Below are 57,671 nucleotides of genomic sequence, written 5' to 3'. Positions count from 1 at the left end.
GTGTACCACGCATACGCCAAAGGCTACCATACGTTGGGACGGCAAACCCTTATCGAACCGATCGAGTGGACGCCAGACGGATGGTGCCGTGCCAAATCCACAGGCACGCTTCCCAAGACTGAGGCTCCCATCCCTCACGGCCTGGAACTTTCCGATGACTTCAAGGGGAAGGTATTGGGCTTACAATGGACGTTCTGGAAAGAATATGCCCCGAAAGCCGTGACCCTCGAAAACCGGACATTGCGGCTGAAAGCCAAAGGCAAGACTCCAGCAGACGGCCGACTGTTGCTCGCTACTGCGGAAGACAAGAATTATGAAACACAAGTTGAAGTCACGGTCGGGAAAAACAATACAGCCGGACTCCTGCTTTATTATAGCGAAAAAGCATACGCTGGACTGGTATCGGACGGCAAGACATTCACTATCTACCGGCACGCCGGACAAAAGACAGAAATGCCCAACACGTTAGGCAGACAGTTCACGGTGCGAATAAAGAACCAAGGCAACCACGTCTCCATTTTGGTTGGAAAGGCCGGAAAGGAATGGACCACATTGGCCGAAGGCATCGATGTGTCCGGCATGCACCACAACGCCTACAAGGGTTTCTATGCCTTGCGTATAGGCTTGGTTTCCATTGGGAAGGGTGAAGCGGCTTTCCACCGGTTCCGTTATAAAAACGCCGTTCCGCAGGAAAAAGACTTGAGTGCCTACCTGATGGTGTTCCACAAGGACGAAACGCACGGGCTCTACATGGCATTGAGCCGCGACGGATACACGTTCACGGCCCTGAACGACGGGGAACCTGTCTTAGCCGGTGATACGATTGCTTACCAAAGAGGGATACGCGACCCTTATATCTATCGTGGCCCGGATGGTGCATTCTATTTGGCCATGACCGACCTCCACGTATTTGCCCGTCGTGACGGTTTCCGCGAAACGGAGTGGGAGCGCGACCGCAACATGTACGGTTGGGGAAACAACAAGGGGCTGGTGCTGATGAAGTCGTGGGACTTGGTGAACTGGAAACGCGCCAACGTCCGTTTCGACCAACTGACAGCCGGATTGAGTGAAATAGGTTGCGCATGGGCACCTGAAATTGCCTACGATGAACGGGCGGGCAAACTGATGATTTCCTACACCATGCGCTTCCGCAACGAACGCAACAAACTGTATTACGTGTATGTGAACGATGATTTCGACCGTATCGAGAGCCTGCCCCAACTGCTTTACGAATACCCGGACGAAACGGTTTCGGCCATCGACGGCGACATCACCAAGGTAGGGGACAAGTACCATCTTTTCTACGTGGCGCACGACGGACAGCCGGGTATCAAGCAGGCTGTTTCCGATCGTATCAACGGAGGCTACGAATACGATCCGCGTTGGTACGACTTTGAACCGAAATCTTGTGAGGCTCCCACGGTATGGAAACGCCTCGGAGAGGACAAATGGGTGCTGATGTACGACGTATACAGCATCACGCCGCACAATTTCGCCTTTACCGAAACTTCGGACTTCATCACGTTCAAGAATCTAGGACGTTTCAACGAAGGCGTAATGAAATCCACAAATTTCAACGCGCCCAAGCATGGGGCTGTGGTACATCTGACCGCAGAAGAGGCCGACAAGCTTGAAGCTTACTGGCAGAAGAACAAACGGAAATATGTCTCCACGGCATCCATACAGAAAAATCCCCTGTTCTCCGGTTATTATGCAGACCCGGAAGTGCTGTATTCCGAACAGACTAAGAAATATTACATTTATCCCACGACGGATGGTATTCCGAATTGGGGCGGCACGAGTTTCAAGGCTTTCTCGTCTGCCGACTTGAAAACTTGGAAAGAAGAACGCGTCGTCTTGGATTTGAGAAACGTGTCTTGGGCGAAAAAGAACGCATGGGCACCTTGCATCATAGAGAAAAAGCAGACAGACGGCAGTTACAAATATTACTTTTACTATACGGCAGAACGGCAAATCGGAGTGGCTGTGGGCGACCGTCCGGAAGGGCCGTTCCGTGATAGCGGAAAACCGTTGATAAGCCGCGAACGACCCTGCGGAATGAAACGCGGGCAGAACATCGACCCGGACGTTTTCACTGACCCCGTGAGCGGCAAGACTTATTTGTACTGGGGCAACTATTACATGGCCGTGTGTGAACTCAATGACGACATGGCATCCGTCAAACCGAACACCACGAAGATACACATCGACAACGACCGGCATTACAGTGAAGCCCCCTATGTATTCTACCGCGACGGTTACTATTATTTCACATGGTCTAAAAACGATACGCGGAGCGCGGACTACGAAGTCCGTTACGTACGCTCCAAGTCTCCTGTCGGCCCGATTGACCCGTAGGAAAGCCGGGTGGTAGTCTGCAAAAAGCCCGATCAGGGCATCTACGCCACAGGCCACCAGTCATTCCTGCAGGTGCCCGGCACAGACGAATGGTATATTGTCTACCATCGCTTCAAGTTCCCCGACGGCATCACGATGGGGCGTGAAGCGGGTTATCACCGCGAAGTCTGCATGGATCGCGTGGTTTTTAATGAAGACGGCACAATAAAACAAGTCATTCCAAGTCTATAATTAAAGATTGTACCATGTACATTCATAAACAGAATCGACATACGATGAAACGAATATTATTGGGAATATTAGGCGTATGCGCATGCCATGCCTATGCACAAACCTTCAAAGAGTGGCAGGACCCTGAAATCAACGCCGTCAACCGTGTCCCCATGCACGCCGATTTTTTTGCCTACGAAAGTACGGAACTGGCGGCAAAAGGAATGAAAGAACTTTCCGAGAACTTCATGAGCCTGAACGGGAACTGGAAATTCAACTGGGTGGAACATGCGGACGCACGTCCGGAAGGCTTCTGGAAAACGGGGTTCAACGACAAGGGTTGGGTAGATTTCCCGGTTCCGGGCGTGTGGGAACTGAACGGTTATGATGTCCCGGTGTATGCGGGAATAGATTTCGGATGGAAAGGCTATGAAGGACGCACGTTCAAGAAGCCGCCCCATGTCCCGGTGGAAAACAACCACGTAGGTTCCTACCGCCGTGAAGTGGTGATTCCTTCAGACTGGAAAGGGAAAGACATCATCGCCCATTTCGGTGCCGTGTCTTCCAACATGTACCTATGGGTCAACGGAAAGTTTGTGGGTTACAGCGAGGACAGCAAGATGGCAGCGGAATTCGACCTGACCCCTTACCTGAAACCGGGTCAAAAGAACCTGATAGCCTTCCAAGTGTTCCGTTGGTGCGACGGCAGTTACCTGGAAGATCAGGATTTCTTCCGTTACAGTGGTGTATCACGCGACTGTTACCTCTACGTACGCAACGCCAAGCGGATAGAAGACCTTCGGGTCACTCCCGGCTTGGACGACCGGTACCAGGACGGGACATTGGATGTCCGTCTGGACGTGAAAGGCAAAGCCCATGTTGCGCTTGAATTGCTTGATGCCAACGGGGAAACCGTTTGTTCGGAAGAGGTAGGGGGAACAGGAAACCGGTCTGTGACCATGCCGGTGAAGAACCCGCATAAATGGACGGCAGAGACTCCTTACCTTTACACCCTCAGGGTCACACTGAAGGACGGCAGCACCATCCGCGAAGTCATACCCGTAAAAGTGGGATTCCGGAAAATCGAAATCAAGAACAGCCAACTTTTGGTGAACGGGCAGCCCGTGCTCATCAAAGGAGTAAACCGTCATGAGATGGATCCCGACGGAGGTTCGTATGTTACCCGCGAGAGGATGCTCCAAGACATACAACTCATGAAGAAATTCAATGTCAATGCCGTGCGGACTTGCCACTATCCGGACGACCCCTATTGGTATGAGCTGTGCGACCGTTACGGCCTTTATCTTGTGGCCGAAGCCAATTTGGAGAGCCACGGCATGGGATTCAAGGAAACCACGTTGGCCAAAGAACCGAGCTACAAGAAAGCACATCTGGAACGCAACCAACGCAACGTGCAGTGCAATTTCAACCATCCCAGCATCATCCTGTGGTCGTTGGGTAACGAGTGCGGCAACGGTTCGAACTTCGAGGCCTGTTACGATTGGGTCAAACAAGAAGACCCCAGTCGCTTCGTCCACTTTGAACAGGCTTACGACACCGGTTCCACCACCGATGTCTACTGCCCGATGTATCCCACTTATTCCCGTTGCATCAAATATTGCGAGGACGAGAGCAAACAGAAACCTTTCATCATGTGCGAATATGCCCATGCCATGGGCAACGCTTTGGGCGACTTCAACATCTATTGGAACCTGATCCGGAAATATCCCAAGTTCCAAGGCGGTTTCATTTGGGACTGGGTGGACCAGTCGCCAAGATGGACAGGTCGCAACGGGGAAATGATATACGGTTACGACGGGGATTTCGATGATTATAAGACGAAAGATGACAACTACATGGACAACGGCCTGTTCGGCCCCGACCGTGTGCCGAACCCGCATAGCCATGAAGTGAGGTACTTCTACCAGAACATCTGGACCACGCCCGGAGATTTGTCGAAAGGCGAAATCAAGATATACAATGAGAATTTCTTCCGCGACCTTTCGGCATACGTCATGGAGTGGGAAACGCTGAAAGACGGAAAAGTCATGCGTAGCGGAACGGTGGAACGGATAGATTGCCAACCGCAACAAACCGCCACGATGACCTTGGACTGGGGCGGAACTGACGGGGAAGGCGAATGGTTGCTCAACGTGAGATACCTGCAACGGGAAAGGGAAGGCATCATTCCGGCGCGTCACGTGGTGGCCAAGGCACAAATCGAACTCCGGCCTTATCAGGCTCTGGACATGGTGTTGAAGAACGAAAGCCTGCGTTACATTCCGGATGCCGTCCCACAAGTCAACGACCGTAATCTTGCCCATCTGATTATCACGGGAGAGGACTTCCGGATACGTTTCAACAAGATGACCGGATACATGGAACGTTATGTCGTAGACGGGACAGAGTTCATCCGGAAAGGCGATGCGCTGACCCCGAACTTCTGGCGCGCCCCGACCGACAATGACTACGGTGCCAAACTGCAACAAAAATACGCGGCTTGGAAAAATCCCGACCTGCATCTCACGTCTTTAAAACACGAAACGAAAGACGGACAGGTTGTCGTGTCGGCGGAATACGACATGAGAAGCGTGTCGGCCAAGCTTTACCTGACCTATACCATCAACAACCGGGGCACCGTAAAAGTCAACCAAAAGATGGTGGCCGACAAGGGGAAAAAGGTATCCGACATGTTCCGCTTCGGCATGCAATTAGTCATGCCCAAGGATTTTGAATACGTGTCTTACTACGGTCGCGGGCCGGTGGAGAATTACAGCAACCGCAACCACAGTACGGACCTTGGCATTTATCACCAGACCGTAGACGAGCAGTTCTATCCCTACATCCGTCCGCAAGAGACTGGCACGAAAACAGACATCCGTTGGTGGAAAGTCCTCGACGTGAAAGGCACGGGGTTGCAGTTCGTGGCCGATGCTCCGTTCTCGGCTTCCTCCCTGCACTACACCATCGAATCGTTGGACGAAGGGCCGGTGAAGAAACAAGGCCATTCGCAGGAAGTGGAAAAGGCAGACCTGACCAACGTGCTGATAGACAAGGTGCAGATGGGATTGGCTTGTATCGACAGTTGGAGTGCCATGCCCGAACCGGAATTCCGCCTGCCGTATGGAGATTATGATTTCACTTTCATCATGACTCCAGTTACCCACAGCTATCCTTTATATTAAGAAGAAAAATATCATAATGTGCAGTCAACATGAATTTTAATAATATTTATTTAAGTATTGCTTTTGTCAATCTTTTTGTTGTCCCTACGTGGGCGGCACAACCGGACTCCGTGTATGTTTTTCCGTATCCTACGGTGAACGACAACGGGCGGCGCGGCATGCAACTTGTATGGAGCACGGATCGCGAGCAATGGCACGACGTGGCCGGAGGCATGGTGTTCCTGAAATGCGACTTCGGTCCTTGGAAACACGTGTACCGCCCGCAGTTGGTACAGGACCGGACGGACGGGCGGTGGCATTGCTTCTGGGATTTGACCCCGGACGGCAGCGCGATGGGCAGTTCTTCTTCAACAGACTTGATACGGTGGAAACCTCAAGAGTTTTTCATGGCAGACGAGAAATCGCGCCATGAGGTGAAAAACGCACGTATGCCGGTGGCAGACACCATGCAAGTGGGCGACAAGACTATCGCGGGATTTGCACTGAAGGTGCCGTACGGCATAGTGAAAGGATTGGAACGGCATGGCGTATATCGTTCTGCCCTCAACGCCCAACGCGGGGAACGTGCAGAACATGACGCGGCCCGGTTTGCCGGACTGCAAACGGTCAGTGCGCGGATTACCGTGGACGAAGGCCGGGCAAAGCCCATCAGTGAGGACTTGATTGGTGTGTTCTTTGAAGACTTGAATTATGCAGCCGACGGTGGACTGTATGCCGAACTGGTGCAGAACCGGGATTTCGAGTACTCCGAAACCGATGGTAACAAGGACAAGAACTGGAACAGCCGCTACGCATGGAGGGTGGAAGGCAAGAGCATGACATTTGACGTGTCCACGGAACAGCCCGTTCATCCCAACAATCCCCATTACGCCGTGCTCGACGTGGCGCAGCCCGACGGCAGCTTCACAAATACGGGATTCGACGGCATTGCGGTGAATGAAGGCGAGAAGTACGACTTTTCGCTTTTCGCCCGTACGCCGGACGGAAAGGGAGGTGGAAAGACCGTGGTGCGTCTGGTCGACCCACAGGGAAAGACCGTGGCCGAGACCACCGTCAAGTTGTCCTCCAAAACCTGGAAAAAACGGGAAGCCGTGCTGAAAGCCACGGCCACCGTCGCGCAGGCCCGGCTCGTCATCATCCCGCAGTCTGCCGGACGGTATGCCCTCGACATGATTTCACTGTTCCCGCAAAAGACGTTCAAGGGACGGAAGAACGGGTTGCGTGCCGACCTGGCTCAGGCCATTGCCGACATCCGTCCGCGCTTCGTCCGCTTCCCCGGTGGATGCTTGGCCCATGGGGACGGGGTGGACAACATCTATCATTGGAAAGAAACCATCGGCCCGTTGGAAGCCCGCAAGCCTGCGGCCAACATCTGGCGCTACCACCAGACGCGCGGTTTGGGCTACTTCGAGTATTTCCAGTTCTGCGAGGACATCGGTGCCGAACCGTTACCGGTCGTGGCGGCAGGCGTGCCCTGCCAGAACTCAGGCATCGGAGGACCGAGCCATCATTCCAAGGACATTGTGACGAGCCTTGGACAGCAGGGCGGTATCCCGATGGAAGAGATGGGGCAATATGTGCAGGACGTGTTGGACTTGATAGAATACGCCAACGGCGATGCCAAGACCACACGATGGGGACGCGAACGGGCCAAGGCCGGACATCCCGAACCGTTCAACCTGAAATATATAGGTTTGGGCAACGAAGACCTCATCAGCCGCGTGTTTACGGAACGGTTTACGATGATTTATGAGGCCATCCGGGAAAAATATCCCGAAATCACGGTCATCGGCACGACGGGGCCTTTCAGCGAAGGCACGGACTATGAGGAAGGATGGGCTTTGGCCGACCGTTTGAAACTGCCCATGGTGGACGAGCATAATTACAATACGCCGGGATGGTTCATTTACAACCAAGATTACTACGACCACTACGACCGCAACAAGTCCAAGGTCTATCTGGGAGAGTATGCGGCCCATGCCCCGGGACGGCCGAGCAATATCGAAACGGCCTTGGCGGCTGCCTTGTTCCTGACTTCGGTGGAGCGCAACGGCGATGTGGTGAGCATGACATCATACGCTCCGCTCTTGGCCAAGGAGGGGCATACGCAGTGGAGGCCGGACTTGATTTACTTCAACAACACGGAAGTGAAACCCACTGTGGACTACTACGTGCAAAAGATGTACGGACAGAACACCGGAAGCGAATACCTGCCCTCCACGCTGACGGTGGACAACCGGAGGCATGATGTGCGCAGCCGAGTGGGCGTTTCCGTGGTGAAGGACGGTGAAAGCGGCGACCTTGTCGTGAAATTGGTGAACCTGCTTCCGGTGGCGGTCAAGGCGGACATGGAAATCCCGTCGTTGGCCGGACATCAAGCCGTAGGGCAGAAGACCGTCCTTTCGGGTCGCCCGTCCGACAAGGATGCCGTACCGGTGGAAAGCGCAATGGAAATAGGGGAGAAGTTCCCCTATGAAATGCCGGCCTATTCCTTCACGGTTATCAGGATAAAACGCGAATGTAAGTAGATGTCTCGATAACGAAAGGGATAATCATTTTATCGTTTTGTCAATCTGTCAATCCCACCCTTACGAGAATCGCGTATTTGCCCTTTGGTCCGAAGCCGGAAATAAATAAGGCATTCTCGCGAGGGTGGGATTTTAACTTGCTGTAAGCATAGACTTGTTTTTACTTTCTTTCTGTCCGGCAGCAAGGAAATAGATGCGGAAGGAAGCGGTCGGCCTGTCAGCCGGACGCGAATATCCAGAACACTTTGATTCCGTTTTTGCGAGACGGATTTTCTTCAGATAGCGTCTGAAGCCCCCTCAAAGGGCATTTTCCTGCCTCTTTCAGCCTCCGGATTCCCCTTTCGGAAGAGTTTGGGCACACAACATGCTGAGAATGAAAAATCGCTTTCAGCTGAACGATTTACCGTTCGGCTGAGAAAAACACACGAATATGCAGGATTTATGCCATAATATTGCATTTATACCGTATAAATATACAGAAAAAAGACCTGAAAAGCCCTTTTTCCCTTATTCTTGAAATACGGGGATTCCGGAAAAACTGTCTTTTTGACAGCTTAAAGTCCTCTAAAACGTATAAATGTAAGTCCCTCAAAACGCTTCACCCATATCTGAAGTATTCCTTTTGCAACTGCGTCTTAATATCCTTGCGTGCCAATAAGATATGCTGTTCCACCGTACGCTTTGAAACAGACAATTCACGGGCGATCTCGGAAGGGGTGAGGTTTTCAAAAAAGGACAGGCAATACGCCTTGCGCCGCTTTTCCGGCAGGGCAAACACCAAACGGTCGAACATCAGTTTCAATTCCTTGAAAGATACTTTTTCCTCCGTCGTGTCTTGCAAGGCCTCCTGCGTGTAAAACAGTTCGCCCCACACGTCATTTTCCTTGCGGTATCTTCGTTGGCGGTCGGCCATCAGGTTACGTGCCACCTTGTAAGCCAGGGACACCACAGCCTCCGGACTTATGAAATCCTTATGCTTCCACAGTCTCTCAAACACATCCTGCACCACGTCTTCCGCCTCGTCGGGGCGGTCGATGCGGGATGCGATATAATGCTTCAAAGCCTCCTTCTGCCGTACGTAACACGCGGCCAGTCCTTTTTCGTCGTTTCTTGCTTCCATGGCACATCGTTTGATTTCTACCACAAAAGTAGCCTAAAGGCAGGCGACGGAATGGGATGATTTCAGCCGATTGTTACGTCATTTTGCGCCTTTCCTTCTTTTTCCCTGAACTGTGTCGGTGTCATGCCGAACTCTTCCTTGAAATGCAGGTTGAAATACTTGATGGTGTTGAATCCCGTGAGGTCCGCTATTTCGTTCACGCTGCATGTGGTGGCCTTCAGCAACTGGGCTGCCCGTTTCAACCGGATGGAACGGATGAACTGCAAGGGCGTGACGTTGACAATGGCCTGCATTTTGCGGTTCAACTGGGTCTTGCTCATCCCCACGTCCAAGCTCAGGTCGCCCACGGAATATTCCGGATTGCTGATGTTCTTCTTGACGGATTCCAAGGCTTTCTCCATCAGCTTCTCGTCTATCGAAGTCGTGGTGATGGCCTCGAAAGACACGTCGATGGACTTGCGGAACATCTTTTGCCGCCGTTCTTTCTGCTCGATGAGTTGACGGATGCGCACTTGCAGCATTTCCCAGTTGAACGGTTTCGAGATATAAGAATCCGCCCCTGCTTCGTATCCCCCGATGCGCGAATCATCGGAGCTGCGGGCCGTAAGCAGGATGAACGGGATATGTGAGGTCTGTATGTCGCCTTTCAGCCTGCGGCACAGTTCCATGCCGTCCATGCGGGGCATCATCAGGTCGGACACAATCAAGTCCGGCAACTCCGTCCGTGCCGCCAGTTCGCCCTCCACGCCGTCTCGCGCTTCCACCACACAAAAGTCCTTTTGCAGTTGCTCCACCAGGAAATGACGGAATTCGTCGTGGTCCTCCACCACCAGAATCTTCTTCCTTCCCGTCTCCGTGGGCGGCATGTCGTGGATTTCGCTCTCTTCGTCCCGGTATTCCGCCTTTTCTTCTGCCGCAGGTGCCGCCCCTCCGCCATGCAGGTCGGTCGGGATATACAGGGTGAAGGCCGTGCCTTCTCCCGTCCGACTTTCCACCGTGACCTTTCCTTCATGCAGTTTGGCGTACTCGCGCACCAGATGGAGACCTATGCCGCTGCCTTGCCCGGCCGGTTGTCCCTCCGTGGCTGTCTGATAGAAACGGTCGAAAACGAAGGGCAAATCCTTTTCCGCAATGCCGCATCCGGTGTCTTCCACCCTGACCGCCGCATACGGCCGTCCGTCTTCCGATACCTTCTCCAGCGTGACCCGTACCTGTCCGTGCGCGGAGGTGAATTTGAAGGCATTGGAAAGCAGGTTGTTGAGCATCTTATACATCTTGTCGGAATCGTAATTCATGAAAAGACGTTCCACCTTAGGCTCGAAGGAAAGTTCTATCTCACGGCTTGCCGCCAAGTCGGTGAACTGCCTGACAGCTTCTTCCAAGAAAAAGACCATGTCGTTCATCTTCAACCTGAGACGCTCGCCCTTCATTTCCAATTTACGGAAATCGAGCAACTGGTTCACCAGATTGAGCAGACGGCGCGCATTATTGTAAATAGGTTCCAACTTCTTTTTCAGCTCCGGTTCGCCCGTATCGTGGATGAGTGCCCCCAAAGGCGTAAGAATCAAGGTGAGGGGAGTGCGGAACTCATGGCTGATGTTCGTGAAGAAGCGGAACTTCATCTGGTCGAGCTCTTCGCGCTGTTTCCGTTCGTTAGCTTCTTGAGCCATCCGGATTTTGAGCTGTGCCCGCCTCCGGAACCTTCTCCACGACCAAACCATCAAACCGGCAGCCAGCACGACGTACACCGCGATGGCCCATGCCGTCGCCCAGAACGGGGGCGCAATGACGATGGTGATTTCGGCCGGTGTCTTCCCCCAAATCTTGTCTCCGTTGGCGGTATAGGCCACGAATTTGTACTCACCGGGCTGCAATCCGGTATAGGTGGCGCGTCCGCTCCCGTTGGCCACCACTTCGTTCCACTCTTTGTCGTAGTTCATCAGTTTATACTTATAGTAAGTGTGCGAAGGGTTGACGTAATTCAGACCTGAAAATTCTATCATAATGAAGTTTTCGTCGTGACGGAGCCGGACTTCTGAAGTTTGGTCTGCGGTCTGTGTCAGAATCACATGCCCGTTGTACGTTTCGTTCACTTTCAACGGGTGGTTGAACAGATAGAAACGGGTGAAGACGGGATGGTTGTCGCTCCGGTCGTACCGGATTTCCGAAGGATTGAAATAATTGAATCCATGCGCTCCACCGAAAAACAAGAGGCCTGAGCGGGTCTTCAAAGCCGCATTCTCATAGAACTTGCCGCCTTGCAACCCATCGGTTTCCCCATAACTCACCACAGAAAAACCTTTGCCGTTACGGTCATCACGGGATGCGATTTTGCAAAGCCCGTTCAACGTGGATGCCCATACCGTCCCTTCGTTGTCCTCCAACAAAGCCGTGACGGCATTGTTGGGCAGTCCGTCGGATTCGGTCAGCACCGTGGCCTCCTTGCGGCGAGGGTCAAACACTAAAATGCCGTCTTCCGTCCCGAACCATTCCACGCCGTGGCGGTCTTTCAGCATGCAGAAATATTTGGTGTCGGCATACCGCTGTTCTTTCAGAAAGTCCGGAATCCACACGCTGTCTTTCTGCGTGTCATAATAGTAGATGCCGCTGTTGCCCAAAGCGGCGAACGTATGGCCGTCCACCGGGTAGAAGGCATGAACCACGGCGTATGAACGGAGTTCGGGATGGCGGTCGTGCAACATATAGGTAATCTTCCCCGTGACCGGATTGAAACGTCCGACCCCGCCGGTCACACTGGCCCAATAACGCCCTTCGCTGTCTTCGTACAAAGCACGGGATATGTTCTGGTTAGGGTCTTGTTCCCAATTCACCGTAGAACGGAGAAGGTTGCGGACCTGTCCGTCCTCAATGCAATAAAAACCGTGTAGGAAGGTGCCCACCCATATACGTCCGCCCTTGTCCTTAAAGACGGAAAGGCAAATGTCATTCGGTTCGGCCTTGAACATTTGCTCCATTTCACCGGTGGACGGACGGAAACGGAAGAGTCCGAAGGCACCTCCGACAAGTATATTCCCGTCGCCATCCTCCAAAAAGCACCGGATGCTCTCGTTGGTAACGGACGAATACCGCTTCACCGTGTGGCCGAGAGAGAACTTCTGCATGCTGGGATGGTAATAACACAAGCCTTGAAAGAGGGTGCCCACCCATATACCCCCGTTCCGGTCGGAAAATACCGTATAAATATCGTTTTCCAATGTCCCGCCGTCGGTCAGTTCCAATGTCGGGAGCGTGGTCACCTTGAACGTCCGGGCATCGATGATACGGAGGCCGGATTTGGACGTGCCGACCCATACGTTGCCGTCCTTGTCCAAATCCATGCACGTGAAGAAATTGGAAAGACCACTGATGCCGCATGCCTCCCTCCAGGTCCGTTCCATGCGATTGTAGAAGAACAGCCCGTTGTTATACATCAGCCAGATGTTTCCTTGGGCATCCGGATGAAGGTATATGCGGTCGGTAAGCCGGTTGATGGCATGCAAGAAACGTGTCTCTTGCGACACGAACTCGGATGAAGAGTAGTCCCAACAGCGAATCAACCCGCTCTCGTAAACAATCCAACAGAGGTTCTTGTATTGCGCCATTTCCACCGGCACGCCGTGTTGCCGGGTAAACTCGCTGCCACCATCCTCTATGGTGCGCAAACGTCCCTGTTCCACGTCGTAGAAGGAAACGGTATTGTCTTCGGTCACGAACCAATAATTCCTGTAATCGTCTATGAACAGGTTCTTCAGCCGTCGGTCTATTCCCATGGATGCCAACACCTCGGAGACGGAATAATCATATTGCCCGCTCTTCATGTCGAGCAAAAGCAGGTAGCCCAACTCTTTGAGCCACATCCGTCCTTCGCGGTCGTAATACTCTTTGGGCGGACGGTCGTACGCCCAAGTGTATTTGCGTGTCTTGTCGTAGGGGAATCGGTCGAACGTGGCACCGTTGTAAATGTTCAGGATGAAACCGGTCTTAATGGCGATGCAACCCTCTTCCGTCATCGTCAGGCTGCGGATTTGTCCGTCCGAAAGTCCGTCCGAAGCATCAATAAGGCGGAATTTGTATTGGCGGTCTTGTGCGTGGAGGCACGAGGCAAAAAACAGGAACAGTGTCGGAACGATGAACCATAAGGCTTGGAAATTGACTTTTAGTTTTACGGTATCCATGGTTTTTCTTTCAAATAACGAATGATGATTAGACAAAGATAGGCAATCGGCATCATTTGACGTAGGATATTTTGGTTCAAAATATAGGTCGTTTTGTTGCATCGTACTGAATCAGCCGTCTTTTTCGGACATTTTCCCATACGCCGTGGCTGAAAAGCAGCCTTCGGGCGCATTTGGTTCAGAACGACGTAAAAGATGCTTTTTTTCATCCGTCCCCGTACGGTATTTACCTGCTAACTTTGCCGCTGTTCATTAAAAACATTTACCATGAAGAAAAGATACTTGATAGTCATGACGCTATGCAGTTCGTTATGGCTGAATGCACAAAACTTCATCCATCCCGGCATGTTGCATACGCAGGCCGATCTGAACCGGACAAAAGCCAAGGTAGAAGTCGGCGAGGAGCCTTGGGCTTCCGCTTACAGGAAACTGCTGACTAGCCCGCATGTCAGTTTGGACTGGAAGGCTGCTCCGGTCGAGAAAATCGTACGCGGAGGCCGGACGATTTGGGAACCCGACCCGGACAATTACCAGTTGGCTTACCGGGATGCCGCCACGGCTTACCAATGTGCGTTGGTCTGGCACATATCCGGCGATAAGGCGTATGCGGACAAGTCCGTCCAAATCCTTAATGCTTGGGCCAAGACCTGCAAGAAGGTGAGCGGAGACACGAATGCCTGTCTGGCATACGGGCTGTATGGCTACCAGTTTGCCAACGCTGCCGAACTGATGCGCGACTATCCGGGATGGGATGCCACGGACTTCGGACGCTTCAAAGAATGGATGCTGAAAGTGTGGTACCACGGGGTAATCGGTTTCCTGCAAGGACGCAACGGGACACAAGACGACCATTATTGGTCGAATTGGGGCTTGTGCAACGTGCTGTGTGCGATGAGCATCGGTATCTTGTGCGACGATGTCTTCATCTACAACCAAGCCACGGAATATTATAAGTATATGGAAGACCACCGTTACGGCGAGTCGCTGCATCATTTGGTCTGGAAACTGCATCCGGACGAACGCGGACCTTTCGGCTACTTCGGGCAGATGCAGGAATCCAACCGCGACCAAGGGCATGCCGAAATGGCACTGGCGTTGGCCGCAGACCTTTGCGGTACGGGACGCAACCAAGGCGATGACTTTTATGCCCTGATGGACGACCGTATCGTATGCGGGTTTGAATATGTCAACGCCTATAATTCGGGAGTGGATGATTTGCCGAACAGTCCTTATACGAATTGCGACGGGACTTTCATGAGGATGGGGGATTGGGCACGGGGTACTAACCGGCCGGCTCAAGCCCGTATCGTGAATTATTATGAGAACGTACGGGGGATAGACGTGCCTTACTCCAGGAAGATGCTCGAAATGAACGAAAACGGCATAGACGCAGGAGGAGGATTCGGCGGAGGTAACAGCGGCGGCTACGATCATTTGGGCTTCAGCACCCTGATGTGTACGCTCGACCCGTTGGAGGACAAGACTAAGGTTCCCACGGTCCTGAACGGGAAAATCACGTATGAAGGCCGTGAAATCGACCGGCCTGACGTGAACTGTATCCCCAAAGGGGCGACCGTGACCCTGACGGCCCTATTGCCGGACGGAGAAACGGATACCGGTAAATGGGCATGGGACGATGACCCGGCATGCACTTCCTCCACACGTGACATCGTGTTGGACACTTCGCGTACCTTCCGTGTGCATTATACCAATGAAAAAGGCGTGAGCAACACGCAGTTGTTCGCCCTTCATGTGGAAGGGGAGGGATGGACCGGCAACTTTACTCCTTATTATAAAATGAACGGTACCACGGGAACAGACACGTTGATTTACGTGAAGAAATATGATGATCTGACATTTGGGATGGAGTATATTGATACTCCTGTGCGTGAATGGAAGTGGGAAAAAAGTACCAATGGGCAGAATTGGAATGCACTGGGTCATAACGAAAATCTGATGACGCTGCCGAGCGTTTCATCGAATGCTTATTACCGGGTGACAATGACCAATCAGGCCGGTGCCCGATTACAACAAACGTTCCGCGTGGAGGTATCGGAAATAGACCCGTTTATTGCGTATGGCGACGATAAAAACTATAGCGGGACTACCTTGGCCGTGCCACGCCACACGGCCGTGTCTTTGTACGCCTCGCCGAACTCCCTGCTTGCCCAGTCCGCCAACTCCACGCGCATTTACAAGTGGATACTCGACAAAGACACCATACAAGCTGACACATTGACTTTCCACCTGAACGATTTGGGTGGAAAAGTGGCCGACCTGAACGATACCTTGTGTGTCGGAGTGTTGGACACCTGCATGGAATACACGTTGATGTTCCACCGCGTTTCACAAACAGGCTCAAAGGCCGAAACCGTCTTGCATTTCAATCTGCCTGTATATGAATCCAATACGCTCGAACCGCAAGCCAAAGACAGTTTTTATATCAAAGACCCGCAAACCGGCCGGTATTTGCGAAACACGGATGCCACGTTCACAGCTCTGGACGAAACCGACGACCGCTCGTTTTTGTGGAGGATACGTCCCATGCCACTTTATGGCGACCGTTACATGTTTGTCAGCCAAACGGATAACAATAAACATTTGTCTGACGAAGGGACACTGACTACAAAGAACGATTATTCCAAACATTCCTTCAATCTCTTCCGCAAATATTCGGATGAAGACCTGTACGCCATCGGTCTTTCTTCTTCCGCAGGCTCAGGTTTTCTCGAAACCGATGCCGACAACCTGGCTTTAAGCGTAACGACGAGAAGCGTGTTTTCGGAATTTCCTTTCGCCATCATCCGGAAAGTACAACCGGACGGCCCTGATGGCATCAAAGACCGTCGGAACGAAACAGAGTATACCGTAAATCCTATCGTCAGCTATTCCTGCCACGGGCAAGAGTTGTACTTGAAGAGCAAAGAAGCCGGAATATTACGTATTTACTCGTTATCCGGCGTGCTTCTGCAAACGGAAACCTGCGAAATGGGTGACAACCACATACGTCTCCTCTTTCGGAACAAAGGGATATGTATCGGATTATACGCTACTTCTACGGGCAAACGCCAGTCCATTAAAATTACAAGAAATAGCGTCATATAGAAAAATTGTTCATAAGTTGCCCGCATCAAACTGATGCGGTAGGTATGAGTTTTGCCCCTAAGGTAGAGATTGTTTTCAGATAATAACGACAAAAAACGACCGATTCCCTTATGAACATACATAAAGAAATAGACCTGTGCAATGGATGCGCAGGTCTATTTCTTTAATTATTGCAATCAGACGAATTCGAATCAATCTTCGATGGCCGCCTGCGCCGCAGCAAGACGGGCAATAGGCACTCGGAAAGGAGAACAAGATGCATAGTCCATTCCTATTTTAGCACAGAACTTCACGGAAGAAGGTTCACCGCCATGCTCTCCGCAAATGCCGGTACGGATGCCCGGACGTACGCTGCGTCCCTTTTCCACTGCCATCTTAATAAGCTGGCCCACGCCGTTCTGATCCAACACCTGGAAAGGATCTACTGTCAGAATCTTCTTTTCCAAATATACCGGCAAGAAACTGGCAATATCATCACGTGAGTAACCGAATGTCATCTGTGTCAAGTCGTTCGTTCCGAAAGAGAAGTACTCAGCTTCCGAAGCGATACGGTTGGCTGTCAGGGCCGCACGAGGAGTCTCTATCATAGTGCCGATTTCAAACTCCACTTCGATACCCTCTTCGGCGAAAACTTCCTTAGCCGTAGCCAAAATGACTTCTTTCTGCTGTTTCAATTCGTAAAGAATACCTACCAACGGTACCATGATTTCTGGTTTCGGGTCCTTACCTTCTTTCTTCAACTCGCAGGCTGCACCCAAAATGGCACGGGTCTGCATTTCGGTAATTTCCGGGAAAGTAATCCCCAAACGGCATCCACGATGACCCAACATCGGGTTGTTCTCGGCAAGGCTTTCCACACGTTTCTGGATTTCTTCCACACTGACACCCATCTCATCGGCCATCTTCTGTTGTCCCTTCAAGTCATGGGGGACAAATTCATGGAGTGGGGGGTCGAGCAAACGAATGTTCACCGGACAGCCATCCATAGCTTCAAGAATACCCTTAAAGTCGCTCTTCTGATAAGGAAGCAGTTTGGCCAAAGCTTTTTTACGGCCTTCCACGCTATCGGCCAGAATCATCTCACGCATGGCCACAATCTTCTGGTCTTCAAAGAACATGTGTTCCGTACGGGTCAAACCGATACCCTTTGCTCCGAAAGAACGAGCCACTTGTGCATCGTGGGGCGTGTCGGCATTCGTCCGTACCTGAAGCTTCGTATATTTGTCACACAAATCCATCAGAGCCTTGAAGTCACCAGACAGCTCAGCCGCTTTCGTCGGTATTTCTCCGGCATAAACTTGTCCCGTAGAACCGTTCAAGGAGATGTAATCGCCTTCTTTATATACAACGCCTTCAATCTCCACAGTCTTGTTCTTGTAGTTCACATTGATGGCACCGGCACCGGACACACAACATTTACCCATACCACGAGCCACTACGGCCGCATGGGAAGTCATACCTCCACGGGCTGTGAGAATACCTTCGGCTGCCGACATGCCGGCCAAATCTTCGGGAGAGGTCTCGATACGTACCATAACCACCCGATGGCCGTCCTCACGCCATTTCTGGGCATCGTCTGCGTGGAACACGATTTGTCCGCATGCCGCACCCGGAGAAGCCGGCAAACCTTGCGTAATCACCTTGGCTTTCTTCAACGCATCCTTATCGAACACAGGATGGAGAAGCTCATCCAGTTTTTGAGGTTCACAACGTTTCAATGCCGTTTTTTCGTCTATCAATCCTTCACGTACCAAGTCCATGGCAATCTTCACCATGGCCGTACCGGTACGTTTGCCGTTGCGCGTCTGCAAGAACCAAAGTTTGCCTTCCTGGACCGTGAACTCCATATCCTGCATATCGCGATAGTGGTTTTCCAATTTAGCCTGAATGGCATCAAGTTCTTTATAAATCTCAGGCATAGCCTCTTCCATCGAAGGATATTTGGCAGCACGTTCCTCTTCCGAGATACCTTGCAGGGCAGCCCAACGGCGTGAACCTTCTATCGTAATTTGCTGAGGTGTACGGATTCCAGCCACAACATCCTCACCTTGTGCATTCACAAGATACTCACCGTTGAACAGATTCTCACCCGTTGCGGCATCGCGGCTAAAACAAACACCCGTAGCCGACGTCTCGCCCATATTGCCGAATACCATAGCCATGACAGAAACAGCCGTACCCCATTCGTCGGGTATGCCCTCCATCTTACGGTAAAGGATAGCACGTTCGTTCATCCAACTGCGGAATACGGCGCAGATGGCTCCCCAGAGTTGCTCCATCGGGTCGGTAGGGAAGTCGTTTCCGGTCCGTTCCTTGATAGCTTTCTTAAAACGAGCCACCAAATCTTTCAACTCATCCACCGACAAATCCTTGTCCAACTCTATCCCGCGAATGGCTTTCACTTCGTCTATGATGGCTTCGAACGGGTCGATATCCTCCTTATTCACCGGTTTCATACCCAACACTACGTCACCGTACATCTGAACAAAACGGCGGTAAGAATCGTACACGAAATGAGGATTGCCCGTCTTGCGCACCATTCCTTCGGCTACTTCATCATTCAAGCCCAAGTTAAGAATGGTGTCCATCATTCCCGGCATGGAAGCCCGGGCACCGGAACGAACCGAAACCAACAACGGATTCTCAGTGCTTCCGAACTTACTGTTCATCAGGTTTTCTACATGGGCTACCGCAGCATTGACCTCAGCTTGGAGTATTTCTACGATTTTCTCTTGCCCTACCTCATAGTATTCATTGCAAACATCAGTTGCAATAGTAAAACCGGGAGGCACAGGTATGCCGATAAGATTCATTTCGGCGAGATTAGCACCTTTGCCACCAAGTCTCTCTCTCATCTGGGCATTGCCCTCAGCCTGCCCGTTTCCAAAAGTATAAACTCTTTTTTCACTCATTTTTCAAAGTTTGTTTTTGAATTAGTTAACAAAATAAATTAATGCAAAACTACTCAAAAAAAATGGGCTGCAAAAGGAAAAACAAGAAAAAATGCAAAAAAAATGCTACTTTTGTTCCCTGAAATCAAAATAAGAAACCCAATAAACTCATCGGATATGACCCGAAAAAGAAAAGAATTCCCTATATTAGAGAATATTACAATTACGGATGTGGCAGCCGAGGGCAAAGCTCTGGCCCGTGTGGACGACATGGTAGTTTTCGTTCCCTTTGTCGTTCCCGGAGATGTGGTCGACCTGAAAATCCAAAAGAAAAAACATCATTATTGCGAAGCGACAGCCGTAAAGTTCCACCAATACTCTCCATTTCGGGCCGTACCTTTCTGCCCGCATTTCGGAGTTTGCGGCGGTTGCAAGTGGCAGTGTCTCCCATATAAAGAGCAACTTAAATACAAGCAACAGCAAGTTTTGGATAACCTTACCCGCATCGGTAAGGTAGAACTCAACGGCGTACAACCTATATTGGGTTCCGTGAAAACGGAAGAATACCGAAACAAGTTGGAATTCGGCTTTTCAAACAAGAGATGGCTGACACCGGAAGAAATAGCGTCCGGAAACGCATATCCGCAGAACGGAGCCGTAGGATTCCACACCTGCGGTTCGTTCGACAAGATATTACCCATCGAACAATGTCGTCTGATGGACGATATCAATAACCGCATCCGTAACGCCATCCGTGACTACGGATACGAGCATCGGTTGACATTCCACGATCAGCGGGAACATGCCGGATTATTGCGTAACATGATGATCCGCAATTCCAATACGGGCGAATTGATGCTTCTTATGCAGTTCTGCATCACCAACGATACGGAAAAAGCGCAGGCCGAGGCATTGATGGGTTATCTGGCCGAAACATTCCCGGAGATTACCTCTTTATTATACGTAAACAACCTCAAATATAATGATACGATAGGAGACTTGGATGTCATCACGTTTAGGGGAAACGACCACATTTACCTGCAGATGGAAAATCTGAGGTTCAAGGTCGGTCCGAAAAGTTTCTACCAGACCAATACCGACCAGGCGTATGAATTATATAAGGTAGCGCGAGACTTTGCAGGCCTCACCGGTACGGAACTGGTTTACGACTTGTATACCGGAACCGGAACCATCGCCAATTTCGTGGCCGGGAAAGCCCGGAAGGTCATCGGAATAGAATATGTGCCCGAAGCCATTGAGGATGCCAAAATCAATTCACAAATCAACGGAATCGGCAATACCCTGTTTTTCGCCGGTGACATGAAGGACATCCTGAACAAGGAATTCATCGCGGCACACGGCCAACCGGACGTAATCATCACGGACCCTCCAAGAGCCGGCATGCACAAAGACGTCATAGAGACCATCCTGTTTGCCGCACCGCATCGCATCGTCTACGTCAGTTGCAATCCGGCCACACAGGCGCGTGACCTGGCTTTGTTGGATTCTCAATACAAAATCATGGGAGTACGCCCCGTGGACATGTTCCCACATACGCAGCACGTGGAAAACGTGGTCATGTTGGAAAGAAGAGCGTAAACACAAAAAATGCAGGAAAGGTTTCAAGTTCCAACCTTCCTGCATTTTCTATGTATCAAGATTCGGAGTTATTCCCAAAAGAACTTCTCCACCACTGCGGCCACACCGTCCTCCTCATTCGAGAGAGTAACATAGTCTGCGGCTTTTTTTACGACATCCTGCGCATTAGCCATGGCTATTCCCAGACCTGCAAACTGTATCATGGATAAGTCGTTGAATCCGTCGCCCACAGCCACCATTTCTTCCGGCTTCATGCCCAACTCGTCCAATAGGACGGCAAGGCTTCGCGCCTTGTCGATACCATTGGGCACCAATTCCAGGAAAAACGGTTCGGAACGGAATACATTCATCCGCCCTTCCAAATCTTGCTTCATCTTTTGCTCCAGCACGGACAACGGTTCCGGGTCGCCCACAATCAGGCACTTCGGAACAGGGAAATCGAACACCTCCAGGAAATTCGGTACGGTAATGCTGGGCATCCTGTTCAGAAAAGCCTCATGCTGCACGTACGGATTCCCCGCGTCTTCCGATACGATGTATTCGTCCTTGTAGCTCAATATTACGAAACCGTTCTTTTTCGCGCATTCATATAAATAAGGATATACTTTCGGGTCGAGTTCATTCTCATACATCATCTTCTTGGTTTTCCAATCAATGATTTGCCCTCCGTTGTAGGACAGGATATAACCCTCGAAGTCCCCGAGGCGCAGTTCTTCGGCCAATGGGGCGATGCCGTAGGTGGGCCTTCCGGAAGCCAGCACGATTTTCACGCCCGCTTCCTGTGCCCGGATGAGGGTTTCCCTCGTATGCACCGTGATTTCTTTTTTCTTGTTCGTCAAAGTCCCGTCCAAATCCAGGACCAAAATCTTGTATTTCATAAATTCTCAGATTTTCAATGATAATGCAATCCGTTTGCGTTCCTTGTCCACCTGCAGCACGCGCACGTTCACCTGTTGGTGAAGCGAAACGACTTCGTTCGGGTCGCTCACATAGCGGTCGGCCAACTGCGAAATATGCACCAAACCTTTCTCGTGCACCCCGATGTCTACGAAACAACCGAAATTCGTAATATTGGAAATGATGCCCGGCAATACCATCCCTTCCTTCAGGTCGTCCATCGTATGCACATTGGGATCGAAAGAAAAGGCCTTTATTTTGCTGCGCGGGTCGCGCCCCGGTTTGTCCAGCTCGCTCATGATGTCGTTCAGCGTAGGAAGGCCGCAATCCTCCGTCGCATACTGTTCCAACGGAATGCTCCGCCGCAATTCCTTGTTGCGGATGAGTTCTTCCACGGAAGCCCCCGCATCCTTGGCCATCCTTTGCACCAAGGCATAACGTTCGGGATGCACGGCTGTATTGTCCAAAGGATTCTCACCTCCCGGAATGCGCAAGAAACCGGCGCACTGCTCAAAGGCTTTCGCCCCCATGCGCTTCACTTTCATCAAATCTCGCCGGGTGGGGAAGGGGCCGTTTTCCGCACGGTAGTCCACGATATTCTGCGCCAGTTGCGGTCCCAACCCCGAAACGTAAGTCAATAGTTGGCAACTCGCAGTATTCAAGTTGACTCCCACGGCATTCACGCAAGACTCTACCGTACGGTTCAACGTTTCCCGCAGTTTCGTCTGGTCCACGTCGTGCTGGTATTGCCCGACACCAATGGATTTCGGGTCTATCTTCACCAATTCCGCCAACGGGTCCATCAACCTGCGTCCGATGGAAACGGCACCGCGCACCGTCACGTCATATTCCGGAAATTCCTCACGGGCGATTTTGGAAGCCGAATAGATGGAAGCCCCGTCTTCACTCACCACGAACGCTTCTACCGGACGGTCGAAACGGACAGATTGCACGAAGCTCTCCGTCTCGCGACTGGCCGTACCGTTCCCTATGGCTATGGCCTGTATGTCGTACTGTTCCACTAATTTCTGCAACTTCCGTTGCGCCTGTGCATATTCATTACGCGGAGGGTGGGGGTATACCGCTTCGTTATGCAACAAATTCCCCTGGGCATCCAAGCATACCACCTTGCATCCCGTACGGAATCCGGGGTCTAAGCCCAACACGCGTTTCTGCCCCAAAGGCGGAGCCAAAAGCAGTTGGTGAAGATTTTGCGCGAAGACCCTGATGGCCTCATCATCGGCTTTTTGTTTGGAAGCGGCTGCAAATTCCGTTTCGATGGAAGGTTTAATCAAACGCTTATAACTATCTGTCAATGCGGAAGCTACAAGTTTACTACATTCACCGTTCCCTTTGACGCACAAACGATTCAAGTTCTCTACGCAGGTCTCGTCGTCCGGCGAAATAGCCACCTTCAGGATACCTTCCGCCTCTCCGCGTCGCAAAGCCAACAGGCGATGGGATGAACATCGCTTCAACGGTTCGCTGAAATCAAAATAATCACGGTATTTTGCCCCTTCCTCCTCTTTACCCTTCACCACTTTGGAACTGATGACGGCTCCACGGCGGAACTGTTGGCGCACGGCATTCCGGCAACGTTCGTTCTCGTTGAACTGTTCGGCCAAAATATCCGAAGCCCCAGCCAAAGCCTCGTCCGCATCCTTTACTTGCCCGTTCACATAACGTCCGGCCACTTCGCGTATGTGCGCCTCACGCTGCATGGCGATAATTACGGCCAAGGGCTCCAGTCCTTTCTGCCGGGCAATCTCGGCACGCGTACGACGTTTCGGTTTATAAGGCAAATAGATGTCTTCCAATTCCGTAGCGTCCCAACAAGCCACGATTCTCCGTTTCAGTTCATCGGTCAACTTGTCTTGCGCCTCGATGGAAGCCAATATCGTTTCCTTTCGTTTCCCCGTCTCGACCAATTTGTCATACACTCTTTTGATTTCTCCGATTTGCACTTCATCCAGCCCTCCGGTCATCTCCTTACGGTAACGGCTGATAAAAGGGATGGTAGCCCCTTCCGCTAATAAATCCAAGGTGCGTGCCACTTGTCTTTCGGCAATGGAAAGTGTAGCGGCAACCATCTTGCTCAATTCCGGTTGCATAAAATAAGATAAAAATTATTCTTCACGAGCCGCACGCAATATCAGCGTGGTAGCCCCGATAGTGACTATGCTGCCGTCCTCCAGTCTCACACGGTCATAGTCCGTCAATATGTCATTCATATAAAAAGTGCCGGTATTGCTCGGCGCGTCGCGCAAGGTGTACACCAGACGACCGTTCTTGTCCCGCTTCACATTGATGATGCAATGCTTGGTGTCCACACTGGGGTCTACTGTCTCGATGGGGGTAGAAATGGCAGTCCCTTTCACATACCGTCCGATTACGTTGTCGCCCAACTTCAGCGGAAGCACCTGCTTATAGTGGAAGACGTTCTCCACCACAACGATGCTGCCGTATGCGTCATCGTTCTCGTTCTCGTCCACGGTCTCTTCCTTACGTGTAGCCCTCAATTTGGATACCCCGATACGTATGCCGAACTGCTTGCGGCATTCCGGACATTCGAAAACAAGCGACTGCCCGTCTTCATACTGGGTTTCGTCAAAAGTGATATAATGGTCACATTTAGGACAACGTACTCTTTTCATTCCTTGTATTCCTTACTTGATTTGGTAAACCCATGCGTAAGCAAATTCTTCCGACCGGTCACTCAAAGCGTTCATCTTGGCATGCGCTTCCGCTTCGGATGCAAATCCCGGAAAAACCACACGCACCATATTTCCTTTTTTATATACTTGCGCCTCTTTGTAACCTTCCTTATGAAGCCGTTCGACATACGCTTTCGCGTTCTTTTCCGGTATGGCACTGGCCACCACGACGCAAAAACCGCTTTCCACTGCCACCGAAACAGCCGCCTTTTGGACGGTTTCCGGTTGGACAGCAGCCGACACCGGACTTTCCACACCCGTTCCTGAACCCTTGACTTGTATTTCTTCCGGCTTGTTGAATGCCTCAGGCACAGTTTCCTGTACCGCAGGCATCCACATCAGGCGAGCAAACTCGGCCTGGCTTGCGGAAGATACCCCCGTGTTCTTGGCATCGGGAGACATCAGGAAAAACAAGAGCACCACGGCAGCCACGGCAGCAATGTTTTGCAGCCACGCCGTCTTCAGCCGGATGGTAATTTCTCCGCGTGCCACAGGTTCGCTTTCGACCGTCACTGTTTCGGGCTTTCTTTCGGGGACTGTACGCGAAACCTCGACGGCCAATGACGCTTCCACCGTTTTTTCCGCCTGCAAAGGTTCGAACAGCAAGGCATCCAAACCATAATAAGCCGGACAGACCGTACCGGCCTGACAAGGTGAAAACCCCACATTGTTCCGTTCGTCCAACATCAATACGCCAATGCTCCCAAGGTCGTACGTACCTGCCTCCCACAATTCCTGTTGCAGGTCACGGATCTGTTCCCCGAGCATGGTTCTCGCTTCGATGTCGGAACAACCGTATGCTTCCACGTATGAACGGACCAACAACCCGTCATCGGCTTTCAGGCGTTCGTTGAACCCCACCGTGCGGATAGGAGGTAAAAACAGATTCTCATCTTCCACGTATTTGGCCGGGGCGTTGCAAGTCACGAATCCCCCGATTTGCGGAACCACCACGCAGTCGTGGTCCAACAACAATATCTCGATATGTTTTACTAACTCTTTCACACTACAAATTTACGGCTTTCCCGTGGACATTGCTAATTTTTGCAGAAAAAGTTATCAAATATTTCAGCTTGTATTGTTGATAGCCCTATTTTTCATTACTTTTGCCTGTGGTTAATAGCAACGAAAATATGAATATAGCGATTGTAGGCAGCGGCTACGTAGGTTTGGTAACCGGTGCATGTTTTGCCGAAATAGGGGTCAATGTCACTTGTGTGGACGTGGACCGGAATAAAATTGAAAAGCTCAAACAAGGTGAAATTCCTATTTACGAACCAGGCCTGAAAGAGTTGGTCTTGAAGAATCAAAAGGCAGGGCGGTTGGATTTCACCACCACGCTCGAAAGCGTGCTCGACAAGGTGCAGGTGATATTCAGTGCTGTGGGGACTCCACCCGACGAAGACGGAAGCGCGGACTTGAAATACGTCCTACAAGTTGCTCGAACTATAGGTAGATATATGACTGATTACAAACTGGTTGTCACTAAGAGCACCGTTCCTGTCGGTACGGCGCGGAAAGTGCGCCACGCCATTCAGGAAGAATTGGACAAACGGGGTCTTGACATCAAATTCGATGTAGCTTCCAATCCGGAGTTCCTGAAAGAAGGCAACGCCATCAGCGACTTCATGAGCCCGGACCGCGTGGTGGTAGGCGTGGAGTCTGAAAAAGCCAAGGAACTGATGACCAAACTCTACAAACCTTTCCTTATTAACAATTTCCGGGTGATATTCATGGACATTCCCTCTGCAGAGATGACGAAATACGCGGCGAACTCCATGTTGGCCACACGTATCTCTTTCATGAACGACATCGCCAATTTGTGCGAACGCGTGGGAGCGGATGTCAACATGGTGCGCAACGGTATCGGAGCCGACACCCGTATCGGCCGCAAGTTCCTATATGCCGGATGCGGCTACGGAGGCTCTTGTTTTCCCAAAGACGTGAAGGCACTCATCAAGACGGCCGAGCAAAACGGGTACGAAATGGCTGTGCTGAAAGCCGTAGAGACAGTAAACGAACGTCAAAAATCCATCCTCTTCCACAAGTTGGACGCGGCATGGCAACATGAGTTGGCTGGCAAGACCGTCACATTGTGGGGACTGGCTTTCAAGCCAGAGACGGACGACATGCGCGAAGCCCCTTCTCTCATCCTTATCCGGAAATTATTGGAAGCCGGATGCACGGTTCGTGTCTACGATCCGGAAGCCATGAACGAATGTCGCCGCCGTTTGGGTGACGCAGTCATTTATGCCCGTGACATGTACGAAGCGGCATTGGATGCCGACGCGCTGCTCTTAGTGACCGAATGGAAGGAATTCCGCCTGCCGGCTTGGGGCGTGCTGAAGAAGACGATGAGCGGACGGCTCGTCATCGACGGGCGTAACGTATATGACGCAGGCGAAGTACGCGAAGCCGGATTTGAATACCATTGTATCGGAAAGTAATGAAATGGATACATCATATTATATACGGTAGTCTTTTAGTGTCCGTGGCTGCGTGGACAAGTTGCGGCACAAGGGACAACCGGACTCCAAACGGGGATACTCCCGAACCGGAAGACCAGGAGGCCAAAAAAGCTTTGCAGGGAATCTGGATCGACCAGGAGACCGAGACCGTTTCGTTCTGCGCCAAAGGGGACACCATCTATTACCCCGATACGGCCAACGTACCGGTACGTTTTTTCATCCGTAAGGATACTTTGTTTTTGGCCGGTGGGGGAGATACGACCGCTTACCCCATAGACAAGAGGGGAAATCACCTTTTCCACTTCCATTCGGCCACGGGCGACATCGTGAAGCTCGTCCGGTCGGAAGACCCGAACGACAGTATCTATTTCATCCATCGGCAAGCCGCCACGCTCACCTACAATGAAGTCGTAAAAAAAGACACAGTAGTGTTCCATGGCGGCGAGCGTTACCATTGCTATGTCTACGTCAACCCCTCGCGCTTGAAAGTATATAAGACAAGTTATACGGACGAGGGCATCGCCGTGGAAAATGTATACTACGACAACGTGATTCACATCTGCGTGTACAAGGGGAAAACATGCTTGTTTTCACAAGACTATACCCGGAAGAGTTTCACCGGGCTTGTACCCAGTGGCTTCCTGAACCAGGCCATCCTGTCGAATATGGTATTTTCCGAAGCCGGTCCGCGCGGATGCCATTTCAATGCCACGGTATGTATCCCCGACGATGCCAGTTGCTATATGGTCAATATCTGTGTAGGATACGACGGCAAGCCGACAATGGAACTTCTCGAGTATTAACCCCTGCACACCATCATGAACAGAACATACAAGATTTTAAGCGTCCTTTTATTGGGGAGTTACGGTCTGGGTATTCAAATACTGGATGCCCAGACTGTTACCGGAAGAATTACGGACCGGAAATCCTGTCCGGTAACAGGGGCTACGGTAGTATTGCAGGCTCCGGATTCCACATTCGTCAGTGCCGCCGTATCGGATGCCGACGGACATTTCACCCTACCGGCCCAACCGGAGCAGTATCGCCTGATTGTACAACACCTTTTATACCGTTCACAAACCGTAAACGGAACAGGAAAGGATGCCGGGACCATTGTACTACAACCGGCTGACCGCACCATCGGTGAGGTCGTGGTCAAAGCCGAGCGCCCCATAGTAAGAGTGGAAGAGGGGAGGTTGAACTATGATTTGGAACAAATCGTCCGGGACAAAGTCGTCAACAACACTTACGAGGCCTTGCAGAGGTTGCCCGGCGTGCAAGAGATAGGGGGCAAATTGACCTTGGCCGGTGTCGGAGAGGTCACGGTCATCCTGAACGGCAAGCCCACTACGATGGATGCGGGACAGTTGGAGACCCTTTTGCGGAATACTCCGGTCAGCCGCGTGGAGAAAGTGGAGGTCATGTATAGTACTCCTCCGCAATATCACGTAAGAGGAGCTTCCCTGAACGTCGTTCTGAAACGTCCCAACGACTATTCCTTTCAGGGCGAAGTCAACGTAACTTATGACAACTGCTACTTCAACGCGGGCAATGCCACCGGGAATTTCCGTTTCTCAACCCCGAAACTGGCATTGGATGCCATGTACGGCATAGACCGTGTACACACGATGCAATATTACAACTTATTTTCACGGCACACCCTGGACGGACAGATATATTCCATAGAAGAAAACGAACAGCTTCGCAACAAAGCTTACAGGCATAACATGCGGGTGGCCGGAGAATACCACTTCAACGAAAACAGCAGCATAGACTTGGCTTATACCGGCAAATACATGCCGAATATACAAGAGGACGCGCAAACAACAGGAAATTTCCAAACCAGTGACATAGACGGCCGTCGCGAAGCCCAGATGCACAACATCGCATTGCACCTCCGTTCGGGATTCGGCCTGGATGCCGGCGGGGACTATACGCACTATACGACCGACAACAGGCGGTGGATGCACGCCGAGTATGCCGACGGCAACCGGAACCGTTTCACCTTGGCTGGCGGGCAACGGATAGACCGCTACAACGTGTATGCCGACCAGAAACACAAACTGTCCCAAGGATGGAATCTGGGATATGGCGTCTCTTATACACAAACCCATAACCATGACTTTCAAACCTACACCGAGGTGGAAGGCGACATCGCCACTCCCTCTACGGACTCCAAGTTAAAAGAACAGACCACAGACTTCTACGTATCGTTGGGAAAAGATTACCCCGGTGGTATATCATGGTCGGTATCGGGCACAGGGGAGTATTACTCCATCGGCAATTACCGCAAATGGGCTTTCTACCCTCAGGCTTCCCTCACTTACATGAAGACTCCCGAACACATCCTGCAACTCTCGCTCTCCACCCGAAAGACTTATCCGGGATATTGGGAAATGCAGTCTTCCGTCAGCTATATCAACGGATATTCCGAAATATGGGGCACACCCGGATTGCGTCCTCAGACGAACTACAGTGTGAATGCCAACTACATCCTGAAGCAGAAGTATGTCTTCGGCGCATACTTCTCCCGTACCCAAGACCAGTTCATGCAGACTGCCTATCAGTCCACAGAACGGTTAGCCATGATTTACAAGATGATGAACTGGAACTACACACAGTACGTAGGCCTCATGGCCACGGTGCCGTTCCAGGTCGGAACGTGGTGGGATTCCCGTTGGGTAGCGGTGGAACAATACGCACGCCACCGTTGCGACGACTTTTTCGACCTTCCTTTCGACCGGAAAAAGTGGATTTTGCAGTGCCAATGGGACAACACGTTCAAGCTGAACAAGAATCTGGCTTTCGAATTGCGCGGATTCATGCAGACTCCGGCCATACAAGGTACATACGACCTGAAAATGGTGGGTACGGTAGATGCCGGGGTGAAATGGACCTTTGCCGGAGGCAAAGCCACACTCTCTGCCCGTTGTAGCGACATATTCAATACAAGTATGCCGGAATGTAACCTACGTTACGGAGGTCAGGACGTGAGAATGGAAAACTCTTTTTACCTAAGAACGTTCACCCTGAACTTCAATTTCCGTTTCGGAGGATATAAGAAAAAGGAAATCAAGGAAGTGGATACTTCCCGGTTCAGGCATTGAGCGTACGTCCGTTCTGTATATTTTTCAGAATATCCGATGAACCTCTCCGCGCACCTTCCTCCAAGCATAAAATCAATCTCCTGAAAATGAAAAATCGTTTGCCGCAGAACGGAAAATCATTCTCAGCCGATTGATTTTTCAATCTCAGGAGATTGATTTTACATTCATAAGTATCTATTATACAAAGGTTTAGAAAATCATGATTTTATCTTAAAAACAAAAGGACACGACACTATGGCTGTAAAGAAAAACAATAAGAGGGAAAAGAAAAGGAAAAGAATGAAAGAGAAATTTGGCCATTGGAATAATTTTGCTTAACTTGCCCTGGTAATTCATAAACAGAACTGGGAACTATGAAAAAAATCTTGCAAGAATTCAAGCAATTTGCCATGCGTGGCAATGTGGTGGACATGGCGGTCGGTATCATTATCGGCGGTGCCTTCGGTAAAATCGTTTCTTCGGTGGTGGCCGACATCATCATGCCGCCCGTCGGATTGCTCATCGGCGGAGTGAATTTCTCCGACCTGAAAATCACATTGAAAGAAGCAGTCGTGGAGGGAGGGGCAGAGGTGACGCCGGCCGTCACGCTGAATTACGGTAATTTTATCCAGACCACGTTGGACTTCATCATCATTGCACTGGCCATCTTCCTTTTGGTAAAAGGAATGAACGCCCTCAACAAAAAGAAGAAAGAGGAACCGAAAGCTCCGGCTGCCCCTCCGGCCGACATCCAACTGCTCACGGAAATCAGGGACTTACTGAAAAAAGAGAAATAAAAAAAACCGTCCGTTTGCCTTCGCGAAGGCAAACGGACGGTTTCCATTAATGCGGAACAATTCTATCAGGAAACACCGCCTGTATTTTCCCTCTTTTCTGCGCTTCCTTGCGAAACGGTTGCAGATTTCTTCTTATTAAAATATCTTCGAGGCTTATTCTTGTTTTTCTTCTCTGTCAAAGATGGCGATTTCGGCGCGTCCCCATTTACCGGCGCACTTTTTGAACCGGAAGCTTGTGCCTTGGTATTGTTTGGAGTATGTGTTTGTGGGATGGGGCTTGTTTTTCTGCGGTTTCCCGATTTGCCTTGCCGCCTGCCGTGTCTTGGACTTCCATGTCTGCCATTCCCCTTTTCGCCACCTTTTTCCGGCCGATAGGCCGGGCCTTCTCCAAGCCCTTCCGGCAGGGAACGTTTTTCTATTTCAGTTTCAAGGAAATGCTCGATGGAAGCAAAACGTTGCTGGTCTTTCTCGCTCACCAAGGTTATCGCCTCTCCGTCGTTGTTGGCGCGGGCTGTACGACCGATACGGTGCACATAATCTTCGGCATCATGAGGCACATCGAAATTGATGACCAACTGGATATCGTCGATGTCGATGCCACGCGCCACAATGTCCGTAGCTACCAACACGTCGATTTGTTGGGCTTTGAACTTATACATCACTTCGTCACGCTCCTGCTGTTCCAAATCCGAGTGCATGGCACCGACCTTAAATCCGGCACGTCCCAAGGCAATGGCCATGTCTTTCACTTTCAATTTGGAAGACGCAAAGACAATCACGCGATGTGGAGGCCGCTCAGCAAACAGCTTTTTGACTAATGACACCTTTTGCGCCTCATAGCATACGTAAGCCGACTGCACGATTTTGTCGGCCGGTTTCGATACGGCCAGTTTCACTTCTACCGGATCGTGCAGGATGGTGCGCGCCAAGTCTTGAATCTTCCGGGGCATCGTGGCCGAAAACATGATGGTCTGGCGTTCTTTGGGCAAATACTTGACAATCTGCATGATGTCGTCGCTGAAACCCATGTCCAACATGCGGTCTGCCTCATCTAATACAAAGAAAGACACTTCAGACAAATCTACGTTGCCTAAACTCAAATGACTGATTAAGCGTCCCGGCGTGGCGATTATCACGTCGGCTCCCATGGCCAACCCGCGTTTCTCCTGCTCGTAACGTATCCCGTCGTTTCCACCATATACAGCTACGCTCGACACGTTCATATAATAGGAAAACCCCTCCATGGCCTGGTCTATTTGTTGGGCCAGTTCCCGGGTGGGGGACATAATGATACAATTAATGGCTTTTTCGGGATAACCGCCATCGCTTAGCTTACTCAATATGGGAAGCAGGAAAGCCGCAGTCTTACCCGTCCCCGTCTGCGCCACACCAATCATGTCACGCCCCTCGAGAATCACGGGGATGGCATGTTCCTGAATAGGCGTGCACTCGGTAAAATTCATATCGTCCAAGGCATCGAGCACTTGGTCGCTTAAATCCAAATCGTAAAAATCCACTGTTCTAATTTGTGTTTAAATCCTACATTCCACTCTACTGCGGTGCCTTTTTATAAAGGAAGAACGCAATAAAGGCAAATATTATATTGGGCAGCCACGCCGCCAAAGCCGGCGGCCAGTCTGCATTGATTGCAAAAGTAGACGAAACCGTCTGGAACAAAATGTAAGAGGCACTTAGTGCCAACCCGATGCCCAAATACAGTCCCATGCCCCCTTTCCGCTTCCGCGCCGAAAGGGAAAGACCGATAATCGTCAGGATGAACGAAGCAAAGGGAGTGGCAAACCGTTTCTGGTACTCCACCTCGAACGGTTTCACATTCCCCGAGCCACGGGCACGCTGCTTGACGATATATTCTTTCAGTTCCGGACTGGTCAAGGTTTCCTGTTGGTTACGCGTCAGCAAGAAGTCCGACGGTTCCATGGCGATGATGGAATCTATCCTCGAACCATGGGAAATGTACTCACGCATGCCTTTCAATTCGCGGAGCGTGTAGTTGTTGATTCGCCAATGGTAACGCTCGTCCGACAATGTGTCGTAAGACACCGAAGCCGCCGTAAGGTGTGACACAAGCTTCTTGTTCACAAACTTGTCCAACGAGAAATGATAACCGGTCTTGGTACGCCCGTCGAAATGTTCGATAAACGCAATAACCCCCGTATCGACCTGTAGTTGCACATTCTGGGCGAATTCCGTCCTTTTTTTCTTTTTATATGTGTTCTCAAAGTTTAGTCGCGTGACGCTTCCCTTAGGAATAACGTAGGCTCCCAACAGGAAAGTCATCACCGCAATGATGGCTGCCGAAATCATATAAGGGCGCATCAGGCGCTTGAAACTCATCCCGGCGGCCATCATGGCGATAATCTCCGAATTCTCTGCCAGTTTGGAGGTGAAGAATATCACAGAGATGAACACGAACAGCGGACTGAACAAATTGGAAAAATAAGGGACGAAGTTGGCGTAGTACTCGAAAATGATACCTTTCCACGGGGCATGGTTGGTCGTAAACTTATCGATATTCTCATTGAAGTCGAACACCACGGCAATGGAAATAATCAATGCTATGGAAAAGAAATATGTACCCAGGAACTTCTTGATAAGATACACATCCAACTTGGAAATGAGACGTTTATACCACTTCATATACAGTACTTCTTTAATTATAGCCGTGCGGCCACCCTTTTTACCATCAAGGCTTTCCAAGAAGAGAAGTCCCCGACTATGATATGGCGTCGCGCCTCGCGTGTCAGCCACAGATAAAAAGCAAGATTATGGATGGAGGCGATTTGCAGCGCCAACAATTCCTGAGCTTTGAAAAGATGATGCAGGTAGGCTTTGCTATATGCCTTGTCTACGTAAGAAGTCCCGTCTGGATCCAAAGGCGAAAAGTCGTCTTCCCATTTCTTATTACGCAGGTTCATAATACCATTCTGTGTGAACAGCATGGCATTGCGCCCGTTACGCGTAGGCATCACGCAGTCGAACATGTCTACTCCACGCTCTATGCCTTCAAGAATATTCACCGGTGTACCGACCCCCATAAGATAACGAGGCTTGTCTTTCGGCAAGATCCCGTTGACCACCTCTATCATTTCGTACATCACTTCCGCCGGTTCGCCCACAGCCAATCCGCCAATGGCATTGCCATCGGCCTCCTTCGATGCCACGAACTCGGCCGATTGGATACGCAAGTCCTTATAAGTGCAGCCTTGCACGATGGGAAAAAGTGATTGTTGGTAACCGTATCGGGGTTCTGTCTCATTGAAACGACGAATACAGCGGTCCAACCAACGGTGGGTCAGCCCCAAACTTTTTTTCGCGTATGCGTAGTCGGATGTGCCCGGTGGACATTCGTCGAATGCCATCATGATGTCTGCCCCGATGGCACGCTCAATGTCCATGACCTTCTCGGGGGTGAAAATATGTTTTGAACCGTCGATGTGCGAACGGAATTCGCACCCTTCCTCACGCAATTTACGGATACCGGTCAACGAAAAGACTTGGAAGCCTCCGCTGTCGGTCAGGATAGGGCGGTCAAAACCGTTGAACTTGTGCAACCCACCGGCTTTTTCCAGGACATTAATACCAGGCCGCAAGTACAAATGATAAGTATTTCCCAAAATGATTTGCGCCTTGATGTCTTCCTTCAATTCCCACGGATGGACGGCTTTGACCGAGCCCACCGTGCCCACCGGCATGAAAACAGGCGTCTCTATCAAGCCATGGTCTGTGGTCAACACCCCGGCCCGAGCCGACGTAAGGGAATCTGTATGTTGGAGTTCAAACTTCATTTCGTTTCGTTCTTAGGCTCATCGAAAGTAAACTCGATGGCATTGGTTACTTTTTCATCCAACAAAGCAAAATTCAAGACCTCGGACACATCATTCACATAATGGAACGACAGCCCTTTGAGATACATTTCCGGAATTTCCTCTATGTTCTTGCGGTTTTCCTCACACATGACGATATCTTTGATGCCTGCACGTTTTGCTGCCAGGATTTTCTCCTTGATGCCTCCTACGGGCAGCACTTTTCCACGTAACGTTATCTCACCGGTCATAGCCAGATTCGGGCGGACCTTACGTTGGGTCAATGCCGAAGCGATGGAAGTAGCCATGGTAATACCGGCCGACGGTCCGTCTTTAGGTACGGCTCCTTCAGGCACGTGCACATGGATATTCCATAGGTCGAAAATCCGCGCATCAATATGCAAATGGTCAGCATGCGCTTTGATATATTCCAATGCCAAAACCGCCGACTCTTTCATTACGTCGCCCAAATTTCCTGTGAGCGTCAACTTGCTACCTTTTCCCTTGCTCAGGCTCGTCTCTATAAAGAGGATTTCCCCCCCTACGGAAGTCCATGCCAATCCGGTTACCACACCGGCATAGCCATTGCCCTGGTATTTGTCGCGAGTATATAAAGGTTTGCCCAACAAGCGTTCCACATCGGCCACTTTCACGTCCGTACAAGAAAATGCACCATTTCGGGCGTATTCCAATGCCATCTTGCGGAACACCTTGTTTATTTGTTTTTCCAATCCTCGCACACCGGACTCACGGGTGTAGTTCTCTATCATGTACTCCAATGCCGGCTTGCTGATTTTGATTTCCGACCGGTCGGCCAAGCCATTGTTTTCCTTTTCCTTGGGCACCAAATGACGTTTAGCTATCTCTACCTTCTCTTCCGTGATATAGCCGCTCACTTCTATCAGTTCCATACGGTCGAGCAAGGGACGGGGTATCGTGCCGATATTATTCGCTGTCGCAATAAACATGACCTTGGACAAATCATAGTCTACATCCAGGAAATTATCATGGAAAGCACTGTTCTGTTCCGGGTCGAGCACTTCCAACAAGGCAGAAGAGGGGTCGCCATTCACCGTATTCTGCGTCACCTTGTCTATCTCGTCCAAGATGAACACCGGATTGGATGAACCTGCCTTTATCATACTTTTTATAATGCGCCCGGGCATAGCTCCGATATACGTGCGGCGGTGTCCCCGGATTTCAGCCTCGTCATGCAATCCACCCAAAGACATGCGGATGTATTTCCGCTTTAAGGCAGAGGCGATACTTTTACCCAAAGATGTCTTGCCGACACCCGGAGGACCGTACAAACAGATTATCGGAGATTTTTGGTCGCCTCTTAATTGCAAAACGGCCAGATGCTCCAATATGCGTTCTTTTACTTTCTCCAAGCCGTAATGGTCTTTGTTCAAAACTCTTTCGGCATTCTTCAAATTTAAATTATCTTCCGTATAGGTCTGCCAAGGCAGGCTCAACATTGTTTGCAAATAATTGAGTTGGACGTTATAATCCGGACTTTGGGGATTCAAACGTTCAAGTTTGTCCACTTCCCGATTGAATGTCTTGGCAACGTCTTCCGGCCATTTCTTTTTTTTGGCCTGAGTACGTAAATCATGCAAGTCCTGATCCTGCGGCGTACCGCCGAGTTCATCCTGTATGTTTTTGATTTGTTGTTGCAAAAAGTACTCACGTTGTTGCATGTCCAAATCTTCCCGGGTCTTACGTTGGATTTCGGCCCGAAGTTCAGAATATTGGATTTCCTTGTTCAACAACTTGAGCAAGTTGACCGTACGCAAATCCAGTGCCCCCTCTCTCAACAACTCCATCTTGCGGACAATAGGGAATGGGAAATTGGCGCATACAAAGTTTACCAAAAACATATTGTTGCTCACGTTTTTCACCGCGAACATGGATTCCTTCGGCATTTGGTCACTCATCTGAATGTACTGCACCGTACGTTCGCGACAAGCTTCCGCCAAGATTTCGAACTCTTTGTTATTCTTCGAAGGGAGCGTGTCTTCTAATTTCTCTACCATACCGGTAAGATAAGGCTTGTCGGACACAATACCTTTCAAATCGAAACGGCTCATACCTTGTAAGATGACAGTGGTAGAACGGTCTGGCAATTCAAGAATACGAATAATCTTTGCCATCGTCCCGATGTGATACAAATCATCAAACCCCGGATTCTCTGTCTCCGGACTCAACTGACAAACTACGCCGATGTTCAATTTATTTTTATCTGCGGCTTTCGCCAAACGAAGAGAAGACTTCCGTCCCACTGCCACAGGCATCACCACACCTGGGAATAACACCATGTTGCGCAACGGCAAAATCGGTAATGTGGCCTCCATTTCCACGTCGAAAACACTGGATTCATCTCCTTCAAAATCTGCAACCAATGAAAATGGATTCTGATTATCGTCAATATGCATATTAAAAATCTTAAATGATTTAGTGAACAAAACTTTTTTCACAAAACGTGGCAAAGATACAAAAAAAGAGTGTACTCTACGTATGATATACAGTGGAAATAACAAATATTTGCTACTTTTGCAAGCAAAACGAAGGATAGACTCTAAGATTACACCCGAATTTTATGGCAAAAACTCATTTCGACTTTAAGAAGTTCACAATTTATCACGACAAATGTGCCATGAAGGTTGGTACGGATGGAGTACTGCTGGGCGCATGGACGGAAGTTTGTCCCGATTCCAAATATATCCTCGACATCGGCACAGGTTCCGGATTGATAGCCATCATGTTAGCTCAAAAGTGCAACGCATACATCATAGGAATAGACATAGACGAGGAAGCAGTAAACCAAGCCACAGATAACGGGAAAAAGACACCTTGGTCACAACGTCTGCATTTTGAAGTAGAAAATGCCCTCACTTACATTCCTCAGAAAAAGTTTGACCTGATAACATGTAACCCGCCGTTTTTCACGAATTCACTGCAATGCCCTGGAGAAAAACGTAACTATGCACGCCATAGTGACGCTCTTCCTTTCGATGCACTCATCGCTAACGCATATACATGGTTGAACGACGGAGCTTGTTTCAACGTCGTCCTCCCTGCATCGTCAGCCGATGCTTTCATACAAATGGCGTGGGAGAGGGGGCTCAATCTCCACAAAAGATGCATGATACACAGTTTGCCTGAGAGTATGCCGAAAAGAGCCTTATTGAGCTTTAAAAAAGGAAATACGCCTTACCCTCAAACCACACGGCTCATGGTCAGAGACAGAAATGGTATTTACACGGAAGAATACAAAAAGCTCACAGAAGAATATTACATACATTTTTGATTATAATTTCAGGCGTCTCATGACTTCTTTGTTAAAGCTGTCTATACGCCGGATATTTCGATTACGTACGCTTATACTCAAAGAAATCAATTCGTCATATAATTCTGAAACAACCCGCCCAAACGCAGTGTCTGAGGCTTGTTGAGTATTCACAATCATATTCAAGCCTTTTTGTATCAATTGTACGTCAATATCCGTCCCGGCCGACATGGGATCGCCATCAAAATGAATCACCCCGGGGTGTTCACGATGGATGCGAATGTTTTTGCATCGGAATGTCTTGATCTTATTATTCTGCAACAATGTCCTATTGAACAACTGAACGGCAATCTGAGGAGCTTCCAGAACTGTAAAAGGCTCCATTATCGTTACATCCATAAGTCCGTCCGACATAGAAGCGTGAGGAGCGATATATGCATTATTCCCATATTGAGACGCATTGGCACAAGCTATCAGAAAGGCCTTGTATTTGGACGTTTCTCCTTCTATTTCAATCTCATATGTGTCCGGCTTATATTTTAAGCCTTCTCGAAGCGTGTTCTCCAAATAAGTCAATACTCCGCGTTTCTCCGAATGAGCGAATTTGGAACTTACAAAAGCATCAAACCCTACACCGCATGTACAAAAAAAAGGGACATCATTTATCTTCCCATAATCCAGACACTCGATATCAAAACGATTAAGCACCTTAATGGAACCAAGCGGATCCATGGGAATGCGTAAATGACGTGCCAATCCGTTTCCCGAGCCACAAGGAATGACACCGAAGGCCACGGAAGTATGTACTAAGGAACGGGCTATTTCATTGACCGTACCGTCACCCCCAATAGCCACAACCGCATCACAGCCTTTTTCAACATGCTCTTGTGCCAATAAAGTAGCATGTCCGGCATATTCAGTCCGGACAACCTGATAATTGAATTTATCTTGATCCAAATGCTGAGAAATCAGTTCTATGATATTGTCCTTACTTTGAGTTCCAGATATAGGGTTTATAATAAAAACGATGCTCCTCTTTGCCATATTGCTTCTTAAATCGGAAGCAAAGATAAGGATAAAAAATGAAAAATACAGCATCTGGCTTTAAGGCTTACAAGAACATTAAAAAGATTTTTTATGATTAAAGGCTATTTAAAAAGATGTTTTTATTAACTTTGCAAAGTTTTTTAATTACGAACTTATTAAAATGGGCTTATTACAAGACAAATTAGCTAAATATGACGAGCCACAAAAGTACATGGCTGAAGGCATATACCCTTATTTCCGCGAAATAGAAGGCAAACAAGGCACCGAGGTCCTCATGGGAGGTCATCGCGTACTCATGTTTGGTTCTAACGCTTATACAGGTCTGACGGGCGATGACCGCGTCATAGAAGCTGGCGTGGCTGCTATGCGTAAATATGGTTCCGGTTGTGCCGGTTCACGATTCCTCAACGGAACATTAGACATACATGTTCAACTTGAAAAAGAATTGGCGGCTTTTGTAGGCAAAGAAGAAGCTCTCTGTTTCGCAACAGGCTTTACAGTCAACTCCGGTGTCATCCCTTGTTTGACAGGACGAGGAGACTATATTATTTGCGATGACCGGGACCACGCGTCTATTGTAGATGGCAAACGTTTGTCTTTCTCTCAAAACCTGAAGTACAAGCACAATGACATGGCTGATTTGGAGAAGCAATTACAAAAATGTAATCCAGACGCTATCAAATTAATCATCGTAGACGGAGTCTTTTCAATGGAAGGAGATTTAGCTAATCTTCCCGAAATTGTGCGCCTGAAACATAAATATAACGCTTCCATTATGGTAGACGAGGCTCATGGTCTTGGTGTTTTTGGCAAGCAGGGTAGAGGAGTATGTGATTATTTTGGCTTGACGAAGGAGGTAGACTTGATAATGGGAACATTTAGCAAGTCCTTGGCTTCAATCGGAGGTTTTATCGCAGCAGACAAAAGTATCATTAATTGGTTAAAGCATAATGCGCGTACCTATATATTCAGTGCATCAGCCACACCGGCCGCTACGGCTTCAGCGTTAGAAGCCCTGCATATTCTTCAGCAAGAACCGGAGCGCTTGGAAAATTTATGGAACGTAACGAATTATGCCTTAAAACGCTTTCGCGCATCAGGATTTGAAATCGGTGCCACAGAATCTCCAATCATTCCTTTATACGTCCGTGATACGGAAAAAACATTCGTGGTTACGAAATTGGCTTTTGACGAAGGAGTTTTCATTAATCCTGTGATTCCGCCTGCATGTGCGCCTCAGGATACCTTAGTACGTTTTGCCCTGATGGCTAACCATACGCACGAACAAGTGGATGAAGCTATTCAGAAACTTACAAAAGTATTCAAGCAGTTGGAACTTCTCTAAACAGCAAAATAAAACACGAAATAAAGAAAAGGAAAGAAAGCCGAAGAGGATTTTGGCTTTCTTTCCTTTTTTTGAAAGAAACTTTCGAAGTAGAATGAATAATTAAAAAGCTTCTTTCTTATTAAACATAATGGCGGTTAGGTATTAAATCTCAAGATTCAAGCAGCCACAAGGCCTGAATTTGAAAAAATAGTCTTACCTTTGCAAAAAACAGAAGAAAAGATGAGAAATAAGTCCGGTGCACAATATGCAGCATCAAAATACATAGAGTTTACAGTCAATAAACCCATGTTATTATTGGATTTCATTATGGAATCGATGAACGGAATCAGTAGGAATAAAGCCAAAGATATTCTGACGGGACATGGCATTACGGTAAACAAAAAATCGGTCTCCCAATATAATTATGAATTGCGACCCGGTATGGTTGTACGGGTAAGCAAACATAAGCGTAACAATGAGCTGAAAAACAAATACGTTAAGATTGTATATGAAGACAAAGACCTGATTGTGATTGAAAAAAGTGCAGGCATTCTCTCTATGCCTGCCGTTGCACAACAATTTTCAATCAAAACCGTATTGGATGAATATTTTACCCGACGGCACTTCAAATGCACAGCCCACGTAGTCCACCGTTTGGACCGCGACACATCCGGTTTGATGATGTACGCAAAAAATATAGAGGTACAACGGATTTTGGAAGAACACTGGCAGGAAATCGTGACAGACCGTAGATACGTGGCAATAGTCAGTGGAAAAATGGAAAAAGAAGGTGGAACCATATCTTCTTGGCTGAAAGACAATAAAGCGTATGTAACGTACTCCAGTCCGACAGACAACGGAGGAAAATATGCCGTCACACATTTTCATACGTTAGACGCGAGAGAGCGTTATTCGTTGGTTGAATTGAAATTGGAAACCGGCCGGAAAAACCAAATCCGTGTACACATGCAAGATATTGGCCATCCGGTAGTCGGCGATTCAAAATACGGCAATGGAAGCGACCCGATAGGACGGTTGGGATTACATGCCTATCGACTGAATTTTTACCATCCCATCACGGGGGAACCAATGGAGTTCGAGACCCCTTTCCCTACTTTATTCACTAAATTATTTCCGGTAAGCAAACCGCTTCACTCTACGGCAGAAGCACCTTCTGAATAATTCCATTTCCGTTATCATGAGATGGATATTATAAAAATGTGCGAGGGATTATTTCCTTCGCACATTTTTATAACTATAATATTTCTATATATCCTTCTTTTGCTCAATCTTTTAAATCAAGTGCCAAACTCAGTTCATCCAACTGCTTCTGGTCTATATAAGAAGGTGCATCCAACATTACATCACGCCCACTGTTATTCTTCGGGAAAGCGATGCAATCGCGAATACTGTCAAGTCCGGCAAACAAACTTACCCAACGGTCAAGCCCGTACGCCAAACCACCGTGAGGAGGCGCACCGTATTTGAAAGCATTCATCAGGAAACCGAACTGCTCCTGTGCACGTTCTTCCGTGAAGCCCAATATCTTGAACATCTTGTCCTGAAGCTCCGGATCGTGGATACGGATGGACCCCCCTCCTACTTCAACTCCATTGCAAACCATATCGTAAGCATCCGCACGCACAGCCGCCGGATTGGAATCCAACAATGGGATATCCTCATCCTTGGGATGCGTGAACGGATGGTGCATCGCCATCAAGCGCCCTTCCTCTTCGCTCCATTCGAACATCGGGAAATCCACCACCCACAACAAAGAGAATTTGTTCTTATCGCGCAATCCCAAACGAGTTCCCATCTCCAAACGCAATTCACATAACTGTTTACGCGTCTTCATGGCATCCTCGCCACTCATTATCAGTATCAAATCGCCCGGGACGGCCTTCATCGTCTCCTTCAAGCGCAACAACACTTCTTGCGTATAGAATTTATCCACACTGGATTTTACGCTGCCGTCTTCCTGTACACGGGCATATACCAATCCTTTCGCCCCGATTTGACTGCGTTTCACGAAGTCCGTCAGTTGGTCCAACTGCTTACGGGTATATGAAGCACATCCCGGCACACAAATACCTCCGATATAGGACGCATCGTTGAACACGGAAAACTCTCCCGTACCTTTCAACACGTCCATCAGTTCCACGAACTCCATACCGAAACGCGTGTCCGGCTTATCGCTACCGTAAAGCCGCATGGCTTCGCTCCAAGGCATGCGGGGGAACGGTTCGGTGAGTTCAATGCCCCGTATCGTACGGAACAGGTGTTTGGCCATCCCTTCAAAAAGAGCTATCACGTCCTCCTGCTCCACAAAACTCATCTCGCAGTCTATCTGTGTAAATTCGGGTTGGCGGTCGGCACGCAAGTCTTCATCACGGAAACACTTCACAATCTGGAAGTAACGGTCCATGCCGGCTACCATCAAAAGTTGTTTCAGAGTCTGCGGGCTTTGCGGCAACGCATAAAACTGTCCCGGATTCATGCGGGAAGGCACCACAAAGTCACGGGCACCTTCAGGAGTAGACCCGATCAGCATCGGTGTTTCTATTTCCAAAAAACCTTTGCTGTCCAGATAACGGCGAACCTCCATCGTCATCTGATGGCGGAGTTCCAAATTTTTCCGCACGCAAGCACGGCGCAAATCCAAATAGCGGTACTTCATACGGATATCATCCCCTCCGTCCGTATTGTCTTCGATCGTGAAAGGAGGAGTAACGGAAGCATTGAGCACAGTCAGTTCCGACACGATGATTTCAATCTCCCCCGTCGGCAAATTCTTATTCTTACTCTCACGCTCGTTCACTTCGCCCTTTATCTGAATCACATCTTCACGCCCCAACTTATTAGCCCGGGCACAAAGCGCGTCATTCACTTCTTCATTAAAAACTAATTGTGTAATGCCATACCGGTCGCGCAAGTCGACGAAAGTCATACCTCCCATCTTGCGCACACGCTGCACCCACCCGGCCAACGTCACGGTCTTTCCGGCATCCGCAAGTCTCAGCTCACCACAAGTATTTGTCCTGAACATATCTGTTTGCTTATATTAAGATTCAACATGCAAAGTTATCCTTTTTTTATGAGGAATTCAACGTTAGATAAAAGTTTTCGTTCTTATTTTATCCTTTTTCTTCAAAAACTTGTATATAAAAAATAAGTGTCGTATTTTTGAACCCACAAAATTTGAGAAACCATATCATTAATAACTGATTTCTATGATGAATTTAAACAGAAGTATCAGCCACGTGCTTAAAGCATCCTTGCTTACGGCCGGATTGTTCCTTTTCACTCCGACAGAAGCTGCGGCCAAAACCGAAACTTTCGGAGTAGGAAACAAGACATTCCTCCTTAACGGCAAGCCTTTCATCATCAAAGCCGCCGAAGTGCATTATCCCCGCATCCCGCGTCCCTATTGGGAACAGCGCATCAAGATGTGCAAGGCTTTGGGAATGAACACGCTTTGTCTGTATGTCTTTTGGAACATACACGAACAGGAAGAAGGCAAGTTCGACTTCACGGGCAATAACGACGTGGCGGAATTTATCCGATTGGCACAAGAAAACGGACTTTATGTCATCGTGCGTCCCGGCCCGTACGTATGCGCCGAATGGGAAATGGGCGGCCTGCCCTGGTGGTTGTTGAAGAAGAAAGACATCCGTCTGAGAGAACAAGACCCGTACTTCATGGAACGTTACCGCATCTTCGCCAAAAAACTGGGAGAACAGATCGGAGACTTGACCATTGAAAAAGGCGGACCGATTATCATGGTGCAAGTAGAAAACGAATACGGGTCGTACGGCGAGGACAAACCGTATGTTTCGGGCATTCGCGACATCATCCGCGACTCAGGTTTCGACAAAGTAACTTTGTTCCAATGTGACTGGAGTTCCAACTTTACCAAAAACGGACTGGACGATCTGGTATGGACCATGAACTTCGGTACCGGCGCCAATATCGAAAACGAATTCAAGAAGTTGGGCGAGTTGCGTCCTGAGTCCCCCCAAATGTGTTCCGAGTTCTGGAGCGGATGGTTCGACAAATGGGGCGGGCGTCACGAAACGCGCGGCAGCAAGGAAATGGTCGGTGGGCTGAAGGAAATGTTGGACAAAGGCATTTCATTCTCGCTCTACATGACGCACGGAGGTACCAGTTGGGGACACTGGGCCGGTGCCAACAGCCCCGGATTCTCACCCGACGTGACTTCGTACGATTACGATGCTCCCATCAACGAGGCCGGGCAAGTCACTCCTAAATACATGGAATTGCGAGAGATGCTATCGGGGTATAGCGACAAGAAGTTACCCTCCATCCCCAAAGAATTCCCTGTAATCAATGTTCCCAAAATACAGTTTACGGAAGTGGCTCCTTTGTTTGAGAACCTCCCTGCACCTCATGCGTCGATGGACATTCAAACGATGGAAGCGTTCAACCAAGGATGGGGTTCCATTCTTTACCGCACTAAGACTCCGGCCGTACCGACACAAAGTATCCTGACCATAACGGATGCGCACGATTTCGCGCAAGTCTTTATCAATGGGAAACTGATCGGCTCCATCGACCGTCGCAACCATGAGAAGACCATGTTGCTGCCGGCCATGAAGGAAGGAGACCAACTGGACATCCTTGTGGAAGCCATGGGACGAATCAACTTCGGCCGTGCCATCAAGGACTTCAAGGGCATTACGGAAAAAGTGGAATTGAGCTACACCATGAATACCGGCAGCCAAGTGACCGTCAACTTGAAAAACTGGCAGATTTACACCCTCAGCGACAGCTATCAGGTACAGAAGGACATGAAATATGTTCCGCTGAAGGACCAGAAAGTACCGGGATGCTACCGTGCGACTTTCAACCTGAAAAAGACCGGCGACACATTCCTGAACCTGGAAACATGGGGCAAAGGACAGGTTTACGTAAACGGACACGCCATCGGACGCTTCTGGAAAATCGGTCCGCAACAGACGCTTTACATGCCCGGATGTTGGTTGAAGAAGGGCGAGAACGAGATTATCGTACAAGACATTGTAGGTCCGCAGGAAACCGTGGTCGAAGGCCTGTCCAAACCTATCATCGACAAACTGAACGTCGATGCGCCGAACACGCACCGCAAGGAAGGACAAACTCTGAATCTGGCCGGCGAAACGCCCTGCAAGACCGGTGAGTTTGCCGCAGGCAACGGTTGGCAGGAAGTCCGGTTCGACCAACCCGTAACGGGACGTTACGTGTGCATCGAAGCCTTGAATTCCCATAACAACCGCGAATATGCTTGTATCGCAGAATGGTACATGCTCGACGACAAGGGGCAGCGCATCAGCCGCGAGCCATGGACAGTGGCATACGCCGACGACGAGGACATCTCTTCGGGCAACAAGACAGCCGATAAGATTTTCGACCTTCAGGAGTCTACGTATTGGAGTACCAATAAAGACGTGAAGTTCCCCCATTACATCGTATTGGATTTGGGCGCAGAGCAGACATTAGGCGGTTTCCAATATCTTCCCCGCGTGGAACAGGGAGCGCCCGAAAGCATCAAAGGTTACAAAATCTACGTAAAGAGCCAGCCTTTTAAATTCTAAACCGTTAGTCTGGCATTTATCAGAAAATGGCATGTTTCTTTTGAGAGGCATGCCACTTTTTTTGTATTTAGTTTGGATATGTCGTCTAAAAGACGTACCTTTGCATCGCTTTTGAGAAATCACATTCTCTCAAGTCTCGGGGTGTAGCGCAGTCCGGTTAGCGCACCTGCTTTGGGAGCAGGGGGTCGTGGGTTCGAATCCCGCTACCCCGACCATCAGAAAAGGCACTGTAAAACAAGCTTTCAGCGAGTTGACAGTGCCTTTGTTTTTATTCAGCCAACAAATGACCGTCATGAATAAGTCATACCACAAAGAGATACTGCACATCGCTCTCCCGTCCATCCTTTCCAATATCACCGTTCCCCTGCTCGGGCTGATAGACCTGACCATTGCGGGACATCTCGGTGCCGCTTCGTATATCGGCGCCATAGCCATCGGCGGTACGATATTCAATATGATCTATTGGATTTTTGCATTCCTGAGGATGGGAACCAGCGGGATGACTTCACAAGCCTACGGTGCCGGCAATAAACAAGAAATGCAACTGTTGCTTTATCGTTCCTTGGCCACCTCCACGGGCATAGCCATCCTCATCCTCCTCCTGCAGGGCCCGTTACTTCATCTGGCCCTGTCCGTCATGTCGCCCACGGAAGCTGTGGCGGATTTTGCTTCGGTATACTTTAGAATCTGCGTATGGGGCGCTCCTGCCGTGCTTGGGCTTTACAGTATGACCGGATGGTTCATCGGATTGCAAAATGCAAAATACCCGCTCTACGTGGCCATCGTCCAAAACCTCGTCAACATAGCGGCCAGCCTGTTCTTCGTCTTCGTATGGCACATGGACGTGGCCGGAGTGGCTTTGGGGACAGCCATCGCCCAATATTGCGGACTGGCGCTTTCCCTATATTATTGCCACCGTATGCACCGTAGGCTCGGCCTTCCTTTTGCATTCCTCCCCTCTTCCGTATTCCGGAAAAACGCCATTCGCCGTTTCTTCAGTATCAACCGAGACATTTTCCTGCGCACCCTTTGCCTCGTGTGCGTCACTCTCTATTTCACCTCCGCCGGTTCCCGTCAAGGGGAATATATCTTAGCGGCCAATGCCTTGCTGATGCAATACTTCACCCTCTATTCTTATTTCATGGACGGTTTCGCCTTTGCCGGAGAAGCCCTCTCGGGCAAATGTGCCGGTGCGGGAGATTACCAGGCCCTGAAAAAAGTCATCCGTAACCTGTTTCTTTGGGGATGCGGCGTGGCACTGACCTTCACCTTATTCTATATGGCCGGCGGAAAGGCTCTCATGAACCTGCTCACCGACGAAGCCTATGTCGTCGCCACAGCTTCCGACTACCTGCCTTGGGCTGTCCTCATCCCCTTTGCAGGTCTCTCGGCATTCATTTGGGACGGTGTTTTCATCGGACTCACGGCCACACGCTATATGCTCCTGTCCATGTTGGGCGCCACCCTGACTTTTTTCAGCGTCTATCTCAGCCTCTTCCCTATATGGCAAAACCACGCACTTTGGTTGGCTTTTCTCCTCTATTTATTCGTGCGAGGCCTCATGCAACACTTGCTATATAGAAATAAAATCTTAACTTTGCATCCTACAAACTAAATACACGCAAACGCAATGAACTACGTAGGCATACTTATCGGCTTGGCCACCTTCCTGATTATCGGCCTGTTCCATCCTTTAGTCATCAAGGGCGAATACTATTTCGGAACCCGATGCTGGTGGGCTTTCCTCGTGACGGGAATCCTATGTGCCGGTTTGTCCCTCTATGTGGAAAACGTGTACTTGAGTATCATTTTCGGTGTCATATCGTTCTCTTCCTTTTGGGGGATACTCGAAGTGTTCGACCAACGCAAACGGGTGCTGAAAGGTTGGTTCCCGAAAAATCCCAAACGACTGAAAGACTACGAATAAACCGCCCGTCGTTTTTTTATCATTCCCATTCCCTCCCTTTGCGTCAAAAATTTTTTCTGCCGGGAAAAAAGCCCCTACATTTTTCTATATTCCTCTTTTCCAGACTCTTGAATACAGCGTAAAAATGTGCGGCAAATGAAAAATCATTCGCCTGAGATTGATTTTTCATTCTCAGGCGAATGATTTTCCGTTTGCCGCAAGATGATAAACCGCTCTCATGCAAGCCTTTTTTTTGTCAAACTTGCCGATATATCCGAAAGAACAGCCGTTCGCTACATCCTTTCATCCCATACTCAAAAGGCTGCCATGACATTTAATACAAATCCCGTGAAGCCAGGCATCCAACTTCACGGGATTTTTCTGCCGGATATGCTACGACATCCGGACTAATACCACAAGATGGTTACTTGTCGCCGAAGTAACGGTTGTACAAACCGGCGAAACCACGGCCATGGCGAGCTTCGTCCTTTGCCATTTCATGCACAGTGTCGTGAATGGCGTCCAAATCCTGCTGTTTGGCCATCTTGGCCAAATCCATCTTGCCGGAGCAAGCACCGCTTTCAGCCTCCATACGCTTCTTCAGGTTGGTCTTCGTGTCCCAAACCATGTCGCCCAACAATTCGCAGAAACGGGAAGCATGGTCGGCCTCTTCAAAAGCATAACGCTTGAAAGCTTCCGCAATCTCAGGATAGCCTTCACGGTCAGCCTGACGACTCATGGCCAAGTACATGCCCACTTCGGTGCATTCTCCTTCAAAGTTTGCCTGCAAACCTTTCTTGATTTCAGGGTCAACGTCCTTGGCAATGCCGATAACATGCTCGGTCACGAAAGTCAATTCCGTATCTACCAATTCCTTGAACTTTGAAGCCGGAGCCTTGCACTGCGGGCACTGTGCCGGAGCTTCTTCGCCTTCATGAATGTAACCACATACTGTACACACAAATTTCTTTTTCATTTTCTTCCGTTTTTAATTTAAATTACACATTCGTTCTTATTATTTCTCTGCCCGTGCCCTTCAGGCTCATGCCTCCATCGCACAGGCTTTACATACACCTTTATAATAGACATGCGCTTCGTCCACCTTAAAATCTGAGCCTGCCGGTAAAAAGTCTTTCAAACTTTCCGGAAGAGCCACATCGAATAATTTTCCGCACCTTTTGCACATGAAATGCGCATGGGGAACAATTACCCCGTCAAAACAAACTTTCTTCTCATCAATGGTCAACATCAAGGCAGCTCCATGATCGGAAAAAAGCCGTAAAGTGTTATACACGGTCGTCTTAGACAACGTAGGTATAACTTTACACAAAGCCACATACACCTCATCCACTGTGGGATGCGTATGATTCTTAAGCAAATAATCCATAATTGCTATGCGTTGTACGGAGGGGTGAATCCCATATTTCTGCAATGTATCCAAAGCCTCTTTGTTAACCATGTTCAATATAAATTTGTAATGTTTACAATGCAAATTTAGCGTAAGTTCCGTTCCTGTGCAAGCCTTCCCGTGTTTTTTTTGATAAATAACAGCTTTTTTTGCTTTTATTGATACCTTTATATTATCTTTGTTCCACAAATATCAAACATAGCAACATGAATTACGGATTTGTCAGAATTGCCACAGCCATCCCCGGCGTAAAAGTAGGAGATTGCAAATATAATGCGCAACAAATTGAAAGTTTGATTATTCAGGCGGAAGGTAAAGGCGTAGAAATCATTTGTTTTCCGGAACTTAGCATCACGGCTTACACTTGCGGTGACTTGTTTGCCCAACAACTGCTGCTCGACGAGGCGGAAATGTGCCTTATCAGCATCCTCGACTTCACCCGCTCATTGGACATCATCTCTATCATAGGACTGCCTGTCGCTTACCACGGCACGCTGCTGAATTGTGCGGCAGTGATACAAAAAGGAAAAATTTTAGGGCTTATCCCCAAAACTTACCTGCCCAACTACAAGGAATTCTATGAACAACGCTGGTTCACGTCCGGCGATGTGCACGGAAACAGCAATGTATTGGTTTGCGGGCAAATGGTGCCGCTGAGCCGCCACTTGGTCTTCAACACTCCCTCTTGCTGTTTCGGTGTGGAAATCTGCGAAGACGTATGGGCCCCCATCCCCCCCAGTTCCGAATTGGTACTCCAGGGAGCAGAAATTATTTTCAATCTTAGCGCAGACAATGAAGGCGTAGGCAAACAAGACTATCTCAAATCCCTGTTGGCACAACAAAGTGCAAGATGCCTCGCCGGTTATGTATTTTCGGGGGCAGGATTCGGAGAAAGCACACAGGATGTTGTTTTTGCCGGCAAGGCCCTTATCTACGAAAACGGGATGCTGTTGGCGGAAAACGAACGTTTCTCTTTTAAAGAGCAATTGGTTTACAGCGAAATAGACGTAGAATGCCTGCGTGCGGAAAGGCGTGTGAACACCACGTTCAGCGCCTCCATCGCCCGGCTGAGACCGCACGATACCATGCGGATAGATACCGAACTCTTCGCTTCCAAGGACATCGAATTAAGCCGTAAGGTTGACCCGATACCTTTTGTCCCGGCAGGAAAGGCACTGAATGAACGGTGCGAAGAAATCTTTGCCATACAGATAGCAGGACTGGCCAAAAGATTGGTACATACACAAACACAGACCGTAGTCATCGGGATTTCCGGCGGACTGGATTCCACCCTTGCCCTGTTGGTCTGCACCAAGACGTTCGACAAATTAGGACTTTCGCGCAAAGGCATCGTCGGTGTGACCATGCCTGGCTTCGGGACCACCAACCGTACTTATACCAATGCCGTCAACCTTATGAAAAGCCTGGGGGTGACCCTACGAGAAATCAGCATCAAAAAGTCCTGCATACAACATTTTGAGGACTTGGGCTTCGACATGGCCAACCATAATGTGACGTATGAAAACGCACAGGCACGCGAACGTACGCAGATATTGATGGATGTGGCCAACCAGATGAACGGCATGGTAGTGGGAACCGGTGACTTGTCGGAACTGGCTCTGGGATGGGCCACGTACAACGGCGACCACATGAGCATGTACGGCGTCAACGCCTCTATCCCCAAGACGTTGGTGAAACATTTGGTCAAGTGGGTGGCCGACAGTATTATTGACGAACCATCCCAAGCCACCTTGCTGGATATCGTGGACACTCCGATTAGCCCCGAACTGATACCGGCAGACGAAAATGGCAACATCAGCCAGAAGACAGAAGACTTGGTCGGCCCTTACGCACTACATGACTTTTTCCTATATTATACCTTGCGTTTCGGTTTCCGCCCGTCCAAGATATTCTATCTGGCCCAATATGCTTTTGCCGGAAAGTATACAGACGAAGTGATAAAGAAATGGCTGACAACGTTTTTCCGCCGTTTCTTCTCCCAACAGTTTAAGCGTTCCTGCCTGCCCGACGGTCCTAAAGTGGGAAGCTGTAGCCTGAGTCCTCGTGGAGATTGGCGAATGCCTAGCGACGCGTCGGCTGCAGCATGGATGGATGAATGCAACAACTTGCAGGCCTGACCCCATATCAAAAAAGAAACGGTGTATTCCCTCTCTTCTAGCGGAACACACCGTTTCTTTTTATTCCATCTGGCACTTCCCTCTTCTACTCTCCATCGCCTTCAAATCTCAATGTCTCCACTTTCTCCAGTCTCGATTTAAGACGTGGCATGCTCCCTTTCCGAATACGCAGCGTCATGCTGCAATCGTGTTCATACCCTTGATAGACAATAGACGGCTCTTCCTCCTTGACAATGCGCATGACGGAATTCATGAAAGGATACTCAAAGAAAAAGGTGATTTCCTCGTCCACCGTTTTTTCTATAATCCGGGCCGCCTGTATGGCTTCGATGGCTGCTGCCTTATAGGCCTGTATCAGGCCGCTCGTCCCCAACTTGATTCCACCGAAATAACGGATGACGACAATCAAGACATCCGTAAGCCCGTAAGAATTAATCTGTCCCAAAATCGGTTTCCCGGCTGTACCAGAAGGCTCCCCGTTGTCATTGGCACGGAAATCCTTCCGTTCGTGTCCCAACATGTAGGCATAGCAACAATGGCGTGCATCGTAATACTTCTTTTGATAGTGCTCCACCTGCTCTTTCACTTCGTCTATCGTATGCACTGGGTGAATAAAAGCCAGGAATTTACTCCGTTTCTCGCTATACTCCCCTTCTGCCGGTGCTGTTATCGTCTTATATACGTCATTTCCTTCCATATCCCTACTGTTCAAAAAACTCCGGCTACCGGATTCTACCGGCAACCGGAGTTGCAAAGATACTTATTTTTTCCTTACGACAGTTTATGAATCACCAGTCCGCTACGTAATTTAGGCTCGAACCAAGTAGCTTTTGGGGGCATGATTTTCCCGCAATCTGCTATATCCATGATTTGCTGCATAGACACTGGATACAGTGCCAACGCCATTTTCATCTCGCCGCTGTCGCAACGTCTTTTCAGTTCGTCCAAACCACGCAGTCCTCCTACGAAATCAATCCGCTTATCCCTACGTAAATCCTTAATGCCCAAAATCTTATCCAATATAAGCCGACTACTGATAGTCACGTCAAGCACATCAATCGGATCGTCTTCATCAAAACGTCCCGGAAGTACACGCAACCTGTACCATTTTTCATCCAGATAAAGCGAAAACTCATGAGGTCGCATAGGTTTGTACACCGAACAGCCCGTGCAAGCCACTTCGAAATCCTTCTCCAAAGCCTGCAAGAACTCATCCGAAGTATGGCACCCCAGGTCTTTCACCACACGGTTGTAATCCAATATAGTCAGTTCGCTTGCAGGGAAGCACACAGCCATAAAATAATTGTATTCCGCCTCGGGGTGCGTCCTGCCATGGGCTAAAGCTTTCTCTTGTCCCACCAAAGCTGCCGCAGCCGTACGATGATGGCCGTCTGCAATGTACAATGCGGGAATGGCTGCAAATTCTTTCGTAATCGCATCAATATCCGCTTCATTATCCACAAGCCAGAACCGATGGCGGAAACCGTCAAGCGGGGCAACGAAATCATATTCCGGCTCACGCCTTGCATATTGGTCTATCAAGGAAGCCAACGCGGCATTGTCGGGATAAGCCAGAAAAACCGGTTCTATGTTCGCATCCGTAATACGGATATGCTTCATCCGGTCTTCTTCCTTTTCGTGCCGCGTCAGTTCGTGCTTTTTGATTACCCCGTCCATATAGTCCTTGACCGAAGCTCCCAACACGATGCCGTGCTGTGTCCGCCCGTTCATGGTCTGTGCATAAATATAATACATGGGCTTAGCGTCTTCCACCAACCAACCGTTACGTTGGAACTTGGCAAAGTTCTCAGCCCCCTTCTCATACACACATGCAGCGTATTCATCCGTCCCCTCCGGAAAATCTATCTCCGGACGGATCACATGATAGAGCGACATCTCGTTGTCGCCAGCCTCTATACGGGCTTCTTCCGAACTGAGCACGTCGTACGGACGGCACTCTACCCGTTCCACCAAATCCTTAGGCGGACGAAGCCCCTTAAACGGTTTAACCCAAGCCATAGCCCCTACGATTATTTATTTACCTGATATTTCGTACATCCGTCCTTGAAGAATGCGGCAATCTGGTGCGCTGCAGCCACTCCGGCATTGATATTGGCCTCGGCTGTTTGTGCACCCATCTTTTTGGGTGTAGAGAAATAACGTCCTCCCAACATACGGAAATCAGCATCCGTTTCCGGCATGATGTCCGTGACATACTTCAGGTCTGTACGCTCCTGCATCAATTTCAGCAATTCGGGTTCATTAATTACCTCTTTCCGGGCCGTATTGACCAACACTCCTCCCTTAGGCATCTTGCCGACCAAGGCATAATTGATGCTTTGACGCGTCTCTGCCGTAGCCGGGATATGCAAGGAAACCACTTCGCACTGTTCAAACAACTCATCTTGCGAAGAGACTGCCTTCACCCCATCGGATTCTATGGCCGCCGCAGGACAATATGCGTCGTAAGCATAAACATCCATGTCGAATCCTTTTGCGATATGCGCGACGCGACGACCGACATTACCGTAGGCCAAGATTCCTAATTTCTTTCCTTTCAACTCCGTACCGGCCTTTCCATTATAAAAGTTACGTACGGCGAATACCAACATTCCGAACACCAGTTCGGCTACGGCGTTGGAATTCTGACCGGGAGTGTTCATCACCACCACCCCGTGCGCGGTAGCAGCCTCCAAATCCACATTATCGTAACCGGCTCCGGCGCGGACAACGATTTTTAAGTTCTTCGCCGCATCAAAAACTTCATTATCTATCTTATCACTGCGGATTATCATGGCCTCCACGTCGGCCACTGCCGCCAGAAGTTGTGCCTTCTCCGTATATTTCTCCAACAAAACGACTTCCAATCCGGCTGTCTCTGCAACCTCTTTGATACCGTCCACTGCAACTTTTGCAAACGGTTTTTCTGTAGCAATCAATATTTTAGCCATAGTTATTTATTTAAATACATCCCATAAATAAACAGGCACACCTCTGTACAAGGCGCGCCTGTCTTTATAGCCTCTTAATGCTGAGCTTCAAAGTCTTTCATGCTTTGTATCAATGCCTGCACACCTTCTATCGTTTGTGCGTTGTAGCATGAAGCACGGAAACCGCCTACGCTACGGTGGCCTTTTATGCCCACCATGCCGCGCTCCGTAGCAAACTGCAAGAAGTCGGCTTCCAATTCTTTATATTCGTCGTTCATTACAAAACAAATATTCATATATGAACGGTCTTCTGCCTTTGCAGTTCCACGGAACAACTTGTTACGTTCTATTTCGGTATAAAGCATGTCCGCACGTTCTTTCGCACGCTTGTCCATCGCTTCCACACCACCGTTTTGCTTCACCCATTCCAAATTCTTCATGGCACAGTAGATGGGTACCACTGGAGGCGTATTGAACATGGAACCATTTTTCACATGGGTCATGTAATCCAACATTGTGGGAATCTGGCGGCTTACCTTATTCAAAGCTTCGTCCTTTACGATAACGATATTCACTCCGGCCATAGATACGTTTTTCTGTGCTCCGGCGTAAATACAATTATATTTGCTCACATCTACCGGACGAGAGAATATATCCGACGACATATCCGCAATCAAAGGAACAGGACTGTCCAAATCATAGCGCATTTCCGTTCCGAAAATCGTATTGTTTGTCGTAATATGCAAATAATCGGCATCAGCCGGTACCGTAAAGTTTTTCGGAATATAGGTATAGTTGTCTTCGGCCGAAGAAGCTACTTCAACCACTTCACCGAACAACTTTGCTTCTTTCATAGCCTTCTTGGCCCATGTACCTGTATTCAAATAGGCTGCCTTCTTCTCCAAAAAGTTATAGGGAACACGACAGAATTCCGTACTGGCACCTCCTGCCAGAAAAACAACCGAATAACCGGCCGGTAGGTCGAGTAATTCTTTTACCAATTCTACAGCCTTGTCTACTACAGGCTGGAAGTTCTTTGCCCTATGGCTAATTTCCATCAGGGAAAGACCGCTACCCTCAAAATCCAAGCATGCAGCTGCTGTTGCCTCTATTACTTCACGCGGCAACATGGATGGACCTGCATTAAAATTATACTTCTTCATCTAATTTGTAAAACTTAAGATTAATTATCAGTTACTCTAAGCATAACATCTGCGAAAGTAGAAAATAAAATCCATAAAAGCAACGATTGAAACCACATTTTTTAAGCCAAGCGCTTTTTTTACTATCATATATTATAAAAAACGGCTTTTAACCCTTACAACTCGTAATCTTATTTTGTCTTTTCTATAATCGTCTTAAGACCTTTTATCTTTTGGCCAGACACAGTTTCCAAGGTTTCTTTTAGCAAATTCCGCCTGATAGCAGCAAAAGCATAATGTTCTTTCACATCTACTCGTCCGACATCATCTCTTCCCAATCCTCCCACTTTTGACAAGAACCCCACAATATCCACCTTGTTGATTTTATCCTTTTTCCCTTTTCCGATATAAAGCGTCACCCACTGGGGCTTGGCAGGCTCGGGCTTAGGTCCTTCCCACACATATTCTTCGGGAATCTGCTGTATAAACTCAGGCAAGTATTCCTCCGGTCCTAATATGAGAAAGACATTTCCGGAAGCATCCCACCGCGCCGTTCGGCCGTTACGATGAATATAAGTATCTTCATTGAGCGGCAAATGATAATGGATAACATGGTCTATATTGGGTATATCCAGTCCTCGTGCAGCTAAATCCGTTGAAACAAATACATTGCATGATCCGTTACTGAACTTGTAAAGCGCACGCTCACGATCCTTCTGTTCCATTCCTCCATGAAACATTTCACACGAGATTCCTTCCTGAAGCAAATAACGGTAAACCCGTTCTACGCTTTCACGGTAGTTCACAAAAATCAAGGAACTCTTATTTCCCAAATAGCACAAAAGCTTGGACAAGACCTCTAACTTATCTTTCTGTGGAGATTTCACCGTATAAACCTTTATACGTTCTGGAATCTGCTCTTCATCTTCCAAGAAATTCAATTTCAAAAAATCGCCCTCTGATACAAATCGAGGAATAGCCAGCGCATCTGTGGCCGAGAGAAGAAAACGACGTTTTAAATACGGAATTTGCGCAATTACCTCCGACATTTCTTCCTGAAAACCCATCTCAAGGCATTTGTCAAATTCGTCAATCACCAACGTATGGACATGTGAAGCATCAATATTTCCTTTATTTAAATGGTCGTTCATACGCCCCGGAGTACCTATTATAACTTGTGGGTTCAAGCTTTTCATCGTACGGTGCTCATCCATGGCCGGACGGCCGCCATAGCAACTCATGACAGGAATGCCTGTTCCCATAGACTTGAAAACTTGCTCTATTTGCAATGCCAATTCACGAGAAGGAACCAATACCACAGTTTGAAGAACATTCTCTTCTTTTAAAGATTGCACTAAAGGCAACAGATAAGCGACTGTTTTTCCCGAACCCGTCGGAGATAAAAGTACCAGGTCTTTCCCTTTTCTGTATTCCTCAACTGTGGTTTGTTGCATCGCTGTCAAACTATCTATATGCAACTTCCATAAAATTTCTTTTATATTGATATTAGTCATCACTTTACTTTTTATAATCAAACAAAATTTAAATATAAAATCCTTTATATACTATTGTCATAAGAAAAAACAAGGCCAACCTTATCGTTAAAGGCGTGAGTACCTCTGATGTATCATGACATTTACAAAGATAACACTTTTGTTTGTATCTTAAACGATAGCAGAAATAAAATTGAAACAAAATCCAAAGTAACGAATTTACACCGAAAGAACAATAGAACGTTATCCACTACTTATTTTGGATGACCTCTTCCTCGTGCCGCTTGACGCCAAGGGACGTCCGCTTCTACTGAACATCATCAAGGACAGACATGGACGGAAGTCCATCATCATCACTTCGCAAGCCTCGGTATCTAACTGGTATTATACCAACGTGACAAACCAGGGCACAAATTGTTACATCCAAATTCAATGTAACACCG

35 protein-coding genes, 1 tRNA gene and 3 pseudogenes (1 of these 39 running past the window's edge) are annotated in these 57,671 nt (G+C 49.0%); 19 read left to right on the top strand and 20 right to left on the bottom strand.

The window, feature by feature from the left end; translation table 11 throughout:
• The 4 genes and pseudogenes from HMPREF9442_RS12445 to HMPREF9442_RS12430 form a co-directional block, all read left to right on the top strand.
• Nucleotides 1-1,644: pseudogene (locus HMPREF9442_RS12445) on the top strand (family 43 glycosylhydrolase); its annotated part reaches 777 nt to the left of the window's first position; the annotation flags it as partial.
• Between the two features lie 81 nt (nucleotides 1,645-1,725).
• Nucleotides 1,726-2,589: pseudogene (locus tag HMPREF9442_RS16985) on the top strand (family 43 glycosylhydrolase).
• 44 nt (nucleotides 2,590-2,633) lie between these two features.
• Complete coding sequence (locus HMPREF9442_RS12435) at nucleotides 2,634-5,753, top strand: glycoside hydrolase family 2 TIM barrel-domain containing protein (RefSeq protein ID WP_040603099.1); 3,120 nt, start codon at nucleotides 2,634-2,636, stop codon at nucleotides 5,751-5,753.
• Nucleotides 5,754-5,782: 29 nt separating this feature from the next.
• Nucleotides 5,783-8,281 (top strand): alpha-L-arabinofuranosidase family protein, encoded by a 2,499-nt coding sequence (locus HMPREF9442_RS12430; protein ID WP_008629136.1) that lies wholly within the window; start codon nucleotides 5,783-5,785, stop codon nucleotides 8,279-8,281.
• 598 nt (nucleotides 8,282-8,879) lie between these two features.
• On the opposite strand, the gene HMPREF9442_RS12425 is transcribed toward HMPREF9442_RS12430, so the two are convergent.
• Both HMPREF9442_RS12425 and HMPREF9442_RS12420 read right to left on the bottom strand, forming a co-directional pair.
• Nucleotides 8,880-9,401, bottom strand: coding sequence for a sigma-70 family RNA polymerase sigma factor (locus HMPREF9442_RS12425; RefSeq protein ID WP_008629134.1), 522 nt, complete (start codon nucleotides 9,399-9,401; stop codon nucleotides 8,880-8,882).
• A gap of 62 nt (nucleotides 9,402-9,463) precedes the next feature.
• On the bottom strand, nucleotides 9,464-13,576 hold the full coding sequence (locus HMPREF9442_RS12420) for a hybrid sensor histidine kinase/response regulator transcription factor (protein WP_008629133.1): 4,113 nt from the start codon (nucleotides 13,574-13,576) through the stop codon (nucleotides 9,464-9,466).
• 267 nt (nucleotides 13,577-13,843) lie between these two features.
• On the opposite strand from HMPREF9442_RS12420, the gene HMPREF9442_RS12410 reads away from it, so the two are divergent.
• Complete coding sequence (locus HMPREF9442_RS12410) at nucleotides 13,844-16,681, top strand: alginate lyase family protein (RefSeq protein ID WP_008629131.1); 2,838 nt, start codon at nucleotides 13,844-13,846, stop codon at nucleotides 16,679-16,681.
• 191 nt (nucleotides 16,682-16,872) lie between these two features.
• Here HMPREF9442_RS12410 and ppdK read toward each other — a convergent pair whose 3' ends face one another.
• Nucleotides 16,873-19,593 carry a pyruvate, phosphate dikinase gene (gene ppdK / locus HMPREF9442_RS12405; RefSeq protein ID WP_008629130.1) on the bottom strand — a complete coding sequence of 907 codons (2,721 nt, stop codon included), beginning with the start codon at nucleotides 19,591-19,593 and terminating at the stop codon, nucleotides 16,873-16,875.
• Nucleotides 19,594-19,749: 156 nt separating this feature from the next.
• Between ppdK and rlmD the strand changes: the two genes are divergently transcribed.
• Complete coding sequence (rlmD, locus tag HMPREF9442_RS12400) at nucleotides 19,750-21,171, top strand: 23S rRNA (uracil(1939)-C(5))-methyltransferase RlmD (RefSeq protein ID WP_040603097.1); 1,422 nt, start codon at nucleotides 19,750-19,752, stop codon at nucleotides 21,169-21,171.
• A gap of 68 nt (nucleotides 21,172-21,239) precedes the next feature.
• On the opposite strand, the gene HMPREF9442_RS12395 is transcribed toward rlmD, so the two are convergent.
• The 4 genes from HMPREF9442_RS12395 to HMPREF9442_RS12380 are packed head-to-tail and all read right to left on the bottom strand — an operon-like array spanning nucleotide 21,240 to nucleotide 25,787.
• A complete protein-coding gene (locus tag HMPREF9442_RS12395; protein WP_008629128.1) occupies nucleotides 21,240-22,049 on the bottom strand; it encodes a Cof-type HAD-IIB family hydrolase in 810 nt (269 codons plus the stop codon).
• Nucleotides 22,050-22,055: 6 nt separating this feature from the next.
• The gene (locus tag HMPREF9442_RS12390) at nucleotides 22,056-24,179 is read right to left on the bottom strand and encodes a Tex family protein (RefSeq protein WP_008629127.1); all 2,124 of its coding nucleotides are present in this window, start codon (nucleotides 24,177-24,179) and stop codon (nucleotides 22,056-22,058) included.
• 15 nt (nucleotides 24,180-24,194) lie between these two features.
• Nucleotides 24,195-24,722 carry an FHA domain-containing protein gene (locus HMPREF9442_RS12385; protein WP_008629126.1) on the bottom strand — a complete coding sequence of 176 codons (528 nt, stop codon included), beginning with the start codon at nucleotides 24,720-24,722 and terminating at the stop codon, nucleotides 24,195-24,197.
• Nucleotides 24,723-24,734: 12 nt separating this feature from the next.
• Nucleotides 24,735-25,787, bottom strand: coding sequence for an HU domain-containing protein (locus HMPREF9442_RS12380; RefSeq protein WP_008629125.1), 1,053 nt, complete (start codon nucleotides 25,785-25,787; stop codon nucleotides 24,735-24,737).
• Between the two features lie 128 nt (nucleotides 25,788-25,915).
• Between HMPREF9442_RS12380 and HMPREF9442_RS12375 the strand changes: the two genes are divergently transcribed.
• The 4 genes from HMPREF9442_RS12375 (at nucleotide 25,916) to mscL (ending at nucleotide 31,133) form a co-directional block, all read left to right on the top strand.
• Nucleotides 25,916-27,229 carry a UDP-glucose dehydrogenase family protein gene (locus tag HMPREF9442_RS12375; protein ID WP_008629124.1) on the top strand — a complete coding sequence of 438 codons (1,314 nt, stop codon included), beginning with the start codon at nucleotides 25,916-25,918 and terminating at the stop codon, nucleotides 27,227-27,229.
• A complete protein-coding gene (locus HMPREF9442_RS12370) occupies nucleotides 27,229-28,053 on the top strand; it encodes a DUF4738 domain-containing protein (protein WP_008629123.1) in 825 nt (274 codons plus the stop codon). The genes HMPREF9442_RS12375 and HMPREF9442_RS12370 overlap by 1 nt, the downstream gene beginning before the upstream one ends.
• Nucleotides 28,054-28,068: 15 nt before the next feature.
• Nucleotides 28,069-30,357 (top strand): TonB-dependent receptor, encoded by a 2,289-nt coding sequence (locus HMPREF9442_RS12365; RefSeq protein WP_008629122.1) that lies wholly within the window; start codon nucleotides 28,069-28,071, stop codon nucleotides 30,355-30,357.
• A 353-nt stretch (nucleotides 30,358-30,710) separates the two neighbouring features.
• Nucleotides 30,711-31,133, top strand: a complete 423-nt coding sequence (mscL, locus tag HMPREF9442_RS12360) for a large-conductance mechanosensitive channel protein MscL (protein WP_008629111.1) — start codon at nucleotides 30,711-30,713, stop codon at nucleotides 31,131-31,133.
• Nucleotides 31,134-31,198: 65 nt separating this feature from the next.
• Here mscL and HMPREF9442_RS12355 read toward each other — a convergent pair whose 3' ends face one another.
• The 4 genes from HMPREF9442_RS12355 to lon are packed head-to-tail and all read right to left on the bottom strand — an operon-like array spanning nucleotide 31,199 to nucleotide 37,392.
• Nucleotides 31,199-32,650 (bottom strand): DEAD/DEAH box helicase, encoded by a 1,452-nt coding sequence (locus HMPREF9442_RS12355; RefSeq protein ID WP_008629109.1) that lies wholly within the window; start codon nucleotides 32,648-32,650, stop codon nucleotides 31,199-31,201.
• Nucleotides 32,651-32,684: 34 nt separating this feature from the next.
• The gene (locus tag HMPREF9442_RS12350) at nucleotides 32,685-33,791 is read right to left on the bottom strand and encodes an LptF/LptG family permease (protein WP_008629108.1); all 1,107 of its coding nucleotides are present in this window, start codon (nucleotides 33,789-33,791) and stop codon (nucleotides 32,685-32,687) included.
• A gap of 17 nt (nucleotides 33,792-33,808) precedes the next feature.
• Nucleotides 33,809-34,939: a tRNA guanosine(34) transglycosylase Tgt gene (tgt, locus tag HMPREF9442_RS12345; protein WP_008629107.1), complete on the bottom strand. Its 1,131-nt coding sequence runs from the start codon at nucleotides 34,937-34,939 to the stop codon at nucleotides 33,809-33,811.
• Nucleotides 34,936-37,392, bottom strand: coding sequence for an endopeptidase La (gene lon / locus HMPREF9442_RS12340; protein ID WP_050795534.1), 2,457 nt, complete (start codon nucleotides 37,390-37,392; stop codon nucleotides 34,936-34,938). Before lon ends, tgt begins: the two co-directional genes overlap by 4 nt.
• Before the next feature lie 164 nt (nucleotides 37,393-37,556).
• On the opposite strand from lon, the gene HMPREF9442_RS12335 reads away from it, so the two are divergent.
• On the top strand, nucleotides 37,557-38,267 hold the full coding sequence (locus HMPREF9442_RS12335; RefSeq protein WP_008629096.1) for a tRNA1(Val) (adenine(37)-N6)-methyltransferase: 711 nt from the start codon (nucleotides 37,557-37,559) through the stop codon (nucleotides 38,265-38,267).
• Here the strand turns inward: HMPREF9442_RS12335 and HMPREF9442_RS12330 are convergent, their stop codons facing one another.
• The gene (locus HMPREF9442_RS12330) at nucleotides 38,268-39,290 is read right to left on the bottom strand and encodes a diacylglycerol/lipid kinase family protein (protein ID WP_040603113.1); all 1,023 of its coding nucleotides are present in this window, start codon (nucleotides 39,288-39,290) and stop codon (nucleotides 38,268-38,270) included.
• A gap of 163 nt (nucleotides 39,291-39,453) precedes the next feature.
• Between HMPREF9442_RS12330 and spt the strand changes: the two genes are divergently transcribed.
• The gene (gene spt / locus HMPREF9442_RS12325) at nucleotides 39,454-40,638 is read left to right on the top strand and encodes a serine palmitoyltransferase (protein ID WP_008629092.1); all 1,185 of its coding nucleotides are present in this window, start codon (nucleotides 39,454-39,456) and stop codon (nucleotides 40,636-40,638) included.
• A 222-nt stretch (nucleotides 40,639-40,860) separates the two neighbouring features.
• Nucleotides 40,861-41,802: an RluA family pseudouridine synthase gene (locus HMPREF9442_RS12320; RefSeq protein WP_008629090.1), complete on the top strand. Its 942-nt coding sequence runs from the start codon at nucleotides 40,861-40,863 to the stop codon at nucleotides 41,800-41,802.
• 103 nt (nucleotides 41,803-41,905) lie between these two features.
• Here HMPREF9442_RS12320 and aspS read toward each other — a convergent pair whose 3' ends face one another.
• Nucleotides 41,906-43,666 (bottom strand): aspartate--tRNA ligase, encoded by a 1,761-nt coding sequence (aspS, locus tag HMPREF9442_RS12315; protein WP_008629089.1) that lies wholly within the window; start codon nucleotides 43,664-43,666, stop codon nucleotides 41,906-41,908.
• Between the two features lie 184 nt (nucleotides 43,667-43,850).
• On the opposite strand from aspS, the gene HMPREF9442_RS12310 reads away from it, so the two are divergent.
• From HMPREF9442_RS12310 to HMPREF9442_RS12295, 4 genes are all read left to right on the top strand, one after another.
• Nucleotides 43,851-46,211 carry a beta-galactosidase gene (locus tag HMPREF9442_RS12310; RefSeq protein ID WP_008629086.1) on the top strand — a complete coding sequence of 787 codons (2,361 nt, stop codon included), beginning with the start codon at nucleotides 43,851-43,853 and terminating at the stop codon, nucleotides 46,209-46,211.
• A 137-nt stretch (nucleotides 46,212-46,348) separates the two neighbouring features.
• Nucleotides 46,349-46,426 (top strand) — tRNA-Pro (locus HMPREF9442_RS12305).
• 68 nt (nucleotides 46,427-46,494) lie between these two features.
• Entirely contained in the window at nucleotides 46,495-47,826 is a 1,332-nt protein-coding gene (locus HMPREF9442_RS12300; protein WP_008629084.1) for an MATE family efflux transporter, read from the top strand.
• Nucleotides 47,827-47,841: 15 nt separating this feature from the next.
• Entirely contained in the window at nucleotides 47,842-48,138 is a 297-nt protein-coding gene (locus tag HMPREF9442_RS12295; RefSeq protein ID WP_008622916.1) for a DUF4491 family protein, read from the top strand.
• A 403-nt stretch (nucleotides 48,139-48,541) separates the two neighbouring features.
• Here the strand turns inward: HMPREF9442_RS12295 and HMPREF9442_RS12285 are convergent, their stop codons facing one another.
• On the bottom strand, nucleotides 48,542-49,093 hold the full coding sequence (locus HMPREF9442_RS12285; RefSeq protein WP_008622918.1) for an NADH peroxidase: 552 nt from the start codon (nucleotides 49,091-49,093) through the stop codon (nucleotides 48,542-48,544).
• A gap of 66 nt (nucleotides 49,094-49,159) precedes the next feature.
• Nucleotides 49,160-49,576: a Fur family transcriptional regulator gene (locus tag HMPREF9442_RS12280; protein WP_040603110.1), complete on the bottom strand. Its 417-nt coding sequence runs from the start codon at nucleotides 49,574-49,576 to the stop codon at nucleotides 49,160-49,162.
• Between the two features lie 155 nt (nucleotides 49,577-49,731).
• Here HMPREF9442_RS12280 and HMPREF9442_RS12275 point away from each other — a divergent pair, with 155 nt between their 5' ends.
• Nucleotides 49,732-51,663 carry an NAD(+) synthase gene (locus tag HMPREF9442_RS12275; protein WP_008629075.1) on the top strand — a complete coding sequence of 644 codons (1,932 nt, stop codon included), beginning with the start codon at nucleotides 49,732-49,734 and terminating at the stop codon, nucleotides 51,661-51,663.
• Nucleotides 51,664-51,748: 85 nt separating this feature from the next.
• Here HMPREF9442_RS12275 and HMPREF9442_RS12270 read toward each other — a convergent pair whose 3' ends face one another.
• The 5 genes from HMPREF9442_RS12270 to HMPREF9442_RS12250 all read right to left on the bottom strand — a co-directional run bounded on the left by HMPREF9442_RS12270 (nucleotide 51,749) and on the right by HMPREF9442_RS12250 (nucleotide 57,249).
• Nucleotides 51,749-52,360, bottom strand: a complete 612-nt coding sequence (locus HMPREF9442_RS12270; RefSeq protein WP_008629073.1) for an IMPACT family protein — start codon at nucleotides 52,358-52,360, stop codon at nucleotides 51,749-51,751.
• Nucleotides 52,361-52,434: 74 nt separating this feature from the next.
• Entirely contained in the window at nucleotides 52,435-53,682 is a 1,248-nt protein-coding gene (locus HMPREF9442_RS12265) for a DUF1015 domain-containing protein (protein WP_008629071.1), read from the bottom strand.
• Nucleotides 53,683-53,693: 11 nt separating this feature from the next.
• Nucleotides 53,694-54,614: a 3-phosphoglycerate dehydrogenase gene (locus HMPREF9442_RS12260; protein WP_008629069.1), complete on the bottom strand. Its 921-nt coding sequence runs from the start codon at nucleotides 54,612-54,614 to the stop codon at nucleotides 53,694-53,696.
• Nucleotides 54,615-54,688: 74 nt separating this feature from the next.
• Nucleotides 54,689-55,756: a 3-phosphoserine/phosphohydroxythreonine transaminase gene (gene serC, locus HMPREF9442_RS12255; RefSeq protein WP_008629068.1), complete on the bottom strand. Its 1,068-nt coding sequence runs from the start codon at nucleotides 55,754-55,756 to the stop codon at nucleotides 54,689-54,691.
• A 170-nt stretch (nucleotides 55,757-55,926) separates the two neighbouring features.
• Entirely contained in the window at nucleotides 55,927-57,249 is a 1,323-nt protein-coding gene (locus tag HMPREF9442_RS12250) for a DEAD/DEAH box helicase (protein ID WP_008629066.1), read from the bottom strand.
• A gap of 208 nt (nucleotides 57,250-57,457) precedes the next feature.
• Here HMPREF9442_RS12250 and HMPREF9442_RS12245 point away from each other — a divergent pair.
• A pseudogene (locus HMPREF9442_RS12245) lies at nucleotides 57,458-57,671 on the top strand (ATP-binding protein); the annotation flags it as partial.

Source organism: Paraprevotella xylaniphila YIT 11841 (genome assembly GCF_000205165.1).
Lineage (GTDB): Bacteria > Bacteroidota > Bacteroidia > Bacteroidales > Bacteroidaceae > Paraprevotella > Paraprevotella xylaniphila.
This window is presented reverse-complemented; position numbering and strand designations above follow the sequence as displayed.

What these genes read in the sequence shown, in the direction of transcription:
- HMPREF9442_RS12435 (WP_040603099.1), top strand. Translation starts at nt 2,634, where the DNA reads ATGAAACGAATATTATTGGGAATATTAGGCGTATGCGCATGCCATGCC.
- HMPREF9442_RS12430 (WP_008629136.1), top strand. Translation starts at nt 5,783, where the DNA reads ATGAATTTTAATAATATTTATTTAAGTATTGCTTTTGTCAATCTTTTT.
- HMPREF9442_RS12425 (WP_008629134.1), bottom strand. Translation starts at nt 9,401, where the DNA reads ATGGAAGCAAGAAACGACGAAAAAGGACTGGCCGCGTGTTACGTACGG.
- HMPREF9442_RS12420 (WP_008629133.1), bottom strand. Translation starts at nt 13,576, where the DNA reads ATGGATACCGTAAAACTAAAAGTCAATTTCCAAGCCTTATGGTTCATC.
- HMPREF9442_RS12410 (WP_008629131.1), top strand. Translation starts at nt 13,844, where the DNA reads ATGAAGAAAAGATACTTGATAGTCATGACGCTATGCAGTTCGTTATGG.
- ppdK (WP_008629130.1), bottom strand. Translation starts at nt 19,593, where the DNA reads ATGAGTGAAAAAAGAGTTTATACTTTTGGAAACGGGCAGGCTGAGGGC.
- rlmD (WP_040603097.1), top strand. Translation starts at nt 19,750, where the DNA reads ATGACCCGAAAAAGAAAAGAATTCCCTATATTAGAGAATATTACAATT.
- HMPREF9442_RS12395 (WP_008629128.1), bottom strand. Translation starts at nt 22,049, where the DNA reads ATGAAATACAAGATTTTGGTCCTGGATTTGGACGGGACTTTGACGAAC.
- HMPREF9442_RS12390 (WP_008629127.1), bottom strand. Translation starts at nt 24,179, where the DNA reads ATGCAACCGGAATTGAGCAAGATGGTTGCCGCTACACTTTCCATTGCC.
- HMPREF9442_RS12385 (WP_008629126.1), bottom strand. Translation starts at nt 24,722, where the DNA reads ATGAAAAGAGTACGTTGTCCTAAATGTGACCATTATATCACTTTTGAC.
- HMPREF9442_RS12375 (WP_008629124.1), top strand. Translation starts at nt 25,916, where the DNA reads ATGAATATAGCGATTGTAGGCAGCGGCTACGTAGGTTTGGTAACCGGT.
- HMPREF9442_RS12370 (WP_008629123.1), top strand. Translation starts at nt 27,229, where the DNA reads ATGAAATGGATACATCATATTATATACGGTAGTCTTTTAGTGTCCGTG.
- HMPREF9442_RS12365 (WP_008629122.1), top strand. Translation starts at nt 28,069, where the DNA reads ATGAACAGAACATACAAGATTTTAAGCGTCCTTTTATTGGGGAGTTAC.
- mscL (WP_008629111.1), top strand. Translation starts at nt 30,711, where the DNA reads ATGAAAAAAATCTTGCAAGAATTCAAGCAATTTGCCATGCGTGGCAAT.
- HMPREF9442_RS12350 (WP_008629108.1), bottom strand. Translation starts at nt 33,791, where the DNA reads ATGAAGTGGTATAAACGTCTCATTTCCAAGTTGGATGTGTATCTTATC.
- tgt (WP_008629107.1), bottom strand. Translation starts at nt 34,939, where the DNA reads ATGAAGTTTGAACTCCAACATACAGATTCCCTTACGTCGGCTCGGGCC.
- lon (WP_050795534.1), bottom strand. Translation starts at nt 37,392, where the DNA reads ATGCATATTGACGATAATCAGAATCCATTTTCATTGGTTGCAGATTTT.
- HMPREF9442_RS12335 (WP_008629096.1), top strand. Translation starts at nt 37,557, where the DNA reads ATGGCAAAAACTCATTTCGACTTTAAGAAGTTCACAATTTATCACGAC.
- HMPREF9442_RS12330 (WP_040603113.1), bottom strand. Translation starts at nt 39,290, where the DNA reads ATGGCAAAGAGGAGCATCGTTTTTATTATAAACCCTATATCTGGAACT.
- spt (WP_008629092.1), top strand. Translation starts at nt 39,454, where the DNA reads ATGGGCTTATTACAAGACAAATTAGCTAAATATGACGAGCCACAAAAG.
- HMPREF9442_RS12320 (WP_008629090.1), top strand. Translation starts at nt 40,861, where the DNA reads ATGAGAAATAAGTCCGGTGCACAATATGCAGCATCAAAATACATAGAG.
- aspS (WP_008629089.1), bottom strand. Translation starts at nt 43,666, where the DNA reads ATGTTCAGGACAAATACTTGTGGTGAGCTGAGACTTGCGGATGCCGGA.
- HMPREF9442_RS12310 (WP_008629086.1), top strand. Translation starts at nt 43,851, where the DNA reads ATGATGAATTTAAACAGAAGTATCAGCCACGTGCTTAAAGCATCCTTG.
- HMPREF9442_RS12300 (WP_008629084.1), top strand. Translation starts at nt 46,495, where the DNA reads ATGACCGTCATGAATAAGTCATACCACAAAGAGATACTGCACATCGCT.
- HMPREF9442_RS12295 (WP_008622916.1), top strand. Translation starts at nt 47,842, where the DNA reads ATGAACTACGTAGGCATACTTATCGGCTTGGCCACCTTCCTGATTATC.
- HMPREF9442_RS12285 (WP_008622918.1), bottom strand. Translation starts at nt 49,093, where the DNA reads ATGAAAAAGAAATTTGTGTGTACAGTATGTGGTTACATTCATGAAGGC.
- HMPREF9442_RS12280 (WP_040603110.1), bottom strand. Translation starts at nt 49,576, where the DNA reads ATGGTTAACAAAGAGGCTTTGGATACATTGCAGAAATATGGGATTCAC.
- HMPREF9442_RS12275 (WP_008629075.1), top strand. Translation starts at nt 49,732, where the DNA reads ATGAATTACGGATTTGTCAGAATTGCCACAGCCATCCCCGGCGTAAAA.
- HMPREF9442_RS12270 (WP_008629073.1), bottom strand. Translation starts at nt 52,360, where the DNA reads ATGGAAGGAAATGACGTATATAAGACGATAACAGCACCGGCAGAAGGG.
- HMPREF9442_RS12265 (WP_008629071.1), bottom strand. Translation starts at nt 53,682, where the DNA reads ATGGCTTGGGTTAAACCGTTTAAGGGGCTTCGTCCGCCTAAGGATTTG.
- HMPREF9442_RS12260 (WP_008629069.1), bottom strand. Translation starts at nt 54,614, where the DNA reads ATGGCTAAAATATTGATTGCTACAGAAAAACCGTTTGCAAAAGTTGCA.
- serC (WP_008629068.1), bottom strand. Translation starts at nt 55,756, where the DNA reads ATGAAGAAGTATAATTTTAATGCAGGTCCATCCATGTTGCCGCGTGAA.
- HMPREF9442_RS12250 (WP_008629066.1), bottom strand. Translation starts at nt 57,249, where the DNA reads ATGACTAATATCAATATAAAAGAAATTTTATGGAAGTTGCATATAGAT.